The sequence below is a fragment of the Caballeronia sp. LZ032 genome, assembly GCF_031451315.1.
In the GTDB taxonomy this organism is placed as follows: domain Bacteria; phylum Pseudomonadota; class Gammaproteobacteria; order Burkholderiales; family Burkholderiaceae; genus Caballeronia.
Map to the genome: position 1 here is coordinate 1 of NZ_JARUXP010000005.1, position 56,022 is coordinate 56,022.

Genomic DNA, 56,022 nt, shown 5'->3' on the forward strand with positions numbered 1-56,022 from the left:
GCACCTCCTACAACTGCCTGAGTTCGAAAAGTACAAGGCCACCTGATGAATGCCCCGAGGCGTCCACGAACAAAACCCAATTTTGCAGGTCCGACTATCGAACGACGGGCCCCCAAATTGATGCGCCTGACATAAATCGTTCAGCAAAATGTGAGAGGCGAGGGGCCGTGTTCCGTCGCCCTGTCAAGTCTTCGACACCTCGGCTGAATTCTTTCAGCCGGGCGGCAAGGGCGATCGTGACAAGCTGATCGAGCGGTTGTCATCGGGATGGGGAAAGCCGGGGCAGCTCAACGATCTTGCAGTGAGCGAGGCGTCGTGGATCCCAGCGATCATGCTCAGACTGACCTGGACCGCGGTGATGACCATCTCGCGCCGTCCCCCGATGCCGCTCACGATGCGTTCCAGATGGAAGTACACCGCCTTGAAGCAGGTCGTCATGCCTTCGCATGGCTTGCGGCCTGATGATGCGTTCGCACGTCTTCCACAGCCAGTTCTTGAAGCCCGAACTCGTCTTTCATGGCATCGAGTTCGGCTTCGTCGCGTCATTTGATCGACTGGATTTGCGCATTGCCGATCGCCGTGGCGCTGCCAGATTACTCGATCGCGGAGTCATGAGAGATCCGGATGTATCGACCTTGCGGTCTGTTCAATGTTCATCGATCGAACTGGTGCAAGTCCTTGAAGATCAGCTGACCCCAGCTGTCTCCGAGCCCCTGGACCAGCAATCCGCCTTCTGCAAGCCCGCCGAGTTCGACCGGCGCAAAGCCGAGGCGCTCCGCAAGCGCGGCTATGTCCGCCGCGGCGCCGTTATCGTCGCTTGCCAGGAACACGACTCTTCTTCCACCGTGGACAGCCGGATCCTGTGCAAGGACCGAGGCCCCCAAGTGGTTGAAGCCCTTGACGAGTCGTCCGCCCGTGAAGGCCTGTGCAACGAACCTGGAAGGAGGCAGTCCTCCCAGTGCCTCGGGAGGCACGCCATAGGCATTGGTGACATCGACGATGGTCTTCCCTTGCCAGTTGGAAAGCGCTTTCGCGACATCGGCGTGCAAGCCGAAAGGGACCGCCAGAAAAATGATGTCCGCCTTGACGGCTTCCGCCAGCGTCCTGGGAACGATCCCGGGTCCGATCGCGGCGGCATCCGCTGCGAAGCTCGCCGGGTCGCGTGTGGTTGCAACGGATACATCGATGCCGCTTCGGGCGAACGCCCTGGCGAGGGCCTGGCCGATCTTGCCGAATCCAACAATTGCATAGCTCATGTTTTTTCCTTCGATATTGCGCGTCAGAGTTGCGCCAGGCCGCCGTCGACGGCGACTTCGCTGGCAGTCATGAAACTGCTGTCCGGCGACGCGAGAAAGGCCGCCGCAGCGGCAATCTCCGCCGGATCAGCCATACGTTGGAGCGGCGTCATCGAGGCAAAGACCTTCTGGCCTTCCTCGCCCAGCGCCTGCTTCGCGAGTTCGGTCGCCGTCGCGCCGGGAGACAGCACGTTGATCCGGATGCCGGTGCCCTTCAGGTCCTCCGCCCAGCTCCGCGCGAGGTTGCGCACGGCCGCCTTGCTCGCGCTGTAGGCGCTCATTGCGGGAGCGCCCGTGGTGCCCGCACTCGATCCGGTGAGGATGATCGAGCCGCCGTCGCGCATCAGCGGCAGCGCCTTCTGGACCGTCAGGATGGTCCCTTTCACATTGGTGTCGAACGTGTCGTCGATGTGCCGGATCGTGATCTCGCCGAGCGGAAGCGGGCTGCCCGTCCCGGCATTGGCAAAGACGATGTCGAGTGTTCCGCGCTCGGCCTTCACCGCAGCGTAGAGGCGGTCGAGGTCGGCCGGATCGGAGACCGAGCCCCGCACTGCGTGGGCAGAGGGCCCGAGGTCGGCCACCGCTGCGTCGAGCGCTTCCTGCCGGCGGCCGAAGATGAAGACGAAGGCGCCTTCGTCGATGAATCGCTGTGCTGCGGCGCGGCCGATGCCGGTCGCACCGCCGGTGATCACGGCGGTCTTTCCTTTCAGTCTGTTCATGTCATGCGTTCTCAATGAAAAGCGACCACGCCATTCTGGAGCGTCTGGTGCATGAAGCCAATTCACTAAATATCTATAATTCCCATCTACTCTTTGGATACGTATGCTCGACAACGTCACCATCAACCAGCTGCGGACTTTCGTCGCCGTGTGTGACCACGGAAGCTTTTCCGGCGCTGCGCGGGAGCTGAGGCGTGCGCAGTCGGCGATCAGCCACGCGATCAGCGCGCTCGAGAGTGCCTTCGACTGCGTGCTGTTCGAGCGCAATGCTCGCAAGGCGACGCTCACGGCGGCGGGCCGCAGCCTCCTGCCTGACGCTCGTGCAGTGATCTCGCGCACCGAGGAGATGAAGATGCGCGCTGCTTCAATTGCTGAAGCAGGGATCCCGCAGGTCTCGATTGCCGTCGATACCTACTTTCCGCGTACGCACCTGATCAACTGCCTGCGCACCCTGCAGACGAACTTTCCAACCATCGCCATCAATCTGCGCATGACCACCATGCAGGGCGGCGAGCGTAGGGTTCTCGAAGGGACGTGCGGGCTGGCGGTGACGATCGCGGATGTACCGGAGCTGAGCCCGGACACCATCGAAAGGCAGCACTTATGCGAAACGCAGATGGTGACCGTCTGTGCGCCGTCGCATCCGCTGGCCGCCATCGCGGGATTGATTCCACGCGAGGAATTCGGCCGGCACATCCAGCTCGTCGTCACCGACAATCAGCCCGATGCGGAAAAGAGCCAGCAAGGGGTCGCGAGCGTGCGCCAGTGGTGGGTGAACGATCTCGGCGCGAAGCACGATCTGCTGCGGGGCAGTTTATGCTGGGGGCACATGCCGCATCATATGGTCGCAGACGATCTCGCGAATGGAACACTCGTCGAACTTCAACGGCGTGCATGGCATATGCGTCCGCTCACTTTCATGGTCTCGCAGCGGCGCGGATACTCGCTTTCCGAATGCGAGATCCGGCTGGTCGAGAGTCTTGGCGATGCTCGGCGGTTGCCGAAGGTGGCCCGACCGCGCGCCGTTTCACGCAGAGGTAAAGCATGAAGACCACACTGCAGCCCCTGCCCAAAGTCATTCAGTCAAGCGCGGATCGAGGATGGAATGCGCTGTCAGCCGCGCTGGTGCACATGCCACGCGGCTTGTCGCGCGTGCGGGGCGTCGACGTTCACACGTTGGCCATGCACTTCGGTCCGCCTGTCAACGCCGACTGTTCTTGCCGTCGTCGACGGCGGGCGTGGCGGGCGGGCTGTTGTCCTCATTGCTGCCGCAGGCGGCCAGCAGGGCCGTCGAGGTCAGGGCCACAGCCAGCAGCGCGTTGCGTTCCGTCGTCATCCCAGGTTCTCCACTCGTTGTCGTCGAAGCAGAGAGACTACGAAAGCTTTGTGACAGGAGACCGACAGCATCAGGTGATTTTTTGCGGCGGGCTCCCTGCGTAGCGGTCGCCCGACGGGTCGCCCGACGTCGGCTAAGTCACCTGATCGGCTTGTGCGGAGCGTATCTCGGCCGTCTGCCTCTGCGCGGCGAGCGCGGACCGCGCCAATATCGCCGCGAGCACCAGCAAGCCGCCCAGCCCGTATAGCACGATCGAAAAGTCGTACCCCGACTTGCGCGCGATGCCGATCACCCACGGCACGATGATCCCCGAGAACTGCGCCACGCTGTTGATGACAGCGACGCCCGTGGCGAGCGCGGTGCCGGTCAGGTACAGGCCGGGAATGGTCCACAACACGACGAGCGAGCCGAGAATGCCCGCCGCACCGAGCGCGAGACCGATCACGGTGAGCGAAGAAGAGCCGCTGTACGCGCCGCACAGCATGAGCCCGAACGCGCCCACGAGTCTCGATATCGAGTTGTGCCCATGGCGCTGGCCGCCGCGATCCGAGAAGCGCGCCCAGCCCATCATGCCGGTCGCGCCCACGAGATAGATCGCGGAGGTGAGCCAGCCGACGGTCGTATTGTCGGGGAACTTGAGCTTGAGGAGCTGTGGCATCCAGAAGCCCAGTCCGTAGATGCCGGAGGCGAGCAGCAACAGCACCATGCTGAGAATGCCGACCGCCTGCCAGCTGCGCATCGGCGCGTCCGTTCCGGTGCGTGTCCTGACGTTCTCGCGTTCGCGTTCGAGCGTGGTCTCGATCAGCTGCGCTTCGTCCGCACTGAGCCAGCGCGCCTCCGCGGGGCGATCGGGAAGCAGGCGAAGGCACAGCAGCCCGAGGATCACGGCGGGAATGCCTTCGAGTATGAACATCCACTGCCAGCCCGCGAGGCTGCCCGTGTTCATGTGCGCGAGGATGAACGTGGACACCGGCGCGCCGATCACGCTCGACAGCGGCAGCGACACGAAGAATGCCCCGGTGATGCGGCCCTTGTGATGCTGGGTGAACCACTTGCTGATGTAGTAGATCACGCCCGGGAAAAAGCCTGCTTCCGCGACGCCCAGCAGGAAGCGCATGACATAGAAGCTCGTCGGCCCCGACACGAAGGCCATGCACGCCGACAACGCGCCCCACGTCACGAGGATCCGCGCGATCCAGCGGCGCGCGCCGAAGCGCGCCAGCATCAGGTTGCTCGGCACTTCGAAGAGCAGATAGCCCACGAAGAAAATGCTCGCCCCCGCGCCGTACACCGCGGATGAAAATTTCAGGTCTTCGTTCATCGTCAACGCGGCGAAGCTGATGTTGACGCGATCGAGATAGGACACGAAGTACAAAAGGCAGAGGAACGGGACGAGCCGCCACATCGCGCGGGACATCAGCCGGTCGGTATCGTGGTCTTGTGCTGACGGGTTCACGGTGATCTCCAGTCGGTAGGCGGAGCTTGCGCGCTTACATCAGTCCGGCGGTCGAAAAGCGGTAGAGCGCGTCGTTGCGCAATGAGCCGAGGAAGGCCAGTTCGTGCTCGAGCGAAAACGTGATGCTGGTCACATGGCGCAGGTTCTTCGACGCGACCTGATAGAAGTGCGAGCGACGGAAGTCGTTGGCGCGGTAGGCGGCTTCGGTGATCTCGATCGACTTTTCGTCCGCATCCTCGAGCACCGGAATCTGCTCGCCGCTCGCCAGAACCTTGATCACACGGTTCGAGATCGGCGAGGTGATCCAGATCGCGCCGGACGGGTCGATCTCCATGCCGTCGGGCCAGGAGCCGTCGCCGAATCCGGTCACGGCGGTGCGGTTCGACAGCGTGCCGTCGCCCGCGAGGTCGAAGCGCAACAGACGGCGGCCAATGGTTTCGTTGACGTAGAACGCGCGGCCCGTCGCATCGATGCGGCATTCGTTGGTCCACGAAATACCATCGGCGACGATGCGGCCTTGTCCTTTCTGATCGACCATCGCGACAAAGCCGGACGGTCGGTGACGATCGAAGCGGAACTCCGGATCGTGGCAATCGGCCGCCGTGCTGCTGACGCAGATCCACAGGCGGTCATCGCGATCGGCGTATACAAAATTCGTGCTCGGCAGGCGCACGCCGTCGATTTCCTCGATCAGCGGCCGCACCTGGCCTTCGCCATCGATCCGCCACACGCCGCCCGCATGGCCGACATTGGCGAACACGATGCTGCCGTCGCGCCGTATCGAAATGCCGTTCGGACGCACGCCTTCGGGCAGCGCTTCCGGTTGACAGAGAAAGCGCGTCGCGCCGTCGAGCGTGGTGACGGCCACGGTGCCGACGGCATCGCACGAATACAGGCGGCCGTTCCAGCAACGCACGCTCTCGGGGCGGGTGAGGCCGGAACCCAGGGTCGAGACGGAATCGATGTTCAGGGCGGCAACAGGGGTCATGTCGGTGCGTCTCCTCGAATGAGCGTGAATACGCGATGCACGGCGGCATCGCCGGAAATCAGGCGCAGAAATGCGAAGGGAAGCGGACGCGGGACCTAGCCGGATGCCATACGGCCGAAAGAGGGCTTCATGAAGTGTCTCCGCTATTTTTTTATATTCGATCCAGCTTAATCACTTGCGCCGCGTGCATCCGGCGCATTTGACGAGTCGCCCATGCCGAAACACGATGGCTCGATCAGCCGCTCGACGACTCTTCTGCGAGCGTCGCGCGGATCGTCCTGCAGGCGTCGTCATCCAGTCCTTGCGCGCGCTCCATCGCGAGATCGACGGTCCGGCCGCACAAGCTCGTGTAGAACGCGCGATGCGCCGGGCCGAGCGCATCCAGCGCGGCGACGTGCGCAGCGACGGTCTTCGCGTCGCCACGCGACACCGGTCCCGGCATGCTGTCGGCGAGGCCGCGCGCTTCGATCGAATCGAGCGTGCCGCGTGCCATCGGCAAGAAGGCCTTGAGTGCGACTTCGGGCGCCACGCCCCATGTGCTCCAGATCGATACGGCTTCCCTGAGCAGCACATTGATGAACTGCGACGGATAACCCGCCGCCGCGTGATAGCGCGCCCGCACGCCCGGCGGCAGCCAGTTGGCGTGGCAGCCGAGCCGCTCGATCAGTTCGCCGAGCACGCGGGCAAGCTCCGCATCGGGCGCTTCGGCGGAAATCACGCAACCCGGCAGCGAGCGCACCGCCGCGAGCGGGTCGCCGAACGACTGCATCGGATGGAAGCCGCCGGTCAGCGCTCCGTCGCGCACGGCGCTGTCGAGCGCCGACAGGCTCGTTGCGCCGCTGCAATGCACGACCGCCATGCCCGGGCGCCAGCGTACCGAGGCGGCGATGGATTCGATCATGTCATCGCGCGTGGTGATGAACACGAGATCGCAGGTAGCGGAGACCGCCTGGGCATCGGACGCGCGGCATCCTTCGACCTGCCCGCAAAACGCCTCCGCCGATTCGCGCCGCCGGCTCGCCACTGACGCGACGCGCAAGCCGGCGCTCCGGCACGCGATGGCCAGCGCCAGCGCCAGCCGGCCGCCGCCGATAAAGCCGATCCTCAGATCGGAAAGGCCCGGCAAACCCGGCAGCATCATTCGCCCGTGGCGGCGAGTTTCGACGCCACCTCCTCCAGAATCTCGTCGGTATTGCCGCCACGTTCGGGCGCGGGATGACGCAGCGCGCAGGGTTCGTTGCGGAACTTGATCGGAAAGCCCGTCATGCGCACCGCGCCGTGACCCGGATGCTCGACCTCCAGCAGCATCTCCTGGTCGCGCACTTGCGGGTCGCGGTAGACATCGGCGAGATCCATCACGAGACCGCAGGGCACGCCGGCTTCGTTGATGACGCCGATCCAGTGTTCGCGCGTCTGTTTCGACATCACCGCGTTGATGAGCGCGTTGATCTCCGCGCGCCGCGCCACGCGCTGCGCATTGCTGGAGAAGCGCGGATCGTCCATCAGATGCAGCAGGCCGAGCGCCTGCAACAGCCGCCGCAGCATCGCGTCGTTCGACGGCGCCACGGCAATATCGCCGTCCGATGCCGTGAACAGCCCGTAAGGCGCGACCAGCGGATGGTCATTGCCCGTCTGCGGCATCTGCTCGCCGGTGGCCAGATAGTCCGCGCTCACGAACGCGCCGAGGCTGATCATCGAACTGAGCAGCGACGCGCAGACCTGCTCGCCGCGTCCGGTCTCCTTGCGCCGGTACAGCGCCGCGACCGTGCCGAGCGCCGCGTAGTTGCCGGCGATGAGATCGCTGATCGGCAGGGCGGTGCGCAGCGGGCCGGTTTCGGCGGTGCCGTTCATGCTCATGAAGCCGCTCATCGCCTGCGTGATGAAATCGAAGGCGGGCCGCTTGACGTACGGCCCGGTCGTGCCGAAGCCGTTGATGCTCGTATGGATGATGCCCGGCGCGATCTCCTGCAACGCGTCCCAGCCCAGACCCATCTGCTCCATCACGCCGGGCCGGAAGTTCTCCACGACGACATCGGCATCGCGCAGCAATTCACGCAAGGTCGCCTTGCCCTGTTCCGAGCGCAAGTCGAGTTCGATAGAACGCTTGTTGCGATTGAAGGCCGCGAAATACCAGCTCATGCCGTTGACGATCGCCCCTTGCTGACGCACCGGATCGCCGTCGGGGGTTTCGATCTTGACGACGTCGGCGCCCAGGTCGGCCAGCAGCATCGTGCAGAACGGACCCGAAATCACGCGGGTGAGATCGATCACGCGTACACCGTCGAGTTGCATGTGAAGCTCCGTGTTCACGTCGAGCGCTCATGATGCGGTATTCGACGCGGACTCAGACATCACCATTTCTCGCGGTTCCATCGCGCTTTGCGACGCCGCGCGTGGATGCCGGGTGAAGCATCAGGGTTTCTGCTTACTCGCCATCTCGTCTGGACAGCCTGCGCGGCGCTCCCTAGCATGGGCGGACCCCTCGATCCTCCCTCATATGACGATGCGTCTGAGTCTCTACTCATTGCAGGTGTTCGTTTCGGTGGTCGATGCCGGAACCATCGCCGAAGCGGCGCAGCGCGAGCACATCGCGACGTCCGCGCTCAGCAAGCGCATTTCCGAGCTCGAACAGGCACTGGGCACGCCGCTGCTGCTGCGCAAGGCGCGCGGCGTCGAACCGACGGCGGCGGGCGTCGTGCTCGCACGCGGCGCGCGTCTGCTGCTGCGCAACGCGAACGACCTTGCCGAAGAGATCTCGCACTTTGCGGCCGGACTGTCCGGGCAGGTCCGCGTTGCAGCAAACCTGTCGTCGATCACGCAGTTCCTGCCGCGCGATCTCAGCGCGTTCGGCGAGGCGCATCCGTTCGTGCGCGTGGATCTCGACGAGTTCGTGAGTACCGAAGTGGTGCGGCGCGTCAGCACGAACGAGGCGGATATCGGCATCTACAACACGGCGGAAAATGACGCGGGGCTGGAGACGTTTCCCTATCGCACGGACCGGATGGTGCTGGTCGCGCCGGTCGGGCATCCGCTGGCGCAGCAGCGCAGCGTGTATTTCACCGAGACGCTGCCTTACGAACAGGTGGGCATGCATCCGGGCAGCGCAGCCAATACGCTGCTGCGCAAAGTGGCGCGTGAGGCGCATGAGCAGATCAATCTGCGCTTTCAGTGCACGTCCTATGACGCGATGATCGCGATGATCAAGGCCGGCCTGGGCGTCGGGATGATGCCGAACCAGTCGGTCAAGCTGTATGCATCGGAAGGGCTGGCCGTGATCCAGCTCAAGGACGAATGGGCCGCGCGGCAGTTGTGCCTGTGCGTGCGTTCAGTCGAGGCGCTGTCGCCGGCCTGCCGGAAGTTGCTCGAACATCTGCGGGGCGAAGCGGAGCAGGATGCGCCGGCGCAGGCGTGGCTGCCGCGGGTGGCGGGGACGTGAAGCGGCTGGAGCACCAGCCATCGCGTTTCGCCATGTCTCAATCGCCAAATAGATCGTGTGCCCGATCGTCGCGCGTCTAAGCTCTTCACAAAGACAGAGACGACGATGGAGACAGCATGCCCGCCCCGCAATCCCAGCCGTATCCCGAAAGCATCCGCATGACCGAAGTCGGCCTGCGCGACGGCCTGCAGAACGAAGCGGCCTTCGTGCCGACCGAAACCAAGCTCGAACTGGCCAACGCGCTGATCGACGCCGGCGTGCGCCATCTGGAAATCACCTCGTTCGTATCGCCACGCGCAGTACCGCAACTGCGCGACGCCGAAGCGCTGGTGAACGCCATCCCGCGTGACCGTGGCGTGTATCTCGCCGCCCTGACGCCGAACCGACGCGGCGTGCAGCGAGCCATCGACTGCAAGATCGACTCCGTCGTGTTCTTCGTGTCGGCCTCGGAAAGCCATAACGGCAAGAACCTGAACTGCGATATCACGCAGTCGCTCGGCAATATCGGCGAGGCGGCGCAACTCGCGCGCGATGCCGGCATGCCGATGCAAGGCGCGATCGCCGTCGCGTTCGGTTGTCCGTTCGAAGGCGAAGTCGATGGCGATACCATCCTGCGTATCGCCGGACATTACCTCGAACTGGGCTGCCAGGGCATCACGCTCGGCGACACCACCGGCATGGCGACGCCGCCCATCGTGCGCGACACGATCCTGCGTCTGCGTCAGGCCTTCGGTCCCGTTCCGCTCACCGCGCATCTCCACAACACGCGCGGCATGGCGCTTGCCAACATGCTGGAAGCGCTGAACGTCGGCGTGACGTCGTTCGAATCGTCGCTGGGCGGGATCGGCGGATGTCCGTTCGCACCCGGCGCGACGGGCAATGTCAGTACCGAAGACGCCGTTCACATGGCGCATCACCTGGGGATCCGCACGGGTATCGATCTCGATCGGCTGCTCGACGCCGCGCACCGGCTCGAAGCCGTGCTGGGCCGCACGCTGCCCGGTCAGGTGATGAAGTCCGGCGACCGTCTGCGCCGCTATTCGACCGAAGCGCAGTGCGCGGCGGTGGGCTGAGCGCGCCTCCATTCCCGCATTCCGAAGCTCTTCCAGCACGCAGGCGTTCGCCCGCGTGCGTCCGCACAGGAGACCGCGATGGACACGCTCGAACGCGCAACCATGCGCAAGGTGACGCGCCGTTTCATGCCGCTGCTGTTCATCTGTTTCGTCGCGGCGTTTCTGGATCGCGTGAACGTCGGCTTTGCCGCGCTCACGATGAACCGCGATCTGGGCTTTTCCGCGTCCGTGTTCGGGCTGGGCGCGGGACTGTTCTTCCTGACGTATTTCCTCTTCGAGATTCCGTCGAACCTCGCGCTGGAACGCTATGGCGCGCGGGTCTGGCTCGCGCGCATCATGATCACGTGGGGCATTGTCGCGGGCGCGACGGCCTTCATCACCGGCCCGACGAGCTTCTATGCGGTGCGCATGTTGCTCGGCGCGGCGGAGGCCGGCTTCGGTCCCGGTGCGATGTTCTTCCTGACGCTCTGGTTCCCCGCCGCGTATCGGGCGCGGGCGCTGGCGTTTTTCCTCGTGTCGATGCCCGTCGCCAGCGTTATCGGCGCACCGGTGTCGGGGTATCTGATCGGGCTGCACGGACTGTTCGGACTCAATGGCTGGCAGCTGATGTTCCTGATCGAGGCGATTCCTTCCGTGGTGCTCGGCTGCGTGATCTGGCGCGTCTTCACCGACAATCCTGACCAGGCCACCTGGCTCGGCGCACAGGAAAAACGCTGGCTGATCGACACGCTCGCGGCCGAGCGTTCGAACCGCCTGGTCGCGAGCCACGGCAATGCCCGCGTGCTCGTCGCGCCGTATCTGTGGGCGCTCGGTCTGGCGTTCTTCGGCATCGTCGGATTGAACTACGGCATGAGTTTCTTCCTGCCGCAGATCGTGCACGCGTTTCACTTGAGCCTGCAAATGACCGGCGTGGTGAGCGCGCTGCCGTTCCTCGCCGCCGCCATCGCGATGCCGCTATGGGGCCGCCGCTCGGACGTGCGCAAGGAGCGCGCGTTCCATGTGCTGGCGCCGCTCGCCATCGCCGTGATCGGTCTGGGCGGTTCGACGCTCGCCGCGACCGCCACGCTGAAGCTGCTGCTCATCACCGCCGCCTGCGCGGGCGCGTTCTGCTCGATCGTCGTGTTCTGGGCGCTGGTCTCGGACATGGTGCCGGCAACGGCGGCCGCCGCCAGCATGGCGATGGTGAACTGCGTCGGCAACCTGTCCGGTTTCATCGACCCTTATGTGATCGGCAAGATCAAGGATCTCACCGGCACATTCGATGGCGGTCTGCAAGTGCTTGCGGTGCTCGGCGCGCTGTCGGGCCTGCTGCTCGCCGCGATGCTCTTCGGCAGGCGCATGTCGCGCGGTCATGCCGGTCCCGTCACCGAGTGACGCCGACTATCTCTCATTCTTTTCAGGCGCAACGATGCACACGCTCAGCCAGGAAACCGTACTGTCTCTCGATGCCGTCACCACGTCCGGCTCCGGTCTCACGCGACCGGAAAGCGTGTGGTGGCATGAAGGCGATCTCTACACCAGCGACGCCAAGGGCGCGATCGCGCACGTGCGCGCGGACGGCGCCACCCGTCTGCTCGGCCTGCCGGGCGCGTTGCCGGACGGCGTGCGCCCGAACGGCATCGCGCGACGTCCGGACGGCTCGTTCATCTTCGCGAACCTGGGCGAGGAGGGCGGCGTGTGGTCGGTCGATACCACCGGTCGCGTGCAGCCGCTGGTCCGTTCGGTCGATGGCCGCGATCTTCCCAGCACCAACTTCGTCCTGCTCGATGAAGCCGGCCGCATCTGGATCTGCGTGAGCAGCACGACGCCCGGTTGCAGTGCGCCCGGCTATCACTTCGATCGCGCCGAAGCGACGGGCTACATCGCCGTGGTGGACACGGACGGGTCGAGCCGCATCGTCGCGGATCATATCGGCTGGACCAACGAGTGCCGGCTCGATCCGACGGGCACCGTGCTGTACGTGAACGAGACCATCGGACGGCGCATGATCCGCTTCGATGTGAACGAGCGGCTGGAGTTGTCGAACCGGCAGACGGTCGCGGAATTCGAGTCGGGCATCTGGCCCGACGGACTCGAACTCGACGCGGCCGGTGACGCATGGATCACCTCGCCGATCTCGAACCGCGTCGTGCAGGTCTTCACGGCGACGGGCCGCTATCGCGTGATTCTCGAAGACTACGACGAGGAATCGCTGCGCACCGCCGAAGAAGCCTTTCAGCGCGATGCGTTTCATCGCACGCATTTCTATCGCTCGAAGGCCAACTTCCTCAAGCACCTGACGAGCCTCACGTTCTCGGGCGATCAGCGCACGGCCTACCTCGGTTCGCTCAACAGCGATGCCGTCTACCAGTTTTCGGTAGACGGTCTGATTGGCGCCGCGGCGCGCGGCTGAGCGGCCGGCCGGCGTTACAGGAACGAGTCTCCACCCATCAGGTCGGAAAGGCGCAGCACCGGGCAATGCGCGCCGCCCAGTTCGACGCCTTTCGCATAGGTCGCTTTCACCGAGTCGGCAATGGCGTGCGTGGCGGTCATGTCCTTCGTCATATCGACGTAGTAACTCAGGTCCTTCAGCGCATTCGACATATGAAAGGTCAAACCGGAGGTCTCGCCGCTTTGCAGGAACGGCCTGACGCGTTCCAGCGCCGCGCCGCCCCCGCCGCCTTTGGCGAGCACATCGGCGAAGACCTCGGGCGCGACGCCTGCGCGTTTCGCGCACGCCGCCGCTTCCGAAATCAGCGCAACCGATCCGAGCGACACGTAGTTGTGCAGCAGCTTCATGGTGTGGCCCGCGCCCGTGCCGCCCACATGCGCGATGTTCTCCGCAAAGCACGCCAGCAGCGGGCGGATCGCTTCAAACGTCGCAGCATCCGCACCGACCAGCAGATTCAGGCGGCCATCGTGGGCTTCCTTGACGCTGCGCGTCATCGGGGCATCGACGAGCAGGCCGCCCGCTTCCGCGACCTGCGCGGCCATGCGCAGCGTGGAGCCGGGCACCGCGGTGGAACAGTCGATCACGATGGCGCCGCGCCTGAGCCCTGCCAGCACGCCGTCCGGGCCCGTCAGGACGGCTTCGACTTCGGGCGAGCCGGTAACGCACAGGATGACGATGTCGGCCTGCTCCGCCAGCGCCGCGCCCGAACCGATGGTCTTCGCGCCGCCCGCGATCAGTTCATCGAGCGGCTGGTTGCCCGGATGCTCCACCACCGTCAGCGGATAGCCATGCCTGATGATGTTGCGAGCAATGCCGTGGCCCATCAAACCAATGCCGATCATGCCGATTCGTTGTTTCATGTCTGTCCCGTTGCATGGAGTGGCCGCGCGCGCTTGCCTGTCACGCGCGCGATAGTGTGCAATCTAACGCCCCGCGGCGATGCTGTGAATGCGAATTCATGAAATCGTCTCTTCGAAGAACTCGAAACCATCCTCTTTCCTGGAAGCCCCGGCATGTTCGATCTCACCTCACTCGCGCTGTTCGGGCGCGCAGTGGCAACCGGAAGCCTGTCGCGCGCCGCGCAGCAGTCGCATATGTCGCTGTCCACGGCGAGCCGGCGCATCGCCTTGCTGGAACATCATTTCCGGGTGACGCTGCTGAACCGCTCGTCGGCGGGCGTCGAGCCCACGCCGGCGGGTGAAGCGCTGGCGCGCCATGCCACCGATCTGCTGGTCCGCACCGATGCGATCCACAGCGAAATGGCCGACTATGCGCTCGGCGCGGTCGGACGCGTGCGCGTGTACGCGAATATCTCGGCGATCGCCCAGCAGTTGCCCGAGCAACTGCGTGCATTCTCCGGGCGCTACGGCGACATCAGCCTGCATATCAGCGAGATGCGCAGCGTCGATATCCTGCAGGCGCTGCGCGATGGCCGCGCCGATATCGGCGTGGTGACGACGCAGCAGCCTGTCGAAGGGCTCCGGCTCGCGCCATATTGCAGCGATCGCATCAGCGTGCTGGTGCCGCAGGATCACGCGCTGCGCGGGCCGTCGGTGGACTTCGCTGCGTTGTTCGATCACGATCTCGTCGCCCTCGATGACAAGTCCGAGATCACGCGTTCATTGGTGCGCGAAGCCGCTGCACTCGGCAGGTCGATCCGCTTTCGCGTGCAGGTGCAGAGTTTCGAGGCGATGTGCCGGCTGATCGCGAGCGGGCAGGGCATCGGCATTCTGCCGGAAGGCGCGGTCGGCCTGTTTCTCGAACCGATGCGCCTGCGCTCTGTGCGCCTGAGTCATCCGTGGGCGGCGCGCATGATGTCGGTCGCGATGCGCGCCGGCGCCGCGCCGCTGCCGACGCAAAAGCTCTTCGACTTCCTGAGTGCGTTCGCCTCGAAGCCGGTGTCGGTCATGCCGGAGGTGTCCCGTGACGACGCGCTGCATCTTGCATGAATTCGAAGGGCCCGTTCCGGCATTCGCACTTCCGCCGTTGGCGGCCCTTCGGTAGATTGGCGGACACCGGACACGATCGACAGGAGACAGGAAAGATGGCGAACGCCGTACACAACATAGCGGTCATCGCGGGCGACGGGATCGGCAAGGAGGTGATGCCCGAAGGATTGCGCGTGCTGCGCGCGGCGGCGGACCGCTTCGACATCGCGCTCAAGTTCGAAGAGTTCGGCGACTGGTGCACCGAACACTACCTGCGCCACGGCACGATGATGCCCGCCGACTGGGACAAGCAGGTCGGCCGGCACGACGCGATTTTCTTCGGCGCGGTAGGCACGCCCGATGTCGTACCCGACCATACCGCGGTGTGGGAATCGGTCATCAAGATCCGTCGTGAATTCGATCAATACGTGAACCTGCGCCCCGTGCGGCTGATGCCCGGCATCCCCGCGCCCCTCGCGGGCCGCAAACCCGGCGACATCGACTTCCTGGTCGTGCGCGAGAACACCGAAGGCGAGTATTCGTCCGTCGGCGGACGCATGTTTCCCGGCACCGAACGCGAATTCGCGGTGCAGGAATCCGTGTTCACGCGCACCGGCGTGGACCGCATCCTCAACTATGCGTTCGAACTCGCGCGCACCCGGCCGCGCAAGCAGCTCACGGCAGCCACCAAGTCGAACGGCATCTCGATCACCATGCCGTACTGGGACGAACGCCTGGCGGAAGCGTCGAAGCGCTATCCGGATATCAAGACCAACAAGTTTCACATCGACATTCTGTGCGCGCACTTCGTGCAGCATCCCGATCGTTTCGACGTGGTCGTGGCTTCCAACCTGTTCGGCGACATTCTTTCGGATCTCGGGCCGGCGTGTACGGGCACCATCGGCATCGCGCCGTCCGCGAACCTGAACCCCGAGCGGCGCTTTCCTTCGCTGTTCGAGCCGGTGCATGGTTCCGCGCCGGATATCGCGGGGCGCGGCATCGCCAATCCGATCGGGCAGATCTGGTCGGCCGCGCTGATGCTGCAACACCTCGGCCGCGGCGACGCGCGTCATGAACAGGCGGCGCAGGCCATCGTCAGCGCCATCGAAAGCGTTCTCGAAGCCGGTCCGCGCACGCCCGACATGGGCGGCGCTTCGACCACCGTGCAACTGGGCAGCGCCGTCGCGGAAGCGGTCGGCAAGGCTTGAGCGAACTGGAGCCAGGTCATGGAATATCGGCACTACATCGGCAACACACCCGTCATGCCGGAAACCGGCGCAACGCTCGACGTGATCGATCCGAGCACGGGTGAAGCATTCGCCGCCATCGCACGCGGCGATGCGCACGACATCGAACGCGCGGTCGCCGCTGCGCAAAACGCCATGGGCGACGCGCTCGACGGCCCGTGGTCGCGGCTGTCGCCGGTCGAACGCAGCGACCTGCTGTTCGCCTATGCGGACGCCGTCGCCCGGCACGCCGATGAACTCGCGCAGCTCGAAGCGCGCGACACCGGCAAGGCGCTCAAGACCGCGCGCAGCGACGCCGCCGTGCTGGTGCGCTATCTGCGTTACTACGCGGGTTGCGTCGACAAGCTGCACGGCGAAACCCTGCCGTACACCACCGGCTTCACGGTGCTGACGGTGCGCGAGCCGATCGGCGTGACGGGCCACATCATTCCGTGGAATTACCCGATGCAGATTTTCGGGCGCAGCGTGGGCGCCTCGCTGGCGGCGGGCAATGCCTGCGTGGTCAAGCCCGCCGAGGACGCGAGCCTGTCGATCCTGCGTCTCGCCGAAATCGCCGCCGAGGCCGGACTGCCGGCGGGTGCGGTCAACGTGGTGACGGGGCTCGGCAGCGAAGCGGGGGCGGCGTTATCGGCGCATCCGGGGATCCGCCATATCTCGTTCACCGGTTCGACGGTGACCGGCGCGCTCGTTGCACAAGCGGCGGCGGCGCGTCATTGTCCGGTCGTGCTGGAGCTCGGCGGCAAGTCGCCGCAACTCGTCTTCGACGACGCCGATCTCGATGCGGCACTGCCCGTCATTCTGAACGCGATCGTGCAGAACGCGGGGCAGACCTGTTCGGCGGGGAGCCGTCTGCTGGTTCAGCGCGGCGTTTATGAGCAAGTGATCGAACGACTGAGCGAACGCTTCTCCGCGATGCGCGCCGGTCCGCCCTCGATGGACCTCGACATGGGGCCGCTCGTCAACGCGAAGCAGCATGCGCGTGTGCGTGCCTTCGTCGAGGCCGCGGAGGCCGAGGGGATTCGCGTCGCCGCGCGCGGCAGGATTGCGGCGGAGGCATCGCATGACGGCTTCTATCAGCCGGCGGTGTTGTTCCGCGACGTCCCGCCGGACAGCCGTCTCGCACAGGAAGAAGTCTTCGGCCCGGTGCTCGCCGCCATGCCTTTCGATACCGAAGCCGATGCCGTGCGGCTGGCCAATGGCACCGAATACGGTCTGGTCGCGGGCGTATGGACGCAGGACGCCTCACGTGGCCTGCGTCTCGCGCGGAAGCTGCAGGCGGGACAGGTGTTCATCAACAACTATGGCGCAGGCGGCGGCGTGGAATTGCCGTTCGGCGGCGTGAAATCGAGCGGGCATGGGCGCGAGAAGGGCTTCGAGGCGCTGTTCGGGTTCACCAACCTGAAAACGGTGGCGATCAGGCACGGGTGAAGAGCGCGTAACCTTTAGCGCGAGGTCGACCGCGCGCCCTCGCAGCCTCACTTCTGCGGCGCGCCCTCCCACGCAGGCAGCGTGGCGCCGTGATAGACCTTCAGAATGGTCGAGGCGACATCGGCTTGCTGATAGCTGTCCACCACCGTTTTCACCCACGGCGCCTTCGCATCCTTCGCGTTCACGGCAATGAAATTGCGATACGGATTGCCCGGCACGCTCTCCTGCGCAATACGTTCCTGCGGAATCCTGATGCCGGCCTTGATGGCCCAGTCCGTGTTGACCACGGCGGCATCGAGGTCGCCGATGGCGCGTCCGACGATGCCTGCGTCGAGCTCCTTGATCTGCACGTGCTTCGGATTGCTGGCGATATCGCGTGCGGTCGGCAGCAGGCCGACTTTGTCACGCAGCTTGATGACGCCATTGGCCTGCAACAGCAACAGCGCGCGGCCTTCATTGCTCGGGTCGTTCGGCACGCCGATGGCTGCGTTCTGCGGCAGCTCCGCCACCGATTTCACCTTGCGCGAATAGAGTCCGATCGGCTGCACATAGGTGAATCCGACCGGCACGATGTCGTAGTGGCGCGCCTGGATCTGCGCATCGAGATACGGCTTGTGCTGGAATGAATTGGCGTCGAGGTCGTGCTGGGCGAGCGCCTCGTTGGGCTGGGTGTAGTCGGCAAAGGTCGTGATCTTCACCGTGATGCCTTGCTTCGCCGCATTGGCCGCGACCGTGCGCCAGACGTCTTCGTCCTCGCCCGACATGATGCCGACTCGAACGGTCTGGCCCGCTGCCTGCACCGGCTGTATGCAGGCCACACCCCAGGCAAGGAGAATCGGGAGCAAGGCGGACTTCATCGGCGGGGTGATCTTCATGGCGGAGCGTAGTCAGTGGAAAAGACGTGATCCTAGTGCGGCGCGCAGGGGGTCGCAAATAACTTCGAGCGCTATGGATATCGCGCATCACGCGCGGCGGGCTATATCGGCGCTCGTGCTTTCCTTTCCATGTGCGCGCTGAAAAGCGTGTGACAAATGCGCGTTTAAGAGCGCGCGTGGCGAACTCTAGAATCGCAGGTTGTCACGTCAAGCCATCCGCTCCGCCATGCCTCGCCACATCCGCCTGAATGCCTTCATGATGAATTGCGTCGGGCATCTCGCGCCCGGTCAGTGGACGGCGCCCGACGACCGCTCGGTCGGCTATCTCGACACGGACTACTGGGTCGATCTCGCGAAGGTGCTCGAGCAGGGCCTGTTCGACGGTCTGTTCCTCGGCGACGTCACCGGCATCTACGACGTGTTCGGCGCCAGCCCCGCGGCGGCGCTCCGTACCGCCGCGCAAGTGCCGATGAACGATCCCGTTCCACTGATTCCGCTGATGGCGCACGCAACGCGACATCTCGGCTTCGGCGTCACGGTGTCCGTCGCTTACGAGACGCCCTATCTGCTCGCGCGGCGCTTAACGACGCTCGATCATCTGACTCGCGGCAGGGTGGCCTGGAACGTCGTGACGTCTTACCTGCAAAGCGGCGCGCGCAGTCTCGGTCAGACGGAACTGCGCGCCCACGATGAGCGCTACGATCGCGCCGACGAGTTCCTGGAGGTTTGCTATCAGCTTTGGGAAGGAAGCTGGCAGGAGGGCGCGCTCAGGCGCGACCGGCAACGCGGTGTGTATGCCGATCCCGAACGGGTGCGCCCGATCGCGCACAAGGGCCGTTACTTCGAGAGCGAAGGGATCTTCCAGTGCGAACCGTCGCCGCAACGCACGCCCTTGCTGTTCCAGGCCGGTGGCTCGGCGCGCGGCACGCGCTTTGCCGCACGCCACGCCGAGTGCATCTTTCTCGGGGCGCCGACGCGCAATGGCCTGCGCACTTCGGCCCGCGCGATGCGTGCGGCGCTGGAACAGGCAGGACGCGCGCCCCACAGCGCGCAGCTTTTCGCGATGCTGACCGTGATCGTCGACGAGACCGCCGAGCGGGCGCAGGAACGCTACGAAGCGTACCGGCAACGGGCGAGCTATGACGGGGCGATCGCGTTGCTTTCGGGCTGGACGGGGATCGACCTGTCGCGCTACCGGCCGGACGACACCCTGAGCTATGTCGATACGGACGCCGGCCAGTCGGCGCTTGCTTCCTTCAGCAAGCTCGATCCGGAACGCGAATGGACCGTGCGCGATGCCGTGGAGTTCGTGAGCATCGGCGGAAGAGGCGCCGTGGTGGTCGGCGACGCCGCGCAAGTCGCCGATGAATTGCAGTCGCTGATGGAAGACACCGGAATCGATGGGTTCAATCTCGCGTGGGTGGAGTCGCCGCGCACCTTCCACGATGTCGTCGAGTATCTCGTGCCCGAGCTTCAGCGGCGCGGGGCTTACAAGACCGCCTATGCCGAAGGCACGCTGCGCGAGAAGCTGCTAGGCGAGGGCCCTTGTCTGCAAGCGCCGCATGTGGGCGCGAGCTTCCGCTGAATCGGCGAGCGTTTCCAGGCGGTCATGGCACATCGTGCGACGCATTTCGACGCGTCTCTTGCGGCGCCAGGACCCCTGCGCAATCGCCGTCGTCAGCATAGTTGCAATCCCGATCGTGCCTCGTGAAAAAGCGACGCATGACCGGACATCTGACTGATCGAGCATGCCGAAAATCCCGCGTTTCTCATCGTTCTCCGCAAACCGGTCGCGCGACTCCGCGAAGGCCAACCCGCAATCGCCCGCTTCGCCGCGACGACGGCTGCTGGGCGGTCTCGCGCTGTCGGCAGTCGTGACGCCGCGCGCGAAGGCCGCTTCCACACTCTTGCAGCCGCTCGGCGTCGAGCCCTGGACGCGCGTACCCGGCGCTCCGATTCTCGACCATCCGTATGGCCAGCCGTCGCCGCACGAATCAGGCGTCGTGCGCCGCGCGGCGCGTGCATGGCCGGTGCCGGGCGCGGCTTCGTCGCTGACGCCGCTGGCCGATCTGCATGGCGCGATCACGCCGAACGGACTCGTCTATGAGCGCCATCATGCCGGCGTACCGGATATCGATCCGGATCAGCACCGGCTCGTGATCCATGGTCTCGTGCGTGAGCCGAAGCTGTTCACGATGGACGACGTGCTGCGCCTGCCTTCCGAATCACGCGTGCACTTTCTCGAATGTTCGGGCAACACCGCGAGCGAATGGAAAGGGCCGAGCGGCTTGCCCGTGCAGCTCACGCATGGTCTTCTGTCGTGCTGCGAGTGGACCGGCGTCCGGCTTTCGACGTTGATCGAGGCCGCCGGCGGCCTCGTGACGAACGATGGTCAGGAACCGCGCTGGATTCTCGCGGAAGGCTCGGATGCTGCGGCCATGACGCGCAGCCTGCCGCTCGACCGCGTGCTCGATCATGCGCTGGTCGTGTACGCGCAAAACGGCGAACGCCTGCGGCCGGAGAACGGCTATCCGCTGCGGCTTCTGATCCCGGGCTTCGAAGGCAACACGCACGTCAAGTGGCTGCGCAGGCTGAAGCTCGTCGATGCGCCGCTCGAAACGCGCGAGGAGACGTCGAAATACACGAACCTGCTGGCCGATGGCCGCGCGCGTCAGTTCGTGTTCGAGATGGACGCGAAATCCGTCATCACACGGCCATCGCCCGGGCACGCGCTGACGACTCACGGCTATTACCCGATCACAGGACTGGCGTGGTCGGGACGCGGCGCTATCCGCGGGGTCGACGTGTCCGTCGATGGCGGGCGATCCTGGCAAGCGGCGCGGCTCGATGGCCCGGTGCGCGATCGTGCGCTCACCCGCTTTCATTTCGGCTGGGTGTGGAACGGCGAGCCGGCCGCGATACTTTCGCGGGCGACGGATTCGACCGGGTATGTCCAGCCCACCCGCGAGGCGCTGGTCGCCGCGCGCGGGTTGAACTCGAACTACCACTACAACGGCATCCAGCAATGGCGCATCGGCGCCGATGGCAGCGTGAAAAATGCATAGCGACATCGCTCGAAACCGGCGTTCCTTGCGCCCGATGATGGTGGGCCTGACTGCGCTCTGTCTGGCCGCCTGCTCAGGTCCGTCGCGAGACGGACGTGCTTCGCATGGCACGGCGGCTGATGCGACGCCGCGCGCCGCCATCGACGCCATCGGCACCCCGGTGAGCGCCGCGGACATCGCCGCGTGGAACATCGACGTCGCACCCGACGGCCACGGCCTGCCTGCGGGCAGCGGCGACGTGGCGACCGGCGCCCGGATCTTCGCGACGAAGTGCGCCGCGTGCCATGGTGCGAAGGGCGAGGGCGTGCTTGGCGACCAGCTGGTCGGTGGCCGCGGCACGCTCGCGAGTGCGAAGCCGGTGCGCACGGTCGGCAGCTACTGGCCGTACGCGACGACCCTCTTCGACTACATCCGCCGCGCGATGCCGTATAACGCGCCGCAGTCGTTGAGCGCGGACGAGGTGTATGCGCTGAGCGCGTGGATCCTGAACCAGAACGGCATCGTTCCCGACGATGCTCGCCTCGATGCCCATTCGCTGGCTGCCATCCGCATGCCGAATCGGGATGGATTCGTTACGGACCCGCGGCCGGGACGGCTTTGATCAGGATGCCGGCGGCTTGCGCCTGAACGCCGATGGTTCATGAAGCCCGGTGCGATCGAGCGTGTTTCCGCGACTTGAAGTAACTTGGCGCGATACCTCACTCCTTCATTCATCCACGCGATGCCACACTCCCGCCAACTTCATCTCGGCGCGTTCATGCGTCCGGTCAGCCTGCACACCGGCGCGTGGCGCTATCCCGGCGCGTACCCCGATGCCAACTTCAACTTCCGGCATCTGAAGCAGTTCGTCCAGAAGCTCGAGCAAGCCTGCTTCGATGCGTTCTTCATGGCCGATCATCTCGCGGTGCTCAACATGTCCGTGAATGCGCTCAAGCGCAGCCACACCGCGACATCGTTCGAGCCCTTCACGTTGCTGTCCGCGCTCGCCTCGGTGACGGAACGCATCGGGCTGGTGGCGACGGCGTCGACCACCTTCGACGAGCCGTATCACATTGCACGGCGTTTTGCGTCGCTGGATCATCTGAGCGAGGGGCGCGCGGGGTGGAACCTCGTCACCACGTCGAATCCGGATGCCGCACGAAACTTCGGCCGCGAAGACCACATGGAGCACGACGAGCGCTACCGACGCGCGCGCGAGTTCTACGATGTCGTGACGGGTCTGTGGGACAGCTGGGCCGATGACGCCTTCGTGCGCGACACCGCCAGCGGCCTCTTCTTCGATCCGGACAAGCTGCACGTGCTCGACCACAAGGGGCCGTATCTGTCGGTGCGCGGGCCGTTGAACATCGCGCGGCCGGTGCAGGGCTGGCCGGTGGTGGTGCAGGCGGGGTCGTCGGAGGCGGGCAGGCAGCTTGCCGCCGAAACGGCGGATGCGGTGTTTACCGCGCAGCCGAATCTCGCAGCGGCCAGGCGCTTCTATGCCGATGTCAAAGGCCGCATGGAACGCGCCGGCCGCGCGCGCGAGCATCTGAAGATATTGCCCGGCGCGTTCGTCGTCGTGGGCGATTCGCGCGACGAAGCGCAGGAGAAGCGCGCCTTGCTCGACACCTTCGTGCACGACGACAGCGGCTTCGCTTCATTGTCGATTGCGCTAGGCCACGATGTCTCGCCCTTCGATCCCGATGGCCCGCTGCCCGACATTCCCGAGACCAACGCGAGCAAGAGCGCGCGTGAACGCGTGATCGAGATGGCGCGCACGGAAGGACTTACCGTCCGGCAACTGGCGCAGCGTGTCGGCGGCTATTCCGGCTTGCAGATGGTGGGAACTGCGCAAGAGATCGCCGACGAGATGGAGCAATGGCTCGTCGAGGAGGGCAGCGACGGATTCAATGTGATGTTCCCGTTCCTGCCCGAAGGGCTCGATGATTTCGTCGGGAAGGTGGTGCCCGAGTTGCAACGGCGCGGCCTCTTCCGACGCGTCTACGAAGGCACGACGTTGCGAGAGCATCTCGGCTTGCCGAGGCCGGGCAACCGCTTCTTCGAGCGCGAGTAAGTTCTTCGCGTCCTGCGAGACACTCACGGCGGCCAGCCCGCCGTATGAGAGGAGTGTGATCCGCGCCACTTAGGGGTGAATTACGTCGTCCCGGCGCGGCAAATCCTGTCGTAACTCTTCGCTCATTGTCGCGGCCTAGATTACGTCCCGTGATCAAAGCATTGCGGACGAGCGAAATGACCGCCTATATTGACAAGACGCAAGTCAAGGAAGTGGCCGCGCTGAGCAGGACCTTTACCGAACGCACGGAGTGGCCGACCTGGATTCTGATCGCGGTCATCCACGGCGGCTGGCTCGCGGTCGTTCTCGCGGTGCACGCAGGGCGCTTGCCGCTGGTCGTGGGCACGCCGTTGCTGATCCTGCTTTGTGCGTGGCATATGTCGCTCCAGCATGAACTGCTGCATGGACATCCGACGCGCTCCGTACGCATCAACCAGTTGCTCGGCAGTGTTCCCTTGTCGGTCTGGTATCCCTACCGGATCTATCGCGACACGCATCTTGCGCATCATCGCGATGCCCGGCTGACCGCGCCCGGTCTCGATCCGGAAAGCAATTACGTGCTGCGCGAACAATGGGGCGCGGCGTCGCCGCTGCAACGCGATTTGTGGCGGGCACGGAAGACTTTTATCGGCCGGCTTCTGGTCGGGCCGCCGCTCAGTGTCTTCTCGATGCTGAAGGCAACGTTCGATGACTGGCGCCACGGCGAATGGCGTTACGCACGGGTCTGGGCGGTGCATGCCGTCGTCGTGGCGGCGCTGCTCTTCTGGCTGCAACGGTTCGAAGGCATCGCATGGTGGTATTACCTGCTGGTCGTGACATGGCCTGCGCTTTCCCTGGCCATGATCCGGTCGCTCTATGAGCACCGTGCGGACCCGGAGCCGAAACACCGCATCGCCATCAACGAAGCGGGATGGGTCATGCGGCTGCTCTATCTGAACAACAACTATCATCTCGTGCATCACGATCTTCCGCATTTGCCGTGGTATCACCTGCCGCGCGTGTACCGGATGCGCCGCAATGCTTACGCTGCGAGAAACGGCGCGTTCGTGATCCATGGCGGGTATTGGGAGTTGCTGAAACGCTATGCGTGGAACGAGACTGATGCGCCTGTGCACCCGGGGTTCGCGAGTGCGGGGGACTGTTGTGCGATTCAAGGACCTGCTGCGGAAAAACGCGTTGAGGATGAGCAGGTGGTTGCGTGAGGATACTATTGCTTACTGCTTGGTTGCTGTCTGGCTTCTGCCATAGCATTGGCCTACCCTGAGAGTCTCACCTCGATTACTTTGCCTGGGACGATACGTGTATGAAGATTCCTGTGCTCATTGTTGGCGCCGGCCCCGTGGGGATGACGCTGGCATCCGAACTGGATCGCTACGGCATTCCTGTTCGTATCGTTGACAAGGCGCCGCGCCGAACCGACAAATCCAAGGCCATGGTGCTCTGGAGCAGGACGCTGGAGCTGCTTGACCGGGGCGTTGGCGGCGCGGCGCCGTTCGTCGATGCCGGCTTCAAACTCGAGGGCGTGACATTCATTGCGAGCGATCGAGTCGTGGGTCGAGTCGCCATGGATTCGATTCCGAGCTTGCACAACTACGCGCTGGCGCTGCCACAGTCAGAGACGGAGCGACTGCTGGAGGAGCGGCTGGTCAAGCAGGGAGTCCGCGTCGAGCGCGACGTCGAGGCGACGATGATCGCGCCTGACGATTCAGGAGCGGACACGGTGCTGGTCCATGGTGATGGTCGAAAGGAAACCGTGCGCGTTGACTGGATGATCGGGTGCGATGGTGCGCACAGCACAGTACGCCATGCCATGAGCGTTCCTTTCGCGGGGGAGACGCTGTTGAGCGACTGGTTCCTCGCAGACGTACACATGAGCGGCTACCCTCGGCCGGACACTGACGCTTCCATTCATTGGCATAAGGACGGCGTCCTGCTTATCTTCCCGATCCAGCCAGGGCGTTACAGAATCATCGGCGATCTGCCAGCCACTGAAGGAGCCACTCCGCCGACACCGACGCTCGATCAGGTGCAGCATCTCGTGGATCAGCGTGGCCCCGCCGGAACCCGCTTGAACGGCGCGATCTGGCTGTCCGGTTTCCGGATAAACGGCCGCAAAGTCGCAAGCTATCGAAAGAGGCGCACGTTCCTTGCCGGAGACGCTGCTCATATTCACAGTCCTGCAGGCGGACAGGGCATGAACACGGGCATGCAGGATGCCATGAATCTCGGCTGGAAGCTTGCCCTGGTCATAAGAGGTGATGCCGACGAATCCCTGCTCGACAGCTATAGTCCCGAACGGAGTTCAGTGGGAGATACGGTACTCAAGGCGGCTGAACGGCTGACCGCCGTCGCCACGATTCGTAATCCGGTGGCACAGCAGTTGCGCAATCTCGCCGCGCATTTTGCGTTGGGACTGACGCACTTTTCCAGCGGCGTTGCCGAAACGATGTCGGAGGTCGACATTCACTACGCCGATAGTCCGCTCAATGGCCCGCATCATGGCAGTCTGAAGTCTGGACAGAGAGTGGCGCCAGTCGAAGGGCAGGCTGCGGCTGGCTCGGGGTCACGGCCTGTGTTCGTTCTGTGTGGAATGGAAAGCAGTCAGGTCGAAAGTCTCGTGAACACATTTCCTGGCCTGCTCGACGCAACTATCAAGCCGCCGCTGCACGCCGATACGATCTCGCTCGTGCGCCCGGATGGTTATCTGGCGTGCTCGTCTCAGGACACTGGCGAGATTGCGGCTTATCTTCGTCGAATCGAAGGATCATCTCGAATGCGCGCTTCCTAGTATTCAGGGCATCGACCGGTCAGGATGGACAAAAAATTCCTTCGACCAATCCGGCGATAGCGAACCGCGATTCAATTCGAATAGTTGTGGGGCAAGACGCTTGTGAGTGGACTTCAAAGACGGCCGATAAGGCTTGACAGACGTCGCCTCGTGGGACTATTACCATCTCATCCAAGCCGGTTCTTGTAGCCGAAGCCTCGAATGAGTTTCCCATGACGACACTCCTGGTCTTCGCTGCAGTCTTGCCCTGGTTACTCATCGTCTTTGGCTGCTGGTTTGGCTATCAGCTGCTGCGTCAACACGGACGAATCTTGCTGAGCCTGGAAGCGCTCGAGAAGGGCTTTCAGGGCGGACTCGCTGAGCCGCCCGGTCCCGCATCGGCTGCACTGAACGGCCTCTCGCCGGGCTCCATCGCTCCGGATTTCGAATTGCCTGATCTTTCCGGAACGCTTCACCGGCTCTCGGCGTTTCGAGGCCGTCCTGTCCTGCTCATCTTCTTCAATCCGGCCTGCAGTTTCTGCACGAGCATGATGCCGGAGCTGAGTGCCTTCGCGCGTGAGGGCGAAGGCAGCAAGCCAATGCCGCTGGTGATAACCACAGGAGAAGCCGAGGTCAACCGTCAGATCTTCCGGACCCACGGCTTCGAAGGCCCGGTGCTGCTGCAAGAACAAATGGAAGTGGCCGCGCAGTATCGCGCGCACGGTACGCCGGTGGGCTACCTGATCGACGAGGCGGGAAGCGTCGCCAGCGAATTGGCCATGGGCGCGGCAGCCTTGCTGGCGTTAGCGACCCCTCAAGCCGTTGAGGAGCCGGACAGCGGGCATCCGGCCGCTCGGGGAAACAAGCCCCTGGAGAAAAGCCGGCTCAACCGCAGCGGCCTCAAAGCCGGAACGCCTGCGCCGAATTTCCGCTTGCCGAGCCTCGATGGAGAGGAGCGAGCCCTTGAGGATTTCCGGGGCAGGCGCGTGTTGCTGGTCTTCACCGACCCGGCTTGTGGCCCATGCGAGCGTCTGGCGCCGCATCTGGAACGCGTGCATCGGGAGCAAAAAGACGTGCTGGTGCTCATGGTGAGCCGGCAGGACGCAGAAACCAACCGCCAGAAGGTGGCCAAGCTGGGATTGACGTTCCTGGTGGTGCTGCAGAGAAACTGGGAGGTCTCGCTCCAGTACGCGACCTTCGCTACGCCGGTGGGCTATCTCATCGATGAGCGTGGAGTACTCGAATCAGATGTCGCGGAAGGATCCGATGCCATATTGGCCCTGGCAGACAGCCAGAGCGCGCTTTCAAACCGCGCTGAAAGTCTTTTGTGATTGAGCGATTGAATTCTCGGAACGCAATGCCTACCGATTCCAGGACGCCGCCATGAAAACCCGCCCCGCCAATTCAAATGCAACGGACCATCGATTCGATGCCTGGACCAAGGCCGTGGCGCGCAAGCCGGCCCGGCGCAGAACCTTGCAACTGATAGGCGGTGGCTTGTTTGGGGCGTTCCTGACTTCGCTCGGGTCGAGAAGCCGGGCTGCAAGCAGTACTGCCGCCGCTGCTTCCAGCGCCTCGCTCACTGCCGGCGCCGCCGATAACATCGCGGCTGCTTTGGCGAACAATGGGCTTGCGATCTGCCGCAACCAGGAGTACGCGTTATGCGCGGGTGTCCAATGCTTCGTGTACAACAGCGTGGCCTATTGCCGCTGCAACGTGTTGTATGGCGACAGCGTGAGCCGCCGCTTGTCCTATTCCGGCGGGGACGTTTGCAATGTGAATGCCGAGGGTTCCAGCAAAGGTTTCGTCGTGAGCACGTTCAGCGTTCCCCCGGCAAGCGTAGGGCCCTCCGGAACCCGAGCGCTCTACTTCTGCCCTCCATCGTCAAAGTCCGGCGCCTATGCCTCATGCGATGGCGGCATCTGTTTCGCGAGCACACGAGGCCAATCGTTCCCGGGCCTCGGCCGGCTCGGACAGGACCAGATCGTGTGTTCCTGTCCGATTGCGAGCGGCGCTTCAGGCCAGGCGGCCAAGGTAGGCCACCAGATCTTCGGCCCCTACCCGTGCCAGGTCTCCTTCTTCGAGAATTGCACGAGCGCCGGCGCCAGCGGGGACAACGGTACGATCATCTACGAAGGCGCACCTGCAGGCTCGTACGAAATTGGCGCCTTCGTGTTGAACCGCGCACCTGCGCACTTCAACATGTGTCTTCCATAGCGGCAGCCTTGCGAAGGGTGCTTTTCGTGCTGTGGCCTTTGCTTAGTTCGTGAGTTCTTTTCGAACGATTTCCGCGCCCGCACTCAAGGCACTCAGCTTGCCTCTCGCGATGGCACGCGACAATGGCGCCATGCCGCAGTTAGTGCACGGATAGAGCTTGTCGGCATCCACGAACTGCAGCGCCTTGCGCAACGTGCTGGCGACTTCTTCGGCGGTTTCGATGGTATCGCTTGCCACATCGATGGCGCCCACCATCACCTTCTTCCCCCGAATGAGCTCGATCAGCTCCATGGGAACGTGCGAGTTGTGACATTCCAGCGAAACCATGTCGATACTGGACTTCTGCAGCTTCGGGAAGGCTTCCTCGTATTGCCGCCACTCCGATCCCAGTGTCTTCTTCCAGTCCGTATTGGCCTTGATGCCATAGCCATAGCAAATATGCACGGCGGTCTCGCACTTGAGACCTTCGATCGCCCGCTCCAGCGTGGCGACGCCCCATTCATTCACCTCATCGAAGAACACATTGAAGGCGGGCTCGTCGAACTGGATGATGTCGACGCCGGCGGCCTCCAACTCTTTGGCTTCCTCGTTCAGTATCTTGGCGAACTCCCAGGCGAGCTTTTCGCGACTCTTGTAATGATCGTCGTAAAGCGTATCGATCATGGTCATCGGGCCTGGCAACGCCCATTTGATGGGCTGCGTGGTCTGCTGGCGCAGGAACCTGGCATCGTCAACGAAAACCGGCTTTTGCCGGGCGACTGCATCAACGACCGTCGGCACGCTGGCATCATAGCGATCACGAATGCGGACGGTCTTGCGATTTTCGAAATCGACGCCGCTGAGGTGCTCGATAAACGTGGTCACGAAATGCTGGCGCGTTTGCTCGCCATCACTGACGATATCGATGCCCGCATGTTGCTGTTCCTGCAACGACAAACGCAAGGCATCCTGTTTGCCTTCAATCAAGCCTTGTTCCTGCAATTTCCAGGGTGACCAGAGTTTCTCGGGTTCTGCAAGCCAGGAGGGTTTGGGCAAGCTGCCGGCAGTGGAGGTGGGTAGCAGTTTTTTCACGGTAGACGATCTTGCGTTGTTGTTATTCAAAGAGCGTAGTCAGCGGACCACTGCTCGAGGACGGCCTGGTAAGGTTTGATGAATTGCTCTTCAACAAACCGTCCCTGCTCGATAGCCAGCCGGCTGCGTTCTTCCCGATCGTAGACAATTCGAGTCAAGGAAAAATCCTGGTGTTTCAAGCTGGGCTGATAGGATTTTCCTGCCGGAGAATTCGCGTTGTAGATCTCGGGCCGATAGATCTTCTGGAAGCTATCCATCGTGCTGATGGTGCTGATCAGTTCGAGGTTGGTGTAATCAGAAAGCAGATCGCCAGTGAAGTAGAAGGCCAGAGGCGCAACGCTGTTCTCGGGCATGAAATAGCGAACCTTCAAGCCCATTTTTTCGAAATATTCGTCTGTCAGGGAGTAGGCATCCTGCTGGTATTCGACGCCCAGTACAGGGTGCCGGTTCGCAGTCCGCCGATAGGTCTTGCTGCTCGAAACACTGAGGCATATCACGGGCGGCTTGGCGAAGTGCTCCTTGTAAGCGCGTGAATTGATGAAACTCTTGAACAGGTTCCCATGCAGGTCGCCGAAATTGTCGGGCGTGCTGAAGCCAGTCCGGCTCTTGTTATGTTCCAGCAATACCACGCTGAAGTCATAATCCCGCACATAAGACGAAAAATTATTGCCCGCGATGCCTTCGATGATCTTATGGGTCTTCCGGTCGAGAATGCTCGTTTTCAGTATTTCGATCAAAGGCAGCGCATTCGACCTGCTTTCACCGCCAAGGTCCATCTCCACGGAAATGATATCCAGCTTGACGGAATACCGATCACCTTCAGGATTGTCCCAATGCGCCAGTGCATTGAAACAATTGTCGATCATCGTGAACGTATTGCGCAAGTTATCCTGGCGACTCGTTCCTCTCGCCAGGTTGGCAAAATTGGTCGTGATTCGCGTATTGTCCGCAGGATGATAGTCTTCATCGAAGCGGATGCTGTTTATGGCAAATTTGATCTCTTTACTCATCGTGACCTGCACCCTGATTTCTGATTTGAAACCCGCATCTGTCCGTTGCTGGTTCAATGCTTCGCGCATCTCTTCAGAAGGGAACTGACTGGCAGCGATGATATAGTTTCAGACGCATGAATAAAAATGGATTTATTTCATGCAAGCATCAAATTTGTTCATGGATTGGGGCGTGGTGGATTCGTCACGCGGTCGAGAAGCTGGAGCAGCAGCCCGGTAGGCTGGTACGGGCGCGCGAGCTTTCTGCAACGATCAGGCTCATCGAGAGCGTGGGCGTCCCGACCATCCAGAAGTGCGTGCTGGCGACCGGCGATCGGGTGCCCGCACATCTCAATGCGACAGGCCGAGGTCTGCTCGGCCCGCGCGCACGTAACGGACTCAATCACATCCACCCGCTGAACCGGCTTGCAGTGAACGATGCAGCCGTGAGCGTCGGGATAGTCCGGCAGCACGCGAGCGATGCGCGGCCAGAGAATCGTATCGATTGCATGGTCGGTGGCGGTGATGCGAATGGTCCCGGCGGGCTTGTCGCGCGTTTCGATCACTGCGGCAAGTTCACTCTCGATCTCTTCGAGGCGCTGGACGCAATGTGAAGGCGGTCCATTGTGGAGATGCGCGCGGGCGACGTGATCTGGTGTCCTCCGGGGCACAAGCATTGGCACGGTGCGTCGTTGACCACGTCGGTTACGCACATCGCCATTCAGGAGGCGCTCGACGGGAAAAATGTCGAGTGGTTAGAACCGGTGACGGACGAGCAATATCTCGTTGGACCATCAGGGCAGTGCGATCCCCGAACTCACAACCCTTCCTGAGCCACATGCATCGACCGGACATCATCCGCCCGTGCAGGAGTCGCCATTACGACTTCCTCGGTGCCGGGAGAGGCCGCCTCCGCATGCAGAAAACGAATCAGCGGCTCCAGAAGCGGATGCGGCTCGTGCGGGTTCCGGCGCACCACGAAGCGCCATGACGCCAGCTTCGCGCCGCCGTGCAGAAGCGGTACGAGCCGGCCGCTGCGCAGTTCGGGATCGATCAGCGGAACACGGCCCAGCGCTATGCCCGCACCGCCCAGCGCCGCGCCGATCACCTGGCTGAAGCTGCTGTAGCGGACGATCTTCGACTCGAAATCGGCCGGCAGGGTGAACGCGGAGGTCCAGTTGCGCCACTCGATCTCCGGGCTTGCCTCGTGCATCTCCTGCAGCAAGCGGCTGCGGCACACCGACTTCGACGCGAACGGATACATCTCGGGACTGCACACCGGGAATACCGTCTCGCGCAGCAGCACGTCGTCGTCTGGTTTCAGATTGCCTTCATGCACGTGGACGATGGCGAGATCCACGCCGGTGCGCACGAACTCCGGTTCGCCATCGAGCACGACCGCGTTGATCGGGAAATGCGGATGCATCGACGAGAACTGGGCGAGCCGCCGCGCAAGCCACATCGAGGAGAACGGCGCGTTCGCCGACACAGTGAGTTGCCGCGCTGCGCCGCGAATGTCGTTGCAGGCGTCGCCGATGAGCGCGAGCGCGCTGCTGGCGGCAGGCAAGAGCCGCGCGCCCGCAGGCGTGACACGGATGCCGCCCAGACCGGTGCTGCGTTCCAGCAGCCGCGCGCCCAGTGCTTCCTCCAGCGCGCGAATCTGATGACTGACCGCGCTGGTCGAGACGTTCAGCTCCGCCGCCGCGCGTGCGAAGCCCCCGAGCCGGACGGCTGCTTCGAAAGCGCGCAGGGTGTTGAGCGGAGGAAGACGGGTCATGGGGGTAGTGTAAGTTATTCAACACCCCCATGAGAAATGATCTTTTGCCGGCGGCTCGCGCCGCGCGTAACGTGTCGCCACGCTGTCGGACAGGGGAGAGAGAGCAATGTATTTCGATGCGCGGCTGTGGGCCATGATGGCGGGTTTGCGCTGGCGGGTCGCGGCGGCCATCGGGCTGGGCTTGCTCGCGATGGGCGTGGGCATCCTGCGCTTCGTGTTTCTCGGGCGCGTGCTCGCGCTGGTGTTCGCGGGCGCGCCGCTGCGCAGCCTGGCGCTCGCGGTCAGCGCGGCCGCGCTCTGCGTGCTGCTGCGCGCGTGGCTGGAACACTGCCGCGCGGCGCTCGCGCAGCGCACGGCCGGCCAGCTTCAGGCGCGGCTGCGTGAGCGGCTGTTCGACCAGATCGCGGCGCTCGGGCCGGCCTGGTTCGGCGCGGAACGCACGGGCGGCGTGATGCTTGCGGTCGTCGACGGCGTAGAGCAGTTGCAGACCTTCTTCGGCGCCTATCTGCCGCAACTCGCAATCGCGGCCTGCGCGCCGGTGATGATCTTCGCGGTGCTGGCGTGGTGGGACGTGCCGACGGCATCCGTGCTGCTGGTCGCAGCGCTCGTCACGCTTGCCTTGCCGCAACTCATTCACCGCGCCGACAAGCGGGCGGCGCTCGCGCGTGCCGGCGCCTTCAAGGCATTCGGCGAAGAGTTCCTCGATGCCGTGCAAGGCCTGCCGACGCTCAAGGCGTTCGGCCAGAGCGGCGCGTTCGGCGAGAAACTCGCGAACAAGGCCCGGGCGCTGTCCGACAGCACCTTCTGGGTGCTCGCGCTGGGGCTGCTGACGCGGCTGTTCACGGACCTGGGCATCGGCCTCGGCGCGGCGGCGGCCATCGGTCTCGGCGCCTGGCGCGTGCAACACGGCGCGATGAGCCTGGAAGCGCTGCTCATCGTGCTGATGGCGGGCAGCGAGATCTTCCGGCCGCTGCGCGATCTGCGCGGCGTGCTGCATCAGGGGATGATCGGTCAGTCGGCGGCGAATGCCATTCACGCCTTGCTCGATGCGCGTGGGGTGCAATCCCCTGTCGCCACTGCGCCGCGTATCGACGGTCTGAAGCCCGAGATCGCGTTCGACGGCGTGACGTTCTCTTATCCGGGGCGCCGCGTGGATGCCCACACGGGGCTGACGTTCACGATCGGCGAGGGCGAGAAAGTGGCGATCGTCGGCCCGAGCGGCGCGGGCAAGTCGACGGTCGTGCGCCTGCTGTTGCGGCAGCACGATGCGGCGCATGGTGCGATCCGCATCGGCGGTCACGACGTGCGCTCGCTCGACGCCGGGCAAGTGCGCTCGATGATCGCGGTCGTCGCACAGGATGCGACGCTGTTCGACGGCACCATCGCCGACAATCTCCGTCTCGGCCGTCCCGATGCCAGCGATGCCGACATGTTCGAGGCCGCGCGCGCCGCGAACGCCCACGACTTCATCTCCGCGTTGCCGGCGGGTTACGCGACCCGGATCGGCGAGCGTGGACTGATGCTGTCGGGCGGACAGCGCCAGCGTATCGCGATCGCCCGCGCGCTCCTGCGCGACGCGCCGATCCTCGTGCTCGACGAGGCGCTGTCATCGGTGGATGCGGAAAACGAAGCGCTGATCCAGCAGGCGCTCGACCGGCTCACGCGCGGACGCACGACCCTGATTCTCGCGCACCGGCTCTCCAGCGTGATCGGCGCGGACCGGATTCTCGTGCTCGACCATGGCCGCGTCGCCGAAGCGGGGACGCACGCCACGCTGATCCGGCAGGACGGGCCGTATCGCCGGCTGATGCAGCCGCAGATGGAAGCGGCGGGCGAAGCAGGGGTCGTGGCGGCCCCCGCGAAGACCGCCGCCCGTGCCGCATCCGGACTGCCGGTTCGCCCGCTCGACGAAGATGCCGCGAAGATCGGCTGGCCCGAAACCCTGCAAACCCTGCTGCGTTTCGTCGCGCCGTGGAAACCGAAGGTCGCGCTGACCGTGCTGTGCGGAGTCGGCCGGGTGTTGGCCTTCATCGGCGTGGGTATCGTGGGCGCGCTGGTGGTGGCGGAAGTGTCGGCCGGGCAGCCATTCCATGCGATGCTCGTCGCGCTCGCGATTCTCGCGCCGCTCGCCGCGGTCTTGCACTGGCTGGAATCGTGGTTCGCGCACGATATGGCGTACCGGCTGCTCGCTGAAATGCGCATCGCACTCTATGGGTGGCTCGAACGGCTCGCGCCCGCCGGGCTGCTGCGCCGCCGCTCCGGCGATCTGGTCGCGCTCGCGACGCAGGATGTGGAGACCATCGAGTATTTTTACGCGCACACGCTCGCGCCTGCGTTCGTCGCCGTGCTGGTGCCGCTCGGCGTCCTGGCGCTGCTTGCGGCCGTCGCGTGGCCGCTCGCCGTGATCCTGCTGCCGTTCCTGCTGTGGGCGGGACTGGCGCCGGTGCTGGCGCGGCGCGATATCGATTCGCTCGGCACCGAGGCTCGCGAAGCGCTCGGGCAGCTCGGCGCGCATCTGACGGAGACGATCCAGGGGCTCGCGGAACTGACTGCATTCGAGGCGCTCGGGCAACGCCGCGCGGCCTTCGGCGCTGACGTCGATACGTATCGGCATAAGCGCGCCCGACTGCTCGCCGATCTGTCCCTGCAGAGCGCCGCGCTGGAGGCCGCGAGCGGTCTCGGCGGGCTCGCGGTCGCGGCGCTCGGCGGCTGGCTGTGTCTGCGCGGCTGGTTTCCGCACGAAACCTTGCCGTTGCTGGTGCTCGTGGCGGTCGCCGCGTTCATGCCGGTCGGCGAGATCGGCCAGGTGGCCCGTCAACTCGCGGACACCATCGCGTCGACACGGCGCCTGCGCGCCATCGAGAAAGAGCCGGCGGCCGTGACCGACGGCCATCTCGACATGCCCGCCGACGCCACCGTGCGTTTCGACAACACGCGCTTCACGTATCCGGGCCGCGCGGCGCCCGCCATCGACGGCATGAGCTTCGACGTGGCGCCGGGCAGCACGATCGCGCTCGTTGGCGCGTCGGGCGCGGGCAAATCGACGGTGGCGAATCTGCTGTTGCGCTTCTGGGATCCGCAACAGGGCGCCATCACGCTGGGCGGGACGGACCTGCGCGCGCTCAGGCTCGATGCGTTGCGCCAGCATATTGCGCTGGTCGCGCAGGATACGTATCTGTTCAACGACACGCTCGAAGCCAATATTCGCCTGGCGGGCAACGATGCATCGGACGCGGATGTCTGGCGCGCGGTGCAGCGTGCGGCGCTGGGCGATTTCATCGAGCGCTTGCCGGAAGGACTGGCGACGCGCGTCGGCGAGCGCGGCGTGCAGTTGTCCGGCGGCCAGCGTCAGCGTATTGCGATTGCGCGTGCCTTCCTGAAAGATGCGCCGATCCTGATTCTCGATGAAGCGACATCGCACCTCGACACCATCAGCGAGCAGCAGATTCGCGCGGCGCTGGAGGAATTGATGGTGCAGCGCACGTCCATTGTCATCGCGCACCGGCTTTCGACCATCCGGAATGCGGACGCCATTCTGGTGATCGAGAACGGCCGCGTGATCGAAGCGGGAACGCACGATCAGTTGCTTGCGCGGCAAGGGGCGTATGCGCGGCTGATTGCGCATCAGGCAAGCGCGGTGGCGTTGTGAACGGGAGCCATACAGGACGCGCCTGGGGTTTGTGCAAGGCGATGACATGTGCCATGCAAACCGCATGGCGCATACCTCAACGCGCCCCAGAATCTTTGCTATAACTGAATACGCATCCGCTGCTCCCGGTCGAGCGTGCGGCGGGTGGTCCGCTCCCTGTTCAGCCGGAGCGTCGAACCTTTTCCTTCGAAGACGTGATCTGAACAATTCCGGCGAGAGCGCCCGAGCGGCCCCTTCAACTCATGTCAAAAGGCCTTGCGATGAATTTCGATCGAAGCGATACGGCGGTGGTCTTCATCGATCCGCAGAACGACGTTCTGAGTCCTTCTGGCAAGAACTGGGGCGCGGTAGGCGCAAGCGTCACAGAGAACAAGACCGTTGAGAACATGCTGAAGATCTTCGCAGCGGCAAAAGCTTCAGACTTCAATGTCTTCATCTCGCCGCATTACTTCTATCCGACCGATCGTGCGTGGAACTTCAATGGTCCGCTGGAAGCCGACGAGTTCGCCACCGGCACGTTCTCACGCGAAGGTGCGTTGAACCTGTCGGGTTTCCAGGGATCCGGCGCGGACTGGCTCGACGAATTCAAACCCTACATCGATGACGGGCGTACTGTCGTCGTGAGTCCCCACAAGGTCTTCGGGCCGCAAACCAACGACCTCGTATTGCAACTGCGCAAACGCAACATGCGCCGGGTGATCCTCGGCGGCATGCTCGCCAACATGTGTGTCGAGGCGCACTTGCGGGATCTGCTCGAACAGGGCTTCGAGGTGTGCGTCGTCGCCGACGCGACTGCGGGGCCGCGTCATCCCGTGTGGGGAGATGGCTACAAGGCCGCGATGATCAACTACGCGTTTCTCGCCCACGCGGTGGCGCCCACTGCCGAGGTCATCGCGGGAATGAGCTGATCTACTTCGAGTAAGTCGTGAAGACCTGGTCCGCGGCGGCCGGCAATTTCGCGTGGCAGGCAAAGCAGCTATTGATGATCTTCACGCCAGGATTGGCCTTGCCGTTCTCGAACTGCCCATAGCCCCATCCGCCCGTACTCGCGTAGCGCTTCGAGTCCTTGACCTCGACCTGGACGTTGGTGGGCGCGCCTGCAACAAACGACTGTTCACGGCCAAAGATGGCGTTGTTTCGATCGGATGAAACATACTCGTAGGCGAGCCGCACGATGATGGAGCCGTCCGGGAAGGGCAGCTTTCCTTCCCTGAGCGCTTTCATCGCAATGTCGTTGCCGAGGATGCCGCGAATATCGTTGTTGTTGCCGGCTTCATGCGCAACGCTGATGAATTGCCAGTCGCGATAGCCTGGAGGAAGCGCAACGCCGAACACCGGCGAGGTGCTTTCCTGGGCCGTGCCCGATAGCGGAAACGAAGCGGCGAGCGACGTCGATATCAACGTCAGGGCGATCAGGTGTCGAGTCATCTCAAGGGTTCTCCGCTGCGAAGGCGCACCGTTCGAGCCGGTTCGAAACTAGTCTTGCGATCCACCCTTGTCAAGGTCAGGCCGCGGTGCACCCGTGATTCGGTGCCCAGGCGCAAGTCAGGAATTTGACCGGTCGGTACGCCCGGTCGGCTATCATGCCTGTCCCCTCCGAAGTTGCCTCTTATGATTTCCGTCCGTAATGTCACGCTCCGCCGCGGCGTCAATGTCGTTCTCGACCGCGCATCCGTCACTTTTACTCCCGGCGAGAAGATTGGTCTGGTTGGCCGCAATGGCGCCGGCAAGTCGTCCTTCTTCGGTCTTCTCAACGGCACGCTGCACGAAGACGGCGGCGAGTTCTCCATTCCGGCTGCATGGAAGATGGGCCAGGTCGCGCAGGACATGCCGGAAACGGAGCAGAGCGCAACGGACTTCGTCATCGAAGGCGACACGCTGCTGCTCGCCGCGCAGGCCGAAGTCACCGCCGCCGAGGCCGACGACGACGGCATGCGCATGGCGCACGCCTACATGGCCTTGCACGACGCCGGTGCACACGATGCCCCCGCACGGGCCCAGGCGCTGATCCTGGGGCTGGGCTTCACGGCTGCGCAGCTCGAACAGCCGGTCAACAGTTTCTCGGGCGGCTGGCGCATGCGGCTGCAACTCGCGCGCGCACTGATGTGTCCGTCCGACCTGCTGCTGCTGGACGAGCCGACCAATCACCTGGATCTCGACGCGCTGGTCTGGCTGGAAGCATGGCTCAAGCGCTATCAGGGCACGCTGGTGGTCATCAGCCACGATCGGGAATTCCTCGACGCGGTGACTCAGGTGACCGTGCACGTCGACAATGCGAAGCTCGTGCGCTACGGCGGCAATTACAGCAAGTTCGAAGACATGCGCGCAGAGCAGCTCGAGTTGCAGCAGGCCGCGATGGCGAAGCAGGCGGAGAAGATCGCCCACCTGCAGAAGTTCATCGACCGTTTCAAGGCCAAGGCCTCGAAGGCAAAGCAGGCGCAGAGCCGGGTCAAGGCGCTCGAACGCATGGAGAAGATCGCCCCCGTCCTGGCCGACGCCGAGTTCACGTTCGAATTCAAGGAGCCGCTCAATGTTCCGAATCCTTTGCTGTCAATGTCGGAGGCGAGCTTCGGCTATCCGGCGCAGACCGGCACGGCGCCGACGGTCATCGTGCGAGGCATCAACCGCTCCGTGCTGGCCGGGCAACGCATCGGCATTCTTGGCGCCAACGGGCAGGGCAAGTCCACGCTGGTGAAGACGCTGGCGCACGAGCTGGCGCCGATTGCCGGCGAGATCAGCGAGGGCAAGGGCCTGAACATCGGCTACTTCGCGCAGCAGGAACTGGACGTCTTGCGCCCGCTCGACACGCCGATGGAACACATGATCCGTCTTGCCCGGGACACGCCGCCGCATCTGCGCGCGCCCGGCCAGAGCGGCACCGAGCAATCGCTGCGCACTTTCCTCGGCACCTTCAACTTCAGCGGCGACACCGTGCATCAGGCGGTCGGCACGATGAGCGGCGGCGAAAAGGCGCGCCTCGTGCTATGCATGATCGTGTGGCAGCGTCCCAACTTGCTGCTGCTCGACGAGCCGACCAATCACCTCGACCTCGCCACGCGCGAAGCATTGGGCATGGCGCTCAACGAGTTCGAAGGCACGGTGATGCTGGTCAGTCACGATCGATCGCTCTTGCGTGCCGTATGCGACGAGTTCTGGCTCGTCACCAAGGGCGGCGTCGAGCCCTTCGACGGGGATCTCGACGATTACCAGCAGTTCCTGCGCGAGGAAGCGCGGCGGATGCGCGAAGAGGCGGCCTGAACGTAACGCGACAGGCCTTGTTTCAGGCAGGAATGTCGCGCACCACTTCGATCAGATCGGCGCCGTTCATTTCATGGAAGAAGCCGTATAGCTGAACGTGCTTGGGCACGGCGGGGCTGTCGCGCAGCAGCTTCACATCGTGCTTGAGGGAATCCTCGAAGTTCATGATCGCGAGACTTTCGTGATCGAACATCGTTGAGATGTCGGCGTGATGACACGCGTGGAACTTGCCGATCAGCTGGTCGGGCCTGAAACCCGTCGCGCCGCAGAAGGAGTGATGCACCACGACGACCTTCTGGACATTGAAGAGATAGTCCATGGTCGCGACGGATTGCAATGCCGATGCAGCGCGCCCCGCGGCACAGTACACGGCGAACAGCGTGCGCGTGTGACCGACCCTGTTGCCCTGTTCGTCGAGAATATTCTGTCCGGGCCAGACCTCGTCGCCGAAGTGTTCGGCCACGATCTGCGGGACTTCGCTCGCACGCGGGTCGAAGCAGCAGATCACCATTGTTTTCATCGGGATGGCCTGATTGAAGCCCTTGAAATCGTCCTGATCGAACCAGGGCTGGGTCCTGAATTCGTATTCGCTATACCGGGCGGTCATGCTGCTGCTCCTGAACGGGAAGAGTGAGGGCTAGCTTTCGAAGGGTGCGTGATCGATCAGATCGCACACGTTGGGGCAGTCGAAGCCATGCACGTGACGCCGTGCGACGTCCGCGAGTCCCGTGCCGATCGCCATGTGAGGCTTCTTTCGGGCGACCTCGGCAAGCGCCTGCTGGAAGGCCAGCTTGAAGCCGTCGCGGGGATACAGTTGCAGCACGTCGTCCACGAAAGACGGCGTGATTTCGTCGAGGAACATGCCGAATACATCGACGTGAGCGCCGAGGTAAATCAATGCGATCTCCGGCCGCTTGCGTTCGGCAATGCCGCCGCTGGAGTGCATTGCGATGCCGTCCCAGACGAGATCCGCCTTCGCTTCCGGATAGCCGTTTGCGAGCAGGATCCGGCTTGCGGCGTCGGCGCCATCGACTTCGAAGCGTTGATCCGCGGCATGTTCTTCAGTCAGACCGAGGTCGTGATACAGCGATGCGAGATACACCACCTCGCGGTCATACTTCAAACCGCGTTTATGTCCGAGATATTCCGCGAACCACCAGGTGCGATGGACATGTGCCATCATCGCCCTTGAATGGACTCGCTCGACGAGCGCCCTGGCGTGGCGCGTATGTTCTGAATCCGGAGCGGTGAATGCGCCGATCGTGACGGGTTCTTCCATTGCATCCTCAATACAATACGTGCCCGCCATTCTGGCGTTTTCACGGTGGTCCTCTCAATTACCCGGCGGGTAATCAAGGCGCCCAGTCAACGCGGAGTGAGATCGAGATGGTCGAAGCGAATCCGGCATCCAGGAATACCCGATTGGGCACGGGCGAGTTGCTCAGATACTGGCGCGATGTTCGTCGATGCACGCAGCTGAACCTGTCGCTGATGAGCGGCGTGTCGCAGCGGCACATCAGCTTTATCGAAAGTGGCCGGAGTTCTCCAAGCCGGCACACGCTTCTGGATCTCGCCGAATCGCTCGATATTCCTTTGCGGGATCGCAACAGCCTGTTGCTCTCGGCGGGTTTTGCACCGATGTATCCGGAGGGCACTTGGGAAGACGAGGACATGATGGGCGTGACGACCGCGCTCAAGCGGATGCTGCATTACGCGGAACCGTATCCGGCTGTGGTCATGGACCGCTACTGGAACGTGCTCATGACCAACGATGCACTGCCGCGCCTGTTCAACTGCTTCACGAATGCTTCGGCTTGGGGCGAGCCGCATAACATTCTGCATGCCATATTCGATCCCGCGCGGCTTCGGCCGCATATCGCGGGATGGAACGATCTGGCGATCAGCCTCATTCAGCGCGTGTATCGCGAGGCAGTGGGGCGGCATGTGGACGAGCAGACACTCGCGTTGCTCGAGAGCTTGCTCGGCTATCCCGGTGTGCCTGCGGAATGGAAGAACCCACGAGGGCTCGAGTCGGTGATGACGTCGCCTGTTGTGCCGCTTGCGCTCACCAAAGACGGTCGGACGCTGCGATTCTTTTCTATGGTTACCACGGTTGGAACGCCGCAGACCGTCGCCGGGCAGGAGTTGAGGCTGGAGTGCATGCTGCCGGTCGATGCTGAAACCGAGCGCTTGCACCGGGCGCTGATGGAGCGGGAGTTGAGCGCTGGCGGCTCGCAAAACGAAACTATCGGATCGGGCAGGAAATGACATGGAGCTTCGGCATCTTCGCTATTTCATCGCGGTCGCGGAGCTGCGCAGCGTGCGGGCCGCATCCGAGCACCTGCATGTGACGCAACCGGCGATATCCCGGCAAATCCAGGATCTCGAAGACGCGATTGGCGCAACGCTGTTCGAGCGGACATCGCGTGGCCTCAAGCTGACGCCGGCAGGCGACGCGTATCTCTCCGAGGCGCGCGACATTCTCGCGCGCGTCGATACCGCCAATCGCCTCGCGCGCCGCATCGCGTCCGGCGTGCAAGGTCATCTGCGTATCGGCTTTGTCGAGAACGCTGCGTGGAGCGGCATCGTTTCGCGGGCGCTGAGCGAATTCGAACAGGCCGCCCCGGATGTCGCGCTCGAACTTACGCCGATGAACACGCCTGAACAGCTCGATGCGTTGGCGGCGGGACGCCTCGACGGCGGGTTTGCCTATCGCTTCGGCGCGCTGCCGGAAGGCATCGGGAGCGTGCATGTGCTCGACCAGAGCGTCGTGCTCGCAGTGCCGGAATCATGGCCGCAGGGCAGCGCGGGCGCCGTCGACACGCAGGAGCTCGCCGGCAAACCGTTCATCGCGTTTCCGCGCCGCGTCTATCCCGCCTATTACGACCGCCTGCTTTCCGCATGCGCCGAACGGGGACTGACGCTCGATATCCGCCAGGAGGCATCGACGGAAACGGCGATTCTTTCGCTGGTATCGGCGGGACTGGGCGCGGCCATCGTCAACGCCGCGAATCGCGACCGGCCGCCCGCGCGTGTGCGCTTCGTCGAATTGCGCGATCTCTCCGTGTCCTTGCCGCTCGAATTCTGTTTCATCGCGCAGGAAGGCAATCCCGCGCTGAGGCGGTTCGTCGAACTGCTGGGCTAGTGGCTCGACCGTTCGGCGAGTGATGCCTGGGAAGCATCACTCGCCGCAGAAAACGGCATTGGCCGGACGTTTTTTCATCGCCGATAGTAAAGACACCCCAGCTCTTTACCGATCGCGCCATGTCCACATCCGCCTCGCTCATCGCCACCGACGTCGACTTCGAACGAACGGGCTTCCAGACGGGAACGCTGCGTCTGCCTTACTCACACGACCGCTCGGCATACGGACACGTGCCCATTCCACTCGCCGTGCTCAACGCCGGCGCCGGCACGGGTCCGAGCATCCTGCTGACAGGCGGTAATCACGGCGACGAGTACGAAGGCCCCGTCGCACTGATGAAGCTGATGCAGCACATGCCGTCCATGTCGATACGTGGCCGCCTGATCGTGATTCCCGCGCTGAACTTTCCGGCCTTCATCAACGGCACACGCACGTCGCCGATCGATCGCGGCAACCTGAACCGGCTGTTCCCTGGCGCGCGCAACGGCTCGCCTACGGAAATGATCGCGCATTACGTGGCGACCGAACTGCTGTCGCGCGCGGATGTCGCGATAGACCTGCATGCCGGCGGCGCATCTTTCGAACACGCACCGACGCTGCTTGCGTCGCCGCCCGCCGATCCCGAACGGCGCGCGTTGTATATGGATCTGGTCCGTGAATTCGGCGCACCGCACACGATGATCATGGACCTGCTCGGCGAGGACCGCACCATGGCAGCGGCTGCAGAACGTCACGGCAAGCTGTTCCTGTGCGGGGAGTTCGGTGGACATGCCGGCTGCGATGCGGCGAACCTTGCGCTTGTGGAAAGCGGCTTGCAGCGCGTGTTGCAGCGGCTGGGCGTGATACCGGATGCCGCGGTCGCGGCGCCCCGCAACACGCGCTTTCTGCGAGTTGACGGGGCACGCCATTACGTGTTCGCGCCGCTTGCCGGTGTTTTCGAACCGGCGTTCAGGCTCGGCGATCAGGTGCGCGAAGGTCAACTCGCCGGACGCCTGTTCGATCCGCATCGCCCGTGGCAGGCCCCGCTCGATCTCGCGTTTCGTGGCGATGGCATCGTGATGTGCCTGCGGACTTTTGCACGCGTCGAACCCGGCGACTGCATCGCGCTGCTCGCTTCCGAAACGAATGCCGACTGAGCCAGGCTCATCAACCCCAGGAACCGTATATGAGCGATCACTCCATGTCGAGCCAGTCCGCTGCCGACGCCGCACGCATGACGCCCGCCGTCAGCGTGGGCCATCCCGTGTATATCGTGCTGCTGTTCTTCGTCTGCTTCGCGTTTTCGTATCTGGACCGCCAGGTCGTCAGCATTCTCGTGCAGCCCATCAAGCAGTCGCTTGCGCTGACCGATACGCAAATCGGCTTGCTGCAAGGGTTTTCGTTCACGATCTGTTATGCCACGGCAGGTGTGTTCGTCGCGCGCCTCGTCGATCGCGGCAACCGCGTCAAGCTCATTGCTGCATGCATCGCGATCTGGGCAATCTCGACGGCGGCGTGCGGCTTCGCGAGCAACTTCACGGAACTGCTCGTCGCGCGGGCGGGAACCGCAGTCGCAGAGGCCGCGTTGAGCCCCGCCGCGCTGTCCATCTTCAGTGATATCTTTGCACCCCGCCGTGTCGCGCGCGCAAGCAGCGTCTTCATGCTCGGGCCGTACGTCGGCGGCGGCGCTGCGTTGTTCGGCGGGGGCATGCTGTTGTCGGCAGCGGCGGATCATCGCAACGCATGGCTCAGTGCACACGGCCTGGCGCCGTGGCAAGCGGTGTTCGTTGCAGTCGGTCTGCCAGGTCTGTTGCTGGCCGCGCTTGTGGCGTTCACGGTCCGCGAACCGGCGAGACGCGAGGCGGGCCCGCACGGCGCGCATAGGCACGACGAGATGCCCTCGCTGCGCGACGTCCTTGTCGAACTGTTTGTGCGCAATCGCTTCTGCCTGCCGTACTTTGCGGCTTATGTTGCGCTGATCACGCTGTTCTATTCGCATGCCGCGTGGTTCCCGACCTTGCTGATGCGGCAGTTTCACCTCGCACCGAAAGTAGTCGGACAGATGGCGGCGCCCGCGTACATGATCGGCGGCATGCTCGGCGTCGGATGTGCGGGTCTGCTCGCGACCCGCGTCACCGACGACACCGCGTTGCGCAAGGTGCTCGGCTTCTCCGCATGCGCCGTTGCATTGCTGGCGCCTGCCGCCATTGCGATGCCGCTCGTCGCCAGCAGCGAGCTTGCACTCGTACTCTATGGCGTCAGCGCATTGACGGCCAGTATCGCGATGGGACTGGCGCCCGTGCCGCTGCAGATCGCCATGCCCAATCGCATGCGGGGCCGTTCGCTTGCCTTGCTTGTCTTCATGACCAATGCGATCAGCGGCGGTGTGGGGCCGCTGTCGGTTGGCTATCTCAACGAGCGTCTGGGAGCGACGGGCGCCAGCCTCGGCATGTCGCTGGCGATCGTCGGCGGCGCATCGGCGCTTGCGAGCGCCATGCTCTATGCGGTGGCAACTCGCAGAGTGACAGGCAGGCTTTCACATTGCCAACAGGAGGACGACAGGCCATGAAACCCGCTTCGCAAGTCCATCATGTCGGCGCGGCGACCATCACGCGTGTCGATGAAACCCGCTTCGCGCTCGCTCCGGACCTGCTGTTTCCCGCGTGGAATGCGGACCACGGACGAGCACTGGCCGAGCGCTTCTCCCCTGACACGCTCGACCTCGCCCATGCGCGCGTGCCGCTGAAGACCCATCTCTGGGTCGTCGAAATCGATGGCATGACGATCGTCGTCGATACGGGAATCGGCAATGGCAAGTCGCGGCCATTCAGCGCGCTGTTCGACATGCTCGACAACCCCGTGCTCGAACGACTCGAAGCAGCGGGCTTTTCGCGAGACAAGGTGGATTACGTGTTGCTCACGCATTTGCATGTGGATCACGTGGGCTGGAATACGCATTGGCAGGACGGCCGCTGGGCGCCGGTGTTTCTGCATGCGTCGTACGTCTTCGGCGAGCGAGAACGTGACTTTCTGCTCGGGCCCGAAGGCGAATCGCGCCGCAGGGTGTTCGAGGACAGCGTGCTTCCCGTCATCGAGTCCGGTCAGGCGCGTGTCGTACCGGACAAGGGCGATGCGATTCTCGACGGCATCCGCTTCCTGCCGACCTTCGGCCACAGTAGCGGGCATATGGCGATCGAGATCCGTTCGCGCGGCGAAACGGCGCTCTTCTCCGGCGATGTGATGCACAGTGCGGTGCAGGTGCATCGACCGGAATGGGATTCGATGTTCTGTCTCGACCGGCAGCAGGCGCGTGCCTCGCGCAGGCGTCTGCTGGAACATGCAGCGGAGACGGGCGCCACCGTATTCGCAGCACATTTCGCCGAGACATCAGCGGGAACCGTGACGCGAACCGCGCAAGGATTCGAGTGGCGTTATGCGTGAACGAATGTCATGTCCGGTCAGGCGGCATTGCCGCTGCGGCGATTGACGACAAGAAGTATTCCCACGCCGGACATCAGCGTGCCCAATCCCATCAGCCACGATAGCGGCTCGCCGAACATGACATGTGCCCAGATCAGCGTGACGGGCGGACTCAGGAACAGCACGCTCGTTACGCGCGCAGACGAGGACCGCCGCAGACATGCCCAATAAAGGCCGCAGCCGCCGAGGGTCGCGAGGATGGCCGTCCACGCGACGCTCGCGGCGAACCCGGCGGACAGGATCGGGGTGATCGGGCCTTGAGATGCCTGCAACGCGACAAAGATCGGGCACGATACGACGCTCTGCAACCAGAGCATGCCGAGCGGACTCAGGGTGCCGTCACGCGAGGAACGTTGCTGCCAGACGGTGCCCGCCGCGAGCGACAGCATTCCCGCGACCGGCAGAGCATAGACCCATGCAGGCGCTTGACCGAGCGAAAGAGCATCGCGACAGACGACCAGCGTCCCCGAGAGACCGAGTCCCAGGCCCGCCCAGACGATAGCGGGACTCCGCTCGCGAAACAGACAAGTGGAAATCAGCACCACTCCCACCGGCAGCAGATCCGCGATGAGCGCAGCAAGACCGGCGGGCACGCCAAGCTCAACGCCGCCCGCGACGCCTGCAAGATAGCCCGCCATCGCCAATACGCCGATACAGGCCTGGCGGACCAGCACGGGCCGCGCGGTGCGCCGCATCTCTCGCGCCACGAACGGAAGCAGGGCGATGGAGAGCGCGACGAAGCGCCATAACGTGACCAGATAGACCGGCGCGTAATCCGCCGAAAACCGCATGCCGATAAAGCCCGAACTCCATGTGAGCACCATCGCCGCTTCGAGCAACGGAAGCGGCACGGAGTTTCGTTGCGATGCGCGTTCGTTCGTACAGGTGGTCTCCATGCGCCCACATTAGCGCGCCGCTGTCGTTTCGAAAATTAAAATATACTGATCCGGTCGTTCAAGAACGTTAAATCACCCGGGACCTTGCGATGACCACGGTGCTAGACATCGAACTGCTGCGGACTTTTCATGCGGTTGCGCGGCTGGGCCGCTTCCGGGCCGCGGCTGAGCACGTCAACCGGAGCCCGGCGGCGGTGAGCCTGCACATCCAGCGCCTCGAAGCGGCGACGGGCGGCAGGCTGCTGGAGCGGGACAACCAGTCGGTCACGCTGACCGTGCTGGGCAAGCGGCTGCTGTCGAGCACGAGCGAGTTGCTGGCGGCTCACGACCGGATCGTCGACGAGATCAAGGGAAAGCGGCTGGCGGGTCGCGTCGTGCTCGGCATCCCCGACGAATATGCGGCTCATGTGATTCACGACATCCTGCCGGACTTCGCGACCCGCTGGCCTGACGTGGTGCTCGAAGTCATGGCCGCGCCGAGCTACAAGCTTCGCGATCAACTCGCGCGCGGCAAGCTCGACGTGGCGATCTTCGTTCAACCCGCGCACCGAAGCAGATCCGCGCACGTACTGACCCTCACGACGCCCGTCTGGGTCGGCAGTCCGACCTTTGCTCTCGACGATACCCGTCCAGTCCCATTGGCGCTCTATGCCGAGCCTTGTCCCTACCGGTTGGCGATGACAGAGGCACTGGAAGCCGCGGGGCGCAAGTGGCGTGTGGTGCTCGCAAGCGGATCGACGCACGTCATCAAGGCATGCGTGGAATCCGGGCTCGCGGTGACCTTGCTCGACCGTGCACGCGTCACGGCGGACATGCGCGTGCTGGACGGCCTTCCACCTGTAGGCGACCACGAAGTCGTGTTGATGCGCAATGACACCGGACGCGCGACCGAGGCGATCGACCTGCTCATGTCGGCGCTACGGCAGCAGTTCCGGCTTTAGAGCGGGGCAGTGCGGCGCATGATGCGCGTCGGGCACCATGCGCTTGACTACGCTTCATTCACTCGCCGGCTCGTGCAGGCACCCTCGACAGAAGCGGCCCGAGTCCTTCGGCGATCGTCAGGTGAGAGATCACGGCATCACGAAGCTTGGGGTAGGGAAGCGCTGCGATCATCGCTGTCTGTATCGTCGCCATGACTTCGCCCGCTTCGGAGCCGATCATGGTGAAGCCCAGTATGCGATCGTCGCTCGCGCTGACGATGACCTTCATGAAGCCTTGAGTCTCGTCGGTAGCTTCGGTCCTGAGCACGTTGTTCATCGGCAGTGTCGCGACCCGCACCTGAACGCCTTGTCGTTGCGCGTCGCCTTCGTTGATGCCGACGCGTGCGAGCGGTGGATCGGTGAACAGCGTGTACGGAATCAGGCGATCCGCCGTGCTTCGATCGCCGCCGGCGAGGTTGTCGCGCACGATCCTGAAGTCATCGACCGACACATGCGTGAATTGCGGACTACCCGCGACCTCGCCAATAGCCCACACATCGGGCGCCGACGTCTCCAGCCGTTCGTTCACGCGAATGTATCCGCGCTCGTCGAGCTGTATGCCTGCGTGTTCCAGCCCGATGTCCGCCGTGTTGGGAACGCGACCCGTGGCAACCAGAATGTCGCTCCCGTCCAGTTCGCGCTGGCCAGAAGGCGTCTGCACCGTCACCCGGACCTGTGTGCCGGATCGCCCAGTGACGCCGAGGGTCCGGGCTTCCAGCACCACGTCGATGCCTTCCGCACGCAGGATGCGCAGCATCTCCGCGCCGACGTCCGCATCTTCGCGCGCCATCAGTCGCGCACCGTGCTCGACGATGGTCACGCGACTGCCGAAGCGTCGATATGCCTGCGCCATCTCCACGCCGATATAGCCGCCGCCCAGCACGATCAGGTGTGCGGGCGCGCGGTCGAGATCGAGCGCGCCGATATGCGTCAGCGGCTCGGCCGCGCGCAGTCCCGCTATGTCGGGAATGGCCGCGTGAGTCCCGACGTTCACGACGACCTGCTTGCCGCTGAGCGTGCGCGTGCCGCCATCGTTCAACTGCACCTGAATCGTCTTCGGTGCGACGAACCGGCCAACACCCATGATCAACTCGGCGCCGCTTTCGGCGTACGCCTGGACGTGGAACGCGGCTTCGCGTTCCACCATCTTCTGCTTGCGATCGCGGACCTTCGTCATGTCGATGTCGACCGGGCCCGTGATCGCGCCGAAGTCGGCGGCATGGCGCGCGAGGTGAGCCACGCGCGCGCTCCAGACTTCGTTCTTGCTCGGCAAACAAGCGACCGCCGGACATGATCCGCCTACCCATTGACGCTCGACCACCGCCACGCGCTGACCGGATCGGCCCAGATGCCAGGCCAGCAGCTTGCCGCCTTGACCGCTACCCAGGATCAACGTATCGAACTGTTCGATTTGAGACATGATGTTCTCCAAGCCTGCGATGGATGAGTGCGGGACAGACGGCTCGAGCCCGGGCCGCCTGTGCGCACGTTGGATGAGCGTGTCAACCGACTCGCGGAAAATCGACGTCGGTATCGTTGATGCGGTTGAAGGTGTTGGTGAAGATCGTCATGGCGATCGCCAGCGAGATCTCGGCAAGTTGCGTATCGCTGTAACCTGCTGCGCGAATGGCGGAAAGTTCGGCTTCGGGGATCGTGCCGCGTGTCGTCTGCAGATTCAGCACGAAGCGGATGAGGGCGTCGCGGCGTGCGTCGCCGGTTGGCTGACCTGCGCGAATCTTCTTGAGCGCTTCGGGCGCAAGGCCGGTCATCTTGCCGAGCATCACATGCGCGGCCACGCAGTAGTCGCAGCCTGTCTGCTCGCTCACCAGCAACTTGATGGTTTCCAGGTCCTGCTTGCTCAGGCTGCCCGATGCCAGCGCACCCTCGGCGTCGAGTGCAGCGTTCAAGGTTTCCGGCGCAAGATGGCCGAGTGCCGCAAACAGATTCGGCACGCCGCCGCCAGCGATCTTGCGAACCCGTTCGTACACGTCAGCGGTGGCGCCGGTGGCGTTACCGATTGCAGGAATGGCGATGCGACTCATGATTGGAACCTCGTCAGTGGTGATCAGGAGCCTCCATCGTAGTTTTGGCTGGCGAGCTTGTTGAGTCGTTAAATTCGCAATAAGATGCTCAAAAGTTTCACTCGAGGTGGTGATGGCACTTTCTCAAGACTGGCTGAGCCGCTTGCTCGGCATGATGACCGTGCGCGGCCAACTCGAATTGCGCTGCTCGTATGGCGCGCCCTGGGAAGTGATTTACGGGGAGTCGGATCCGGGAGAGATGCCGTATCACATCGTGCTCAGCGGGTCGGCCGTGCTGGAGACGCCGGGTCGCGGCACACCGCAGCAACTGACGGCCGGCGACATCGTGATGCTGGCCCACGGCTCCGCTCATGCGCTGCGCGACGGCAGTGGTGCGCGGCCGAAGCGTGCACGCGAGCGGGCCGCCATGAATCTGACCATCAGCGAGAACAAGGGAAGCGGACCCCGGCTGGACATGCTTTGCGGGCGGATCATTCTCGCGCCGCCGCACGACAGGCTGATCAGTGCCTATCTGCCCGCGCGCCTCGTCACGCGTACGTCGCCCGTCAACAATAGCGTTGGCGACGGCACGCATGGCGCACAGGAGCAGTTGAACGGTCTGGTGGCGCTCATGCGAGCAGAGGCCAGCGCGGACAATCTGGGTGGGTTTGCGATGATGAACGCGCTGTCGGCGGCGTTGTTCGCATTGACCTTGCGCGTGGCGAGCGAGTCGGGCGAGGCGCCTGTCGGTCTGCTCGCGGTCGCGGGGAATCCGCGTCTCTCTCCCGCGCTCGCCGCGATTGCCGGCGACCCGGCTCGGCCATGGACGCTGCCTGAATTGGCGAGCCTTTGCAGCATGTCGCGTGCGACCTTGATCCGGCACTTCCAGGACAAGCTGGGCCGTTCGCCGAATGACCTGCTGACGGACATCCGCATGGCGCTGGCGGCCAACGAACTGAAGAGGCCCGGCGTTTCGACTGAGGCCGTGGCCGAAGCAGTCGGCTATCAGTCGGTCGCCGCGTTCCGCCGTGCGTTCAGCCAGCGCCTCGGCATGACGCCGGCGGACTGGCGGCGTGCGCAGCAAGAGAAGCAACGCGCGGCGCCCCCGTCAGCGGAGGCGCAATAGACTGACACGCTCTCACGCTACGGTCTGCATCGCGAGTTCTTCAGGCTTGATGCTGGCGACAGGATGGAGGATGGAACTGTCGAATGACCGCGGCTCGCCGTGGCGTTCGAGCAGTTTCGGCAAGTCGGGATTCGCCAGTGCGCCGCGTCCGACCGTCACCAGATCCGCTCCTGACATCAGTGCGTTTTCGATGCGCTCCGCCGTGTGCAAGCCGCCGTTCGCAATGATCGTCACGGCAGGCGCGTAGCGTCGTGCCAGTGTGACAAGGCTCTCATGCGTGCCTTCGAATGCCGGCTGCCAGGCCTCGAACTCGGTGACGTGAATGAAGTTGACGCCTGCATCGGCAAGGGTGCTGAAGATCGCTTCGGCATCCGCCTCGCCGCCTGACCACTTCGCATGGAAGTCGTTGACCTTGCCTTGCGAGATCCGGATACCCACGGGGACAGCCTCTCCGATGTCGCGCTTGACGGCCGTTGCGACATCGACGAGCAATTGCACCCGAGCCTTCGTGTCGCCACCCCAGCGGTCGGGGCGATGATTCGTACCTTCCGTGAGGAACTGATCGAGAAGATAGCCGTTGGCGCCATGAATCTCCACGCCCGCGAAGCCCGCGATATTCACGGCACGTCGGGCCGCACTGACGAAGCCCTGGATGGCCTCGTCGATCTCGGTATCGGTCATTGCATGCGGCTCGGCATAACGCCCCTGACCGAAGTAGAACTGCATCTGTTCGCCTGTCGGGCGAATGGCCGACGGCCCCACCGTGTGATCCCGATAGATGTTGCCTTGACTCAACGCGCCCGCATGCATGAGCTGGGCAAAGACAGGGGTGCCGTGCTTCCGCATGTCGTGCGTGAACGCCGACCACGCTTTTGCCTGTTCGTCGTCGGCCAGGCCCGGCTGGAACCGGTATCCTTGCGAGAACGCCTGATCGGTGTAGATGCCCTCGGTTGTGACGAGGCCGAAGCCCCCCATCGCGAAGCGCTTGTAGTAGTCGAACATGGTCTGCGTCGGATGTCCGGATTCGGTGGCCGTGATGCGCGTCATTGGAGCCACGGCGATGCGGTTACGTACCGCGATGCCGTTGCCGCTATACGGGGAATGGATGGCAGAGGTCGAGTGGTTCATGTCGCTGCTCGTTCGGTGGGGAAGGTGACTGCATGGTAGGCGTCGCCCGTCGCAGGAAACAGAGCTCGAAGCGTGAAGCCGCCGTAACACTTCCGGATATAAACGATGTTCCTTCCTGACATACGAACCTTTCTCGCCGTTGTTTCGGCGGGAAGCCTCTCTGCGGCGGCCCGTCAGCTGAATGTGGCGCCCATGCAGGTGTCGCGCCGGATTGCCGTGCTCGAGGACGATCTGGGCGTGCGTCTGTTTCATCGGACGACTCGCTCACTGACCTTGACAGCCGAGGGTGAGGCGTTTGCCCCCTATGCACAGGCAATGGTGGATGCCGAAGCGGGAGCGCGAGCCGACCTGAGTCCGCTGCCGGGCAAGGCGTCCGGCGTGTTGCGCATCACGGCGCCGAGCGGATTCGGGCAATCCGTCGTGTTGCCGATGCTTCCGGGCCTGCTGGAAGCGAATCCGGAGCTTCGTGTCGATCTCGATCTGTCCGATCGCCAGCTGGACATCGTAGGGCAGGGGCTTGATCTTGCATTGCGGATTGCGCCGTTGGAGGATTCGGAACTGGTGGCCAGGTTGGTGGTTCCCAATCCACGAATGATCTGTGCGTCGCCTGGGTATATCCGGAGGCATGGGCAGCCTGCGAATTCGGCGGAATTGGAGCAGCACCGCTGCATTCGACTCGATTCGGTGGGAATGTGGCCGCTCATCGTCGATGGGGTGCGGATTCGCAAGCGCATTGATGGGCCTGTGGCGACGACCAGCGTGGAAGCGGCGCGGACTGCAGCCGTGCAAGGGCTCGGGCTGGTGATGTTGAGCTATTGGGACGTCTTCAGGCAGCTCAATGATCATTCGCTCGTTGAGGTGCGGCTGAAGGACGCTGCGATGGAGGAACTGTCGGTGTGGGCCGTCATTCCCAGCCGGCGGTATGTGCCGAATCGGGTGAATGTTTTTCTTGCTGCCCTGCAAGGGGAGGTTTCGAAGCTGGCTGCGCAGGGCGGGTGAGGGGGCACAGGTTTCTTTCAGCCTGCGCTTTCCGTGACTTTCGACGGCGGGGCGCGACGCCCGATACGGCTTCAGGCCGGGACCGACTATCGTGTTGAGGCGAGACACCACGCGTCTCGAACATCCTAAAGCTGCGCCGTCAGCTGAAAACCGAACGTGACGTGCGCCGTGACAAGCGACGCCGGCTTATGGATCGGCGTGGCGGCGAACAGGTCATAACTCAAACCGCCGGCGTTGAACGGTACGCCGCCGCGGATCCCGATCACGGCGCCGACCAACTGCGTGCCGGCCAGAAACGCCGTATTCGGCCCGAAAACCCGCCCATAGTCGACGCCGGTGTAAAGAGACTGGCGGGTCTGTCCGAGCGGCGCCTGCACCTCATTGCGCCAGTAGAAACCACGTTCGGCCGCGAGCATCTGCGCGCCGTCGAAGCCGCGCACCGTGTAGCGGCTGCCGATCGCGAGGTCGTCGACGTAGAACAGCCGATCAGCCGAGTACTGGCCGCGGAAGCTCGTCACGTAGCGCACGGGTTGCCCCGCCAGAACGAACGGCATGGAGAGGTTGAGATCGAGCACAGCCATCCGGTAGCGATAGGTCGGGCCGCCTGGCTGGCTCGTCGAGGCCGCCGGAATCTGCGGAATTGGCGCCGGGTCGGGCGTCGCACCGAGGCCGCCCACGCCTTGCCGGTAGCCGAGCGAGGCGTCAAGCTGCGCGCCGCCGAAGTAGTGCCGGTCCGTCAGTCCGGCCTCGATGAAAGTGTTATTGCGGCGCTGGATCTCGATCTCGGTGTCGTTGATGAAGCTCGCGCCGAACCGCTTCGAGAGCTGCACATAGGCCCCGAGCACGTCGCTCTGAGAACGCCGCAGTACGCGCGCGATTCTGATCCCTGCCGTCTGCGAGTTGCCGCTCGACACGAAGGTTTGCGCGACGCCCGCGATCTGCTGGTAGTACGTGCTCGAATAGCCGAACAGCGACGCCGTCCAGTAGCCCCACGGCACTGCATACGAGCCGGTGAAGCCGTGCGAGCCGAGTCCCTTGTCGTCGAAGTAAAGGTCTTGCGACGCGCCGACGGTCAGGACGTCGTTCAGCCCGAGCGGGTTGTCCAGGCCGAGGCTGACATTCCCTTGAAGTTTGCCCGTTGCGCGGCTGCCGGAATTGTCGATCGAGGCGACGAGCGTCCACGGCTTCGAGCGCTTGAGCGAAATCAGAATGTCGCTCTCGCCGGGCCGGTCGGTCGGCTCGATTTTCATGTCGGCGTCCTGACTCGCGGGCCGCTTCATCTGCTCGATGCCTTGCTCAAGCGCACGCACGTCGAGCAGGTCGCCCGGCCGTGCGGGATACGCAGAGCGCCACGAGGCCCACGTGACGGGTTCAACAAAACGAATCTCGCGAATCACGCCGGGCATGAGCGCGAACAACAACGTACCGCTTGCGATGTCCTGCTCGGGCACGAGCACCCGCGTTGTCACGTAGCCACGGCTTAGTATCGCCTGCTGCAGACCCTTCGTGAGCACCGCGATACCATCGTGCCCGATGCATTGTCCGCGGTAGTGCTCGGCCCACTCACGCGCGAATGCGAAGGGATCGAACGGCAACGCCGATGCACCTTGCGCGCGCGCGTTGTCTGATAGCGTATCCGGGACCATCAACGCGAAAGTGTCGATGCGATAGCACTGCGCTTCGTGCGGCAAGTCGGGATAGGCCGTGACCGCCGGCACCGTCGAGCGCACGACCGGCGCGCGCATGGCCGCGTCACGTTGCTGCGCTTCGCGTTGCTGTTGTACCTGCTGGTTTTGCTCGGCGTTGGCGCGTACGGCCGCCGCTTCGTCCGCGATCGCCGGAGCTTGCTGTGCATGACTGGCGAATGACACAAGGGCGGTGAGGGGAAGGGCCGTCAGGCGGTTGATTACCTTCATGTGGCTTGTTCGGACTGGTAAACCGGGCGCGCGGCGAGGCAAAGAGTTCGGGGTCGCGCTTTCCGTGGGATGCGCGAGAACTACTTTAACGAAGCGGCGTTGAGCACGTAACAAGCAATGTCTGAAAGTGCTGATCGAACAGGCGCAACCATCGGCTTTTTGCGGCACGCGGTGTCAATGCCTGAACCAAGGTCCAAAGCGGCTGGGATTGTCACTGATCATTCCAGCTGCTCGTAGACGGGGCTGCAATGCTCTAACCCAGTAGACCACGAGCAATAGGCACAGCGGACAGAAAAGAACTAGCATTGCAGGTCCTTCGTCTAGCTTGAACGCTAGCCGACATTGTCCGGTCGCCAGCATCGCGAAGAAGATGCTGGCGCCAACGGCTGATCCCCAGACCACGCTCGTAGTTTGCAGGGTCGCATAGAGACGTCTCCAGTTCATTTGAACCAAGGACCAAATTTTTCAGGGTCATCGCTCAGCATGCCAGCCTTGCGAAGGTGAGCTGGCAAGTACCGAACAAAGACTGTTAGCAGAAGCAGGAAGCGCGACATACCAATGCAAAACACAGAGACGTTCTCGCTCAGTCCGATGAGCATGTTACCCGCCAGATTGCCGGCGAGTTCCGAGCCCGTCGCATCTTGAATGCTCTCCGCGAGATGCTGCGTATGGTTCGCGATGTAACACGGCATGCCGGCGCCCGCCGCACTGGCCGCTGCGCCGCCGACGCCCGAGCCTACGATCAAACCGCCGCCGCCCACGTGCAGAGCTGTGCGATTGTTAAACCTGCCTTGGATCATCATTACGCCCGCTTGAGCGAGCCACAAACAACGAACCCGGAAAAGCCCGGTTCGTTTTTCCATTAACTGCTGATTCCCATCATTGTCCCGGCGACTTTCAACACATCTGGGTAGGCGATGTGCTGCTTATCAGGAATGCAGGTAAGGAGTTCATAAGCCACACCGTACTCTCCGAATTCAATGTATTCCGCAACGTCATTGCGGTCTTGATCGGCGAACTTGCCCTCAACTTGTGTGAGCGATTCACGCATCAATCGCTCAATCTCGGCGTAGCATTCTAGTTTCATCGTCATTTCGGATTTCTGCGAACATTTGTTGGAAACGCTGTAACGATTCCACCACCTTTGCTGGCGGGCTCGATCACAACACGAACGTGCCGATGCCACTACCGCCAAGGCCACTAATCAGACCACTACCAATCACGTGGAGCGCCACCCGATTGCTCCCACCTTTCATCCCACGAATCGACGGGATCGAGAAATGTCTGCATGGCG

General features: G+C 63.7%; 51 protein-coding genes and 2 pseudogenes (1 of these 53 only partly in view). 28 read left to right on the forward strand and 25 right to left on the reverse strand.

The window, feature by feature from the left end; all coding sequences use genetic code 11:
- Positions 1 to 213 precede the first annotated feature (213 nt).
- The 3 genes from QCE69_RS34535 to QCE69_RS34545 form a co-directional block, all read right to left on the reverse strand.
- On the reverse strand, positions 214 to 438 hold the full coding sequence (locus QCE69_RS34535; RefSeq protein WP_309921713.1) for a hypothetical protein: 225 nt from the start codon (positions 436 to 438) through the stop codon (positions 214 to 216).
- 215 nt (positions 439 to 653) lie between these two features.
- Complete coding sequence (locus QCE69_RS34540; protein ID WP_409021273.1) at positions 654 to 1,271, reverse strand: NADPH-dependent F420 reductase; 618 nt, start codon at positions 1,269 to 1,271, stop codon at positions 654 to 656.
- A gap of 8 nt (positions 1,272 to 1,279) precedes the next feature.
- The gene (locus QCE69_RS34545; RefSeq protein ID WP_309935458.1) at positions 1,280 to 2,014 is read right to left on the reverse strand and encodes an SDR family oxidoreductase; all 735 of its coding nucleotides are present in this window, start codon (positions 2,012 to 2,014) and stop codon (positions 1,280 to 1,282) included.
- Positions 2,015 to 2,117: 103 nt separating this feature from the next.
- Between QCE69_RS34545 and QCE69_RS34550 the strand changes: the two genes are divergently transcribed.
- Positions 2,118 to 3,062 (forward strand): LysR family transcriptional regulator, encoded by a 945-nt coding sequence (locus QCE69_RS34550; RefSeq protein WP_309935459.1) that lies wholly within the window; start codon positions 2,118 to 2,120, stop codon positions 3,060 to 3,062.
- A 153-nt stretch (positions 3,063 to 3,215) separates the two neighbouring features.
- Here the strand turns inward: QCE69_RS34550 and QCE69_RS34555 are convergent, their stop codons facing one another.
- The 5 genes from QCE69_RS34555 to QCE69_RS34575 form a co-directional block, all read right to left on the reverse strand.
- A complete protein-coding gene (locus QCE69_RS34555) occupies positions 3,216 to 3,350 on the reverse strand; it encodes a hypothetical protein (RefSeq protein ID WP_309935460.1) in 135 nt (44 codons plus the stop codon).
- Between the two features lie 133 nt (positions 3,351 to 3,483).
- Positions 3,484 to 4,806, reverse strand: coding sequence for an MFS transporter (locus QCE69_RS34560; protein WP_309935461.1), 1,323 nt, complete (start codon positions 4,804 to 4,806; stop codon positions 3,484 to 3,486).
- Positions 4,807 to 4,840: 34 nt separating this feature from the next.
- Complete coding sequence (locus QCE69_RS34565; RefSeq protein ID WP_309935462.1) at positions 4,841 to 5,794, reverse strand: SMP-30/gluconolactonase/LRE family protein; 954 nt, start codon at positions 5,792 to 5,794, stop codon at positions 4,841 to 4,843.
- Positions 5,795 to 6,029: 235 nt separating this feature from the next.
- On the reverse strand, positions 6,030 to 6,935 hold the full coding sequence (locus QCE69_RS34570) for a DUF2520 domain-containing protein (protein ID WP_309935463.1): 906 nt from the start codon (positions 6,933 to 6,935) through the stop codon (positions 6,030 to 6,032).
- Complete coding sequence (locus tag QCE69_RS34575; protein ID WP_309921737.1) at positions 6,932 to 8,086, reverse strand: CoA transferase; 1,155 nt, start codon at positions 8,084 to 8,086, stop codon at positions 6,932 to 6,934. The genes QCE69_RS34570 and QCE69_RS34575 overlap by 4 nt, the downstream gene beginning before the upstream one ends.
- 205 nt (positions 8,087 to 8,291) lie before the next feature.
- On the opposite strand from QCE69_RS34575, the gene QCE69_RS34580 reads away from it, so the two are divergent.
- From QCE69_RS34580 to QCE69_RS34595, 4 genes are all read left to right on the forward strand, one after another.
- A complete protein-coding gene (locus tag QCE69_RS34580; RefSeq protein ID WP_309935464.1) occupies positions 8,292 to 9,230 on the forward strand; it encodes a LysR family transcriptional regulator in 939 nt (312 codons plus the stop codon).
- Positions 9,231 to 9,346: 116 nt separating this feature from the next.
- Positions 9,347 to 10,303, forward strand: a complete 957-nt coding sequence (locus QCE69_RS34585; protein WP_309935465.1) for a hydroxymethylglutaryl-CoA lyase — start codon at positions 9,347 to 9,349, stop codon at positions 10,301 to 10,303.
- 78 nt (positions 10,304 to 10,381) lie between these two features.
- Entirely contained in the window at positions 10,382 to 11,677 is a 1,296-nt protein-coding gene (locus QCE69_RS34590) for an MFS transporter (RefSeq protein ID WP_309935466.1), read from the forward strand.
- A 34-nt stretch (positions 11,678 to 11,711) separates the two neighbouring features.
- A complete protein-coding gene (locus QCE69_RS34595; RefSeq protein ID WP_309921746.1) occupies positions 11,712 to 12,695 on the forward strand; it encodes an SMP-30/gluconolactonase/LRE family protein in 984 nt (327 codons plus the stop codon).
- Positions 12,696 to 12,709: 14 nt separating this feature from the next.
- On the opposite strand, the gene QCE69_RS34600 is transcribed toward QCE69_RS34595, so the two are convergent.
- Positions 12,710 to 13,594, reverse strand: coding sequence for an NAD(P)-dependent oxidoreductase (locus QCE69_RS34600; protein ID WP_309935467.1), 885 nt, complete (start codon positions 13,592 to 13,594; stop codon positions 12,710 to 12,712).
- 153 nt (positions 13,595 to 13,747) lie between these two features.
- On the opposite strand from QCE69_RS34600, the gene QCE69_RS34605 reads away from it, so the two are divergent.
- The 3 genes from QCE69_RS34605 (at position 13,748) to QCE69_RS34615 (ending at position 17,337) form a co-directional block, all read left to right on the forward strand.
- The gene (locus QCE69_RS34605; protein WP_309935468.1) at positions 13,748 to 14,683 is read left to right on the forward strand and encodes a LysR family transcriptional regulator; all 936 of its coding nucleotides are present in this window, start codon (positions 13,748 to 13,750) and stop codon (positions 14,681 to 14,683) included.
- Positions 14,684 to 14,778: 95 nt separating this feature from the next.
- Entirely contained in the window at positions 14,779 to 15,870 is a 1,092-nt protein-coding gene (locus QCE69_RS34610) for a tartrate dehydrogenase (RefSeq protein ID WP_309921754.1), read from the forward strand.
- An 18-nt stretch (positions 15,871 to 15,888) separates the two neighbouring features.
- Positions 15,889 to 17,337, forward strand: coding sequence for an aldehyde dehydrogenase family protein (locus QCE69_RS34615; protein ID WP_309935469.1), 1,449 nt, complete (start codon positions 15,889 to 15,891; stop codon positions 17,335 to 17,337).
- Between the two features lie 47 nt (positions 17,338 to 17,384).
- Here QCE69_RS34615 and QCE69_RS34620 read toward each other — a convergent pair whose 3' ends face one another.
- Entirely contained in the window at positions 17,385 to 18,212 is an 828-nt protein-coding gene (locus tag QCE69_RS34620; protein ID WP_309935470.1) for a MetQ/NlpA family lipoprotein, read from the reverse strand.
- Positions 18,213 to 18,438: 226 nt separating this feature from the next.
- Here QCE69_RS34620 and QCE69_RS34625 point away from each other — a divergent pair, with 226 nt between their 5' ends.
- From QCE69_RS34625 to QCE69_RS34660, 8 genes are all read left to right on the forward strand, one after another.
- Positions 18,439 to 19,797, forward strand: coding sequence for an LLM class flavin-dependent oxidoreductase (locus QCE69_RS34625; protein ID WP_309935471.1), 1,359 nt, complete (start codon positions 18,439 to 18,441; stop codon positions 19,795 to 19,797).
- 163 nt (positions 19,798 to 19,960) lie between these two features.
- On the forward strand, positions 19,961 to 21,277 hold the full coding sequence (gene soxC / locus QCE69_RS34630) for a sulfite dehydrogenase (RefSeq protein ID WP_309935472.1): 1,317 nt from the start codon (positions 19,961 to 19,963) through the stop codon (positions 21,275 to 21,277).
- Positions 21,270 to 21,878, forward strand: coding sequence for a cytochrome c (locus QCE69_RS34635; RefSeq protein WP_309935473.1), 609 nt, complete (start codon positions 21,270 to 21,272; stop codon positions 21,876 to 21,878). Before soxC ends, QCE69_RS34635 begins: the two co-directional genes overlap by 8 nt.
- Before the next feature lie 120 nt (positions 21,879 to 21,998).
- Positions 21,999 to 23,330: an LLM class flavin-dependent oxidoreductase gene (locus tag QCE69_RS34640; protein ID WP_309935474.1), complete on the forward strand. Its 1,332-nt coding sequence runs from the start codon at positions 21,999 to 22,001 to the stop codon at positions 23,328 to 23,330.
- A 176-nt stretch (positions 23,331 to 23,506) separates the two neighbouring features.
- Positions 23,507 to 24,532, forward strand: a complete 1,026-nt coding sequence (locus QCE69_RS34645; protein WP_309921774.1) for a fatty acid desaturase — start codon at positions 23,507 to 23,509, stop codon at positions 24,530 to 24,532.
- Positions 24,533 to 24,633: 101 nt separating this feature from the next.
- Complete coding sequence (locus QCE69_RS34650; RefSeq protein ID WP_309935475.1) at positions 24,634 to 26,118, forward strand: FAD-dependent monooxygenase; 1,485 nt, start codon at positions 24,634 to 24,636, stop codon at positions 26,116 to 26,118.
- A 212-nt stretch (positions 26,119 to 26,330) separates the two neighbouring features.
- Complete coding sequence (locus QCE69_RS34655) at positions 26,331 to 27,428, forward strand: redoxin domain-containing protein (RefSeq protein ID WP_309935476.1); 1,098 nt, start codon at positions 26,331 to 26,333, stop codon at positions 27,426 to 27,428.
- Between the two features lie 52 nt (positions 27,429 to 27,480).
- Positions 27,481 to 28,314, forward strand: coding sequence for a hypothetical protein (locus QCE69_RS34660; protein ID WP_309935477.1), 834 nt, complete (start codon positions 27,481 to 27,483; stop codon positions 28,312 to 28,314).
- Positions 28,315 to 28,356: 42 nt separating this feature from the next.
- On the opposite strand, the gene QCE69_RS34665 is transcribed toward QCE69_RS34660, so the two are convergent.
- The 3 genes and pseudogenes from QCE69_RS34665 to QCE69_RS34675 form a co-directional block, all read right to left on the reverse strand.
- Positions 28,357 to 29,385 (reverse strand): methionine synthase, encoded by a 1,029-nt coding sequence (locus tag QCE69_RS34665; RefSeq protein ID WP_309935478.1) that lies wholly within the window; start codon positions 29,383 to 29,385, stop codon positions 28,357 to 28,359.
- A 26-nt stretch (positions 29,386 to 29,411) separates the two neighbouring features.
- Positions 29,412 to 30,395: a DUF1852 domain-containing protein gene (locus QCE69_RS34670; RefSeq protein WP_309935764.1), complete on the reverse strand. Its 984-nt coding sequence runs from the start codon at positions 30,393 to 30,395 to the stop codon at positions 29,412 to 29,414.
- Positions 30,396 to 30,826: 431 nt separating this feature from the next.
- Positions 30,827 to 30,973 (reverse strand): annotated as a pseudogene (locus QCE69_RS34675) (LysR family transcriptional regulator); the annotation flags it as partial.
- A 1-nt stretch (position 30,974) separates the two neighbouring features.
- Here QCE69_RS34675 and QCE69_RS34680 point away from each other — a divergent pair.
- Positions 30,975 to 31,207 (forward strand): annotated as a pseudogene (locus QCE69_RS34680) (cupin domain-containing protein); the annotation flags it as partial.
- Here the strand turns inward: QCE69_RS34680 and QCE69_RS34685 are convergent.
- Positions 31,192 to 32,151, reverse strand: a complete 960-nt coding sequence (locus QCE69_RS34685; protein ID WP_309921786.1) for a LysR family transcriptional regulator — start codon at positions 32,149 to 32,151, stop codon at positions 31,192 to 31,194. The pseudogene QCE69_RS34680 and the gene QCE69_RS34685 sit on opposite strands and share 16 nt — an antisense overlap.
- 106 nt (positions 32,152 to 32,257) lie before the next feature.
- Between QCE69_RS34685 and QCE69_RS34690 the strand changes: the two genes are divergently transcribed.
- Together QCE69_RS34690 and QCE69_RS34695 are read left to right on the forward strand one after the other, a co-directional pair.
- Complete coding sequence (locus QCE69_RS34690; protein WP_309921789.1) at positions 32,258 to 35,800, forward strand: ABC transporter ATP-binding protein; 3,543 nt, start codon at positions 32,258 to 32,260, stop codon at positions 35,798 to 35,800.
- 260 nt (positions 35,801 to 36,060) lie between these two features.
- Positions 36,061 to 36,708: an isochorismatase family protein gene (locus tag QCE69_RS34695; RefSeq protein WP_309921792.1), complete on the forward strand. Its 648-nt coding sequence runs from the start codon at positions 36,061 to 36,063 to the stop codon at positions 36,706 to 36,708.
- A 1-nt stretch (position 36,709) separates the two neighbouring features.
- On the opposite strand, the gene QCE69_RS34700 is transcribed toward QCE69_RS34695, so the two are convergent.
- Positions 36,710 to 37,228, reverse strand: coding sequence for a cytochrome P460 family protein (locus QCE69_RS34700; RefSeq protein WP_309935479.1), 519 nt, complete (start codon positions 37,226 to 37,228; stop codon positions 36,710 to 36,712).
- 183 nt (positions 37,229 to 37,411) lie between these two features.
- Between QCE69_RS34700 and QCE69_RS34705 the strand changes: the two genes are divergently transcribed.
- Positions 37,412 to 39,058: an ATP-binding cassette domain-containing protein gene (locus tag QCE69_RS34705; protein WP_309813179.1), complete on the forward strand. Its 1,647-nt coding sequence runs from the start codon at positions 37,412 to 37,414 to the stop codon at positions 39,056 to 39,058.
- A gap of 22 nt (positions 39,059 to 39,080) precedes the next feature.
- Here the strand turns inward: QCE69_RS34705 and QCE69_RS34710 are convergent, their stop codons facing one another.
- Complete coding sequence (locus QCE69_RS34710; protein ID WP_309935480.1) at positions 39,081 to 39,665, reverse strand: carbonic anhydrase; 585 nt, start codon at positions 39,663 to 39,665, stop codon at positions 39,081 to 39,083.
- A 30-nt stretch (positions 39,666 to 39,695) separates the two neighbouring features.
- Positions 39,696 to 40,337 (reverse strand): HD domain-containing protein, encoded by a 642-nt coding sequence (locus QCE69_RS34715; RefSeq protein ID WP_309935481.1) that lies wholly within the window; start codon positions 40,335 to 40,337, stop codon positions 39,696 to 39,698.
- Between the two features lie 107 nt (positions 40,338 to 40,444).
- Between QCE69_RS34715 and QCE69_RS34720 the strand changes: the two genes are divergently transcribed.
- The 5 genes from QCE69_RS34720 to QCE69_RS34740 all read left to right on the forward strand — a co-directional run bounded on the left by QCE69_RS34720 (position 40,445) and on the right by QCE69_RS34740 (position 45,623).
- Positions 40,445 to 41,326, forward strand: a complete 882-nt coding sequence (locus tag QCE69_RS34720) for a helix-turn-helix transcriptional regulator (protein ID WP_309935482.1) — start codon at positions 40,445 to 40,447, stop codon at positions 41,324 to 41,326.
- A gap of 1 nt (position 41,327) precedes the next feature.
- Positions 41,328 to 42,203, forward strand: a complete 876-nt coding sequence (locus tag QCE69_RS34725; RefSeq protein ID WP_309935483.1) for a LysR family transcriptional regulator — start codon at positions 41,328 to 41,330, stop codon at positions 42,201 to 42,203.
- Between the two features lie 119 nt (positions 42,204 to 42,322).
- Positions 42,323 to 43,339, forward strand: coding sequence for a succinylglutamate desuccinylase/aspartoacylase family protein (locus tag QCE69_RS34730; protein WP_309935484.1), 1,017 nt, complete (start codon positions 42,323 to 42,325; stop codon positions 43,337 to 43,339).
- Between the two features lie 29 nt (positions 43,340 to 43,368).
- Positions 43,369 to 44,751 carry an MFS transporter gene (locus tag QCE69_RS34735; RefSeq protein WP_309921811.1) on the forward strand — a complete coding sequence of 461 codons (1,383 nt, stop codon included), beginning with the start codon at positions 43,369 to 43,371 and terminating at the stop codon, positions 44,749 to 44,751.
- Positions 44,748 to 45,623, forward strand: coding sequence for an MBL fold metallo-hydrolase (locus tag QCE69_RS34740; RefSeq protein WP_309921814.1), 876 nt, complete (start codon positions 44,748 to 44,750; stop codon positions 45,621 to 45,623). The genes QCE69_RS34735 and QCE69_RS34740 overlap by 4 nt, the downstream gene beginning before the upstream one ends.
- A 17-nt stretch (positions 45,624 to 45,640) precedes the next feature.
- Here the strand turns inward: QCE69_RS34740 and QCE69_RS34745 are convergent, their stop codons facing one another.
- On the reverse strand, positions 45,641 to 46,513 hold the full coding sequence (locus tag QCE69_RS34745; protein WP_309935485.1) for a DMT family transporter: 873 nt from the start codon (positions 46,511 to 46,513) through the stop codon (positions 45,641 to 45,643).
- 134 nt (positions 46,514 to 46,647) lie between these two features.
- Here QCE69_RS34745 and QCE69_RS34750 point away from each other — a divergent pair, with 134 nt between their 5' ends.
- Positions 46,648 to 47,499, forward strand: coding sequence for a LysR family transcriptional regulator (locus QCE69_RS34750; protein ID WP_309935486.1), 852 nt, complete (start codon positions 46,648 to 46,650; stop codon positions 47,497 to 47,499).
- Positions 47,500 to 47,557: 58 nt separating this feature from the next.
- On the opposite strand, the gene QCE69_RS34755 is transcribed toward QCE69_RS34750, so the two are convergent.
- Positions 47,558 to 48,958 (reverse strand): FAD-dependent oxidoreductase, encoded by a 1,401-nt coding sequence (locus tag QCE69_RS34755; protein WP_309935487.1) that lies wholly within the window; start codon positions 48,956 to 48,958, stop codon positions 47,558 to 47,560.
- Between the two features lie 82 nt (positions 48,959 to 49,040).
- The gene (locus QCE69_RS34760; RefSeq protein WP_309921825.1) at positions 49,041 to 49,580 is read right to left on the reverse strand and encodes a carboxymuconolactone decarboxylase family protein; all 540 of its coding nucleotides are present in this window, start codon (positions 49,578 to 49,580) and stop codon (positions 49,041 to 49,043) included.
- A gap of 112 nt (positions 49,581 to 49,692) precedes the next feature.
- Between QCE69_RS34760 and QCE69_RS34765 the strand changes: the two genes are divergently transcribed.
- Entirely contained in the window at positions 49,693 to 50,685 is a 993-nt protein-coding gene (locus QCE69_RS34765; protein ID WP_309935488.1) for an AraC family transcriptional regulator, read from the forward strand.
- A gap of 12 nt (positions 50,686 to 50,697) precedes the next feature.
- Here QCE69_RS34765 and QCE69_RS34770 read toward each other — a convergent pair whose 3' ends face one another.
- On the reverse strand, positions 50,698 to 51,813 hold the full coding sequence (locus QCE69_RS34770) for an NADH:flavin oxidoreductase (protein WP_309935489.1): 1,116 nt from the start codon (positions 51,811 to 51,813) through the stop codon (positions 50,698 to 50,700).
- Between the two features lie 105 nt (positions 51,814 to 51,918).
- On the opposite strand from QCE69_RS34770, the gene QCE69_RS34775 reads away from it, so the two are divergent.
- Entirely contained in the window at positions 51,919 to 52,812 is an 894-nt protein-coding gene (locus QCE69_RS34775) for a LysR family transcriptional regulator (RefSeq protein WP_309935490.1), read from the forward strand.
- A 125-nt stretch (positions 52,813 to 52,937) separates the two neighbouring features.
- On the opposite strand, the gene QCE69_RS34780 is transcribed toward QCE69_RS34775, so the two are convergent.
- The 4 genes from QCE69_RS34780 to QCE69_RS34795 all read right to left on the reverse strand — a co-directional run.
- A complete protein-coding gene (locus tag QCE69_RS34780) occupies positions 52,938 to 54,728 on the reverse strand; it encodes a ShlB/FhaC/HecB family hemolysin secretion/activation protein (protein WP_309935491.1) in 1,791 nt (596 codons plus the stop codon).
- Between the two features lie 440 nt (positions 54,729 to 55,168).
- Positions 55,169 to 55,591 (reverse strand): hypothetical protein, encoded by a 423-nt coding sequence (locus QCE69_RS34785; RefSeq protein ID WP_309935492.1) that lies wholly within the window; start codon positions 55,589 to 55,591, stop codon positions 55,169 to 55,171.
- Positions 55,591 to 55,821: a hypothetical protein gene (locus tag QCE69_RS34790; RefSeq protein WP_309935493.1), complete on the reverse strand. Its 231-nt coding sequence runs from the start codon at positions 55,819 to 55,821 to the stop codon at positions 55,591 to 55,593. Before QCE69_RS34790 ends, QCE69_RS34785 begins: the two co-directional genes overlap by 1 nt.
- 119 nt (positions 55,822 to 55,940) lie before the next feature.
- Positions 55,941 to 56,022 carry the final stretch of a hypothetical protein gene (locus tag QCE69_RS34795; protein WP_309935494.1) on the reverse strand. The gene runs 287 nt beyond the window's last position, so 82 of the gene's 369 nt are visible here — the last part of the coding sequence; its start codon lies off the right edge, out of view; it ends in the stop codon at positions 55,941 to 55,943.

Excerpts from the sequence above, each read along its gene's own strand:
- QCE69_RS34550 (WP_309935459.1), top strand. The coding sequence starts at position 2,118 with ATGCTCGACAACGTCACCATCAACCAGCTGCGGACTTTCGTCGCCGTG.
- QCE69_RS34660 (WP_309935477.1), top strand. The coding sequence starts at position 27,481 with ATGAAAACCCGCCCCGCCAATTCAAATGCAACGGACCATCGATTCGAT.
- QCE69_RS34600 (WP_309935467.1), bottom strand. The coding sequence starts at position 13,594 with ATGAAACAACGAATCGGCATGATCGGCATTGGTTTGATGGGCCACGGC.
- QCE69_RS34635 (WP_309935473.1), top strand. The coding sequence starts at position 21,270 with ATGCATAGCGACATCGCTCGAAACCGGCGTTCCTTGCGCCCGATGATG.
- QCE69_RS34705 (WP_309813179.1), top strand. The coding sequence starts at position 37,412 with ATGATTTCCGTCCGTAATGTCACGCTCCGCCGCGGCGTCAATGTCGTT.
- QCE69_RS34735 (WP_309921811.1), top strand. The coding sequence starts at position 43,369 with ATGAGCGATCACTCCATGTCGAGCCAGTCCGCTGCCGACGCCGCACGC.
- QCE69_RS34615 (WP_309935469.1), top strand. The coding sequence starts at position 15,889 with ATGGAATATCGGCACTACATCGGCAACACACCCGTCATGCCGGAAACC.
- QCE69_RS34685 (WP_309921786.1), bottom strand. The coding sequence starts at position 32,151 with ATGACCCGTCTTCCTCCGCTCAACACCCTGCGCGCTTTCGAAGCAGCC.
- QCE69_RS34590 (WP_309935466.1), top strand. The coding sequence starts at position 10,382 with ATGGACACGCTCGAACGCGCAACCATGCGCAAGGTGACGCGCCGTTTC.
- QCE69_RS34555 (WP_309935460.1), bottom strand. The coding sequence starts at position 3,350 with ATGACGACGGAACGCAACGCGCTGCTGGCTGTGGCCCTGACCTCGACG.
- QCE69_RS34655 (WP_309935476.1), top strand. The coding sequence starts at position 26,331 with ATGACGACACTCCTGGTCTTCGCTGCAGTCTTGCCCTGGTTACTCATC.
- QCE69_RS34585 (WP_309935465.1), top strand. The coding sequence starts at position 9,347 with ATGCCCGCCCCGCAATCCCAGCCGTATCCCGAAAGCATCCGCATGACC.
- QCE69_RS34770 (WP_309935489.1), bottom strand. The coding sequence starts at position 51,813 with ATGAACCACTCGACCTCTGCCATCCATTCCCCGTATAGCGGCAACGGC.
- QCE69_RS34645 (WP_309921774.1), top strand. The coding sequence starts at position 23,507 with ATGACCGCCTATATTGACAAGACGCAAGTCAAGGAAGTGGCCGCGCTG.
- QCE69_RS34785 (WP_309935492.1), bottom strand. The coding sequence starts at position 55,591 with ATGGAAAAACGAACCGGGCTTTTCCGGGTTCGTTGTTTGTGGCTCGCT.
- QCE69_RS34640 (WP_309935474.1), top strand. The coding sequence starts at position 21,999 with ATGCCACACTCCCGCCAACTTCATCTCGGCGCGTTCATGCGTCCGGTC.
- QCE69_RS34565 (WP_309935462.1), bottom strand. The coding sequence starts at position 5,794 with ATGACCCCTGTTGCCGCCCTGAACATCGATTCCGTCTCGACCCTGGGT.
- QCE69_RS34720 (WP_309935482.1), top strand. The coding sequence starts at position 40,445 with ATGGTCGAAGCGAATCCGGCATCCAGGAATACCCGATTGGGCACGGGC.
- QCE69_RS34580 (WP_309935464.1), top strand. The coding sequence starts at position 8,292 with ATGACGATGCGTCTGAGTCTCTACTCATTGCAGGTGTTCGTTTCGGTG.
- QCE69_RS34670 (WP_309935764.1), bottom strand. The coding sequence starts at position 30,395 with ATGAGTAAAGAGATCAAATTTGCCATAAACAGCATCCGCTTCGATGAA.
- QCE69_RS34650 (WP_309935475.1), top strand. The coding sequence starts at position 24,634 with ATGAAGATTCCTGTGCTCATTGTTGGCGCCGGCCCCGTGGGGATGACG.
- QCE69_RS34545 (WP_309935458.1), bottom strand. The coding sequence starts at position 2,014 with ATGAACAGACTGAAAGGAAAGACCGCCGTGATCACCGGCGGTGCGACC.
- QCE69_RS34775 (WP_309935490.1), top strand. The coding sequence starts at position 51,919 with ATGTTCCTTCCTGACATACGAACCTTTCTCGCCGTTGTTTCGGCGGGA.
- QCE69_RS34765 (WP_309935488.1), top strand. The coding sequence starts at position 49,693 with ATGGCACTTTCTCAAGACTGGCTGAGCCGCTTGCTCGGCATGATGACC.
- QCE69_RS34750 (WP_309935486.1), top strand. The coding sequence starts at position 46,648 with ATGACCACGGTGCTAGACATCGAACTGCTGCGGACTTTTCATGCGGTT.
- QCE69_RS34610 (WP_309921754.1), top strand. The coding sequence starts at position 14,779 with ATGGCGAACGCCGTACACAACATAGCGGTCATCGCGGGCGACGGGATC.
- QCE69_RS34710 (WP_309935480.1), bottom strand. The coding sequence starts at position 39,665 with ATGACCGCCCGGTATAGCGAATACGAATTCAGGACCCAGCCCTGGTTC.
- QCE69_RS34595 (WP_309921746.1), top strand. The coding sequence starts at position 11,712 with ATGCACACGCTCAGCCAGGAAACCGTACTGTCTCTCGATGCCGTCACC.
- QCE69_RS34605 (WP_309935468.1), top strand. The coding sequence starts at position 13,748 with ATGTTCGATCTCACCTCACTCGCGCTGTTCGGGCGCGCAGTGGCAACC.
- QCE69_RS34690 (WP_309921789.1), top strand. The coding sequence starts at position 32,258 with ATGTATTTCGATGCGCGGCTGTGGGCCATGATGGCGGGTTTGCGCTGG.
- QCE69_RS34570 (WP_309935463.1), bottom strand. The coding sequence starts at position 6,935 with ATGATGCTGCCGGGTTTGCCGGGCCTTTCCGATCTGAGGATCGGCTTT.
- QCE69_RS34760 (WP_309921825.1), bottom strand. The coding sequence starts at position 49,580 with ATGAGTCGCATCGCCATTCCTGCAATCGGTAACGCCACCGGCGCCACC.
- QCE69_RS34575 (WP_309921737.1), bottom strand. The coding sequence starts at position 8,086 with ATGCAACTCGACGGTGTACGCGTGATCGATCTCACCCGCGTGATTTCG.
- QCE69_RS34730 (WP_309935484.1), top strand. The coding sequence starts at position 42,323 with ATGTCCACATCCGCCTCGCTCATCGCCACCGACGTCGACTTCGAACGA.
- QCE69_RS34740 (WP_309921814.1), top strand. The coding sequence starts at position 44,748 with ATGAAACCCGCTTCGCAAGTCCATCATGTCGGCGCGGCGACCATCACG.
- soxC (WP_309935472.1), top strand. The coding sequence starts at position 19,961 with ATGCCGAAAATCCCGCGTTTCTCATCGTTCTCCGCAAACCGGTCGCGC.
- QCE69_RS34695 (WP_309921792.1), top strand. The coding sequence starts at position 36,061 with ATGAATTTCGATCGAAGCGATACGGCGGTGGTCTTCATCGATCCGCAG.
- QCE69_RS34625 (WP_309935471.1), top strand. The coding sequence starts at position 18,439 with ATGCCTCGCCACATCCGCCTGAATGCCTTCATGATGAATTGCGTCGGG.
- QCE69_RS34700 (WP_309935479.1), bottom strand. The coding sequence starts at position 37,228 with ATGACTCGACACCTGATCGCCCTGACGTTGATATCGACGTCGCTCGCC.
- QCE69_RS34725 (WP_309935483.1), top strand. The coding sequence starts at position 41,328 with ATGGAGCTTCGGCATCTTCGCTATTTCATCGCGGTCGCGGAGCTGCGC.
- QCE69_RS34780 (WP_309935491.1), bottom strand. The coding sequence starts at position 54,728 with ATGAAGGTAATCAACCGCCTGACGGCCCTTCCCCTCACCGCCCTTGTG.
- QCE69_RS34755 (WP_309935487.1), bottom strand. The coding sequence starts at position 48,958 with ATGTCTCAAATCGAACAGTTCGATACGTTGATCCTGGGTAGCGGTCAA.
- QCE69_RS34715 (WP_309935481.1), bottom strand. The coding sequence starts at position 40,337 with ATGGAAGAACCCGTCACGATCGGCGCATTCACCGCTCCGGATTCAGAA.
- QCE69_RS34620 (WP_309935470.1), bottom strand. The coding sequence starts at position 18,212 with ATGAAGATCACCCCGCCGATGAAGTCCGCCTTGCTCCCGATTCTCCTT.
- QCE69_RS34535 (WP_309921713.1), bottom strand. The coding sequence starts at position 438 with ATGACGACCTGCTTCAAGGCGGTGTACTTCCATCTGGAACGCATCGTG.
- QCE69_RS34790 (WP_309935493.1), bottom strand. The coding sequence starts at position 55,821 with ATGACGATGAAACTAGAATGCTACGCCGAGATTGAGCGATTGATGCGT.